Here is a 52,027-nt window from a genome sequence, read left to right on the forward strand (position 1 = left end):
GGCCTGTGGCGGACCACGTCGGGCTGCGGACCGGACTGTCTGCCGTCGCCCGCGGCCCCGGACGTGTCGCGCCTGCGCCGGGCGGGACGGCTGCTCGGCGTACTCGGAATGCTGCTGGCCGGGGCCGGCCTGGCCGCGCTCCTGCCGCTGCTGCCGGCGGCGCGTGGGCGGGCCGCGACGCGCGGCTGGGCGCGGTGGACGCTGCATACCCTCGGGGTACGGCTGGTGGCCCGGGGCCGGGCGCCGCGCGGCCGGGCGTTGCTGGTCGCCAACCACGTCTCCTGGCTGGACGTCCTGGCGGTGCTGGCGGTCTCGCCGGCCCGGATGCTGGCCAAACGCGAGGTGCGGCGCTGGCCGGTGGTGGGTGCGCTCGCCGCCGCGGCGGGCACCGTGTTCGTGGACCGGTCCCGCCCGCGCGACCTGCCCGCCACCGTCGCGCGCGTGGCCGAGTCGCTGCGCTCCGGGCGGCCGGTGGCGGTCTTCCCGGAGGGTACGACCTGGTGCGGCGCCGCCACCGACTGTCGCCCGGCCGGTGGCTTCCGCCCGGCGATGTTCCAGGCCGCCGTGGCCACCGGCACGCCGGTGGTGCCGCTGGACCTCGCCTACCGGTACGGCGGTGACCCGGGCACGCTCGCCGCCTTCCTCGGCGAGGAGACGCTGTGGGCCTCGATGCGCCGGGTGCTCGCCGCCCGGGACCTGACCGTGGTCGTGACGGTGCGGGCCGCGCTCTACCCGGTGCCGGGGGCGGACCGTAGGGCGCTGGCCCGGGCCGCCGAGGCCGCGATCCGCCCGGCCCCGCCCGGCCCCGCCCGTCCGCAGGCCTGACCGGCGCGCGCGTCGCGCCGGACCGTCAGAGATCTTGGAAGCAAACGGCCGTCATGGGGACCTTTTGCTTCCAAGATCTACCGGCTGCGGGCGGACGAGCGGCGTCGGAGACGCGACACAGTCGCGATAGGCGCTTGTTCAGTCGCGATGTATCGCGTTACGCTCCCCGTGTTACTCGACGTGCCGTCGGTCGGTACGTCGTCGAGGGGAGGACGCCATGACCAACTGGACGGTCGACAGCCCGCAGCGGATCACGGTGGACGAGCCGGTCACCCGGCTCGACGTCCGGCTGGTCAGCGGCCGGCTCAACGTGGTCGCCACGGACGGCCCGGCACGGGTCGACGTCACCCGGATCGGCCGGCGGCCACTCCTGGTCGAGATGCGCGACGGCCGGCTGACCGTCCAGCACGAGCGGCCGACCCGGTGGCCGGGCGTGCTCTGGTCCTTCGGCGGCTTCCACCGCCGGTATCGCGCCGAGGTGTCGGTCGCCGTACCGGCCGAGGTCCTCGCCGACCTGCACCTGGTGGACGGCACGCTCGTCGCCTCCGGCCTGCGCGGGGACACCAGGGTCGACGTCACGTCCGGCGAGGTCACGCTGCGGGGGTTGCGGGGACGCACCAGCGCCAAGGTCATCTCCGGCCCGGTCGAGGCGCTCGGCATCGGCGGCGACCTCGACCTGGAGACGGTCTCCGGTGAGCTGATCCTCGCCGACAGCGCGCCCGAGCGGGTACGCGCCCACGCCGTCTCCGGCTCGATCACCTGCGACCTGGACAACCCGCGGGGCAGCGAGATCCGGCTCAGCGCCATCTCCGGCAGCATCACCGTACGGGTTCGCGAGGACAGCGACCTCACGGTGCACCTGCACACCACCGCCGGCAAGATCACCAGCGGCTTTCCGCAGGTGGACGGCGGGCAGCGCGGCTTCGGTTCGACCAAGGACAGCCACGGAGTGCTCGGCGGCGGTACGGGTAGGCTCTGGGCCTCCGCGACCTCCGGCAGCATCGCGCTGCTCGCCCGCCCGGTCGCGACCGCCGAGGACGTGGAGGAGCTGCCGTGACCGCCGTGTTCAGCCACGGCCGGCTCCGGCTCTACCTGCTGAAGCTGCTCGACGACGGCCCGAAGCACGGATACGAGCTGATCCGCCTGCTGGAGGACCGCTTCCTCGGCCTGTACGCGCCCAGCGCCGGCACCATCTACCCCCGTCTGCAACGGATGGAGGCGGAGGGCCTGGTCACGCACACCGCCGTGGGCGGCCGCAAGGTCTACGAGATCACCGAGGCGGGCCGCGCCGAACTGCGGCAGCGCGCCGACGAGCTGTCGACCCTGGAGGCCGACATCGGCGCCGCGGTCGAGGACCTGTCCGCGCTGGCCGGTGAGATCCACAACGAGGTACGCGGCTCGGTCCGCGACCTGAAGCGCGAACTGCGCGAGGTGGCCCGGCAGACCCGGCAGGGCGCGTGGACGGCCTCCGCCACGGCCCGTCCGGCGGGCGACGGGGGATCGGCCCGTCCGGACGACTCGCCGCTGCTCGCCGAGTTCGACAAGCGGCTGGCCGCGTTCACGGTCGAGGTCGGCGCGCTGGTACGGGCGCGGCGGCTCAGTGACAACCAGCTCCGGACCGCGATCCGGATGCTCGACGGGGCGGCCGAAGGGCTGCGGCGGCTGTTCCGCTGATCTCACAGGTTGTTTCCAGGGTCCACCCAGCGTGGCCGCAGCCGGAGCGCGGATGATGGGGCCCATGGCGGCTACCCAGACGGAGGCTCGACTGCTCGTGGTCGAGGACGATCCCAACATCCTCGAACTGCTCTCCGCGAGCCTGCGTTTCGCGGGCTTCGACGTGGCCACCGCGACCAGCGGCAGCGCCGCGCTGAACGCGGCCAAGGACCACCGGCCCGACCTGGTGGTGCTGGACGTGATGCTGCCCGACCTGGACGGCTTCGAGGTCATCCGGATGCTCCGCGAGGGCGGCACCCGTACCCCGGTGGTCTTCCTGACCGCGCGCGACGCCACCGACGACAAGATCCGCGGGCTCACCCTGGGCGGCGACGACTACGTCACCAAGCCGTTCAGCCTGGAGGAGCTGACCGCCCGGATCCGGGCCGTGCTGCGGCGCACCGCGACCGGCGACCAGACCCCGTCCCGGCTCACCTTCGCCGACCTGGAGCTGGACGAGGAGACGCACGAGGTGCACCGCGCCGGTCAGCGGGTGCAGCTCTCGCCGACCGAGTTCAAGCTGCTGCGCTACCTGATGCTCAACGCCAACCGGGTGCTCAGCAAGGCGCAGATCCTCGACCACGTCTGGAACTACGACTTCCGCGGTGACGACAACATCGTCGAGTCGTACATCTCCTATCTGCGCCGCAAGGTCGACAACACCCAGCCGCGGCTGATCCACACGCTCCGGGGAGTGGGTTACGTGCTACGCAAGCCGGCGGCGTGAACGTCGTCCACGACGCGAAGGGCAGGCTGCGCAGCGTCCCGCTCCGGCTGAAGCTCGTCGCCGCGGTCCTCGCGCTCGTGGCTGTGGCGCTGGTGGTGATCAGCGGCCTGACGGCGTTCCTGCTGCGGAACTATCTGATCGGGCAGGCGGACGACCAGCTTCGCGGCGGCGCGTACACGGTGGCCAACACGCTCGACAAGGCCGGTGGCGGCCCCATCAAGATCACCATCCCGTCGGACTACGTGGCGTCCGTCATGGCGCCCGGCGAGTTGCCGGAAGAGCCGACGCGCTACGAGGGCCTGCGCGATGAGGAACTGCCCCGGTTCCCCGTCGACTACGCGGGCTACCAGGAGCGCGTGGGCGACCCGTTCACCGTGCGCTCCGAGGACGGCCGGAGCCGGTGGCGGATGCTCTACACCGCCCTGCCCGACGGGCGGATCATCGCGCTCGGGCAGCACCTCACCGGCGTCGACTCCGCAGTCGGGCGACTGGTGTGGATAGACCTCCTGGTCGGGGGCGCGGTGCTGATCTCGCTGGCGTCCGTCGGCGCCGGAATCGTCCGTACCAGCCTGAAGCCGCTGGTGGAGATAGAGCGTACGGCGGCCGCCATCGCCGGCGGCGACCTGACCCGGCGCGTGCCCGACCCGGAGATGGGACGGCCGTGCCCGACCTCCGAGCTGGGTCGCCTGTCCCGGGCGCTGAACGCGATGCTGGCGCAGATCGAGGCCGCGTTCACCGCGCGGGCGGCCTCCGAGGCGGCGGCGCGCAGCGCCGAGATGGGCGCGCGGGACGCGGCCGCGTACGCGCAGGCGTCGGAGGCGCGGGCCCGCCGGTCCGAGGAGCGGATGCGGCAGTTCATCGCCGACGCCTCGCACGAGCTGCGGACGCCGTTGACCACGATCCGGGGCTTCGCCGAGCTGTACCGGCAGGGCGCGGCGCGCGCGCCGGAGCAGACCGCCGACCTGCTGCGCCGCATCGAGGACGAGGCGGCCCGGATGGGGCTGCTGGTGGAGGACCTGCTGTTGCTGGCGCGGATGGACCGGGAACGGCCGATCGCGCTGGCCCCGGTCGAGCTGCCGGTGCTGGCCTCGGACGCGGTGGAGGCGGCCCGGGTGGTCGCCCCGGACCGGCGGATCGAGCTGGAGCGGGATCCGGGCGCGGGCCCGCTGGTGGTGCTCGGCGACGACGCCCGGCTGCGCCAGGTGATCGGCAACCTGATGACGAACGCGCTCACCCACACCCCACCGGACGCCTCGGTGACGCTGCGGCTGCGGGCGGAGGCGGGCAACCTCGCCGTGGTGGAGGTGGCGGACACTGGTCCCGGCCTCACGCCGGAGCAGGCCGAGCGGGTCTTCGAACGGTTCTACCGGGTGGACGCCGCCCGTACCCGGCGGGCCGGCGGGCCGATCAGCACCGGCCTCGGCCTGGCCATCGTGGCCGCGCTCGTGGCCGCGCACCACGGCACCGTCGAGGTGGACAAGACCCCCGGCGGTGGGGCGACGTTCCGGGTGAAGCTGCCGCTGCTGCCCGAGGCGCCCGAGCCGGGCGAGTGACGTTCAGAAAACTTCCAGGCGGATTCCAGGCTGATGACAGTGCCACAGGGAAAGCTGGGGGCATGACCGACCACGAGACCGATCCGCAGCGGTCGCCGGCCCCCGCCGACGCCGAGCCGTCGCACCACACCGCCGAGCTGCCCCGCGTCGAGAGCGGGACGTCGGACTCCTCGAACACCTCGAACACACCGGCCGCCGCGCCGGTTCCGGCCGACACCCCGGCCGCCGGAACCACGGCGCAGGCCGGAACCACGAACCCGGCCGCTCCGCCGGCCGGCCCGTACCCGCCGCAGGGCGGGACGCCGTACCAGGCCGCGGCGCAGCAGCAGCACCCCTGGTACGGGCAGCAGCACCAGCAGCACGGCTGGGCCCAGCAGCAGAGCGGCTCGGGCTACCAGTCGGCGCCGCACAGCGGCGGGCCGGTCCCGTCGTACCAGGCGCAGCCGTACCAGGGACAGCACGGGCAGCACGGCTACCAGCCGTACCAGGCCGGGCAGCCGACCCCGCCGTGGGGCACGCCCCAGCCGGCGCGGCCCAGCCGGGCCGGGAAGGTCATCGGCGTGGGCGCGCTGGCGCTGGCGCTGATGTTCGGCTCGGGCGTGGCCGGCGGCGCGCTGGCGCTCGCGCTCGACGGGGACGGCCCGACCCGCACCTACTCCGCCGCCCCGATCATCAACAGCGCCGACCTGCCCAAGATCGCGGCGTCCGTCCAGGACAGCATCGTCACGATCATGACGGGCAGCGGTGAGGGATCCGGGGTGATCCTCAGCGCCGACGGGTTCGTGCTGACGAACAACCACGTGGTCGCCGGCGCCGGTGGCGACACCGTCCGGGTGGTCTTCGCCAACGGCAAGAGCGCGACCGCCAAGATCGTCGGGACCGACCCGAAGACCGACCTCGCGGTGGTCCAGGCCAGCGGGGTCAGCGACCTGAAGGCGGCGAAGTTCGGCGACAGTGACGCCATGCAGGTCGGTGACCAGGTGCTCGCCCTGGGCAGCCCGCTCGGCCTGCAGGGCTCGGTCACCGCCGGCATCCTCAGCGCCCGCGACCGCACCATCCAGGCGGGCAGCGGCCAGCAGAACCCGCAGCAGGGCGCCAGCTCGATCTCCGGCCTGCTGCAGACCGACGCCCCGATCAACCCGGGCAACTCCGGCGGCGCGCTCGTCAACACCCGGGGCGAGGTGATCGGCATCAACACCGCCATCGCCACCGCCGGGCAGGGCAGCACCGGCAACATCGGCGTGGGCTTCGCCATCCCGAGCAACAAGGCCAAGGACGTGGCCGAGAAGCTCCAGCGCGGCGAGAAGATCAGCCACCCCTCGCTCGGGGTGAGCGTGAACGGTGCCGAGGACGGCGGCGCGCTCGTCGCCGCCGTCACTCCGGGCAGCCCCGCCGAGAAGGCCGGGCTCCAGCGCGGCGACGTGATCACCAAGTTCGGCGACAAGGTGATCAACGACTCGAACGATCTGGTCGGCGCGGTGCAGGCCGGCAAGGTCGGCGACCGGGTCGAGGTCGAGTACAAGCGAAACGGATCCGCCGAGACCGCAACCGTGACGCTCGCCGAGACGTCATAGTCCCGAAGACCTGCCTCCCTCCTGGGCGGCGGGCGACGGAGCCAAGGGGGTTGGCTCCGTCGCCCGCCGCCCGTCCTCTTTCTCACCCGGTGCGGGTGAGACCGGCTCACCCGCAACCGGGCCACGCTGGGGGCATGACCACCACGTCCACCGTGCGTACCGACCAGCAGATCCAGCGCGACGTCCTCGCCGAACTGGACTGGGACGCGCAGACCCGGGCCACCGACGTCGGCGTGACGGTCGCCGACGGCGTCGTCACGCTCACCGGGCGGGTGGACAGCTACGCGCGGAGGTGGGCCGTCGAGCGCTGCGCCCACCGGGTACGCGGGGTGCGCGCGGTCGCCAGCGACCTGGAGGTCGACCTGACCGCCACGGACCGGCGTACCGACGCCGACATCGCGATCGCGGCCGGCCGGGCGCTGGAGTGGGACAGCTTCGTGCCGGCCGAACGGCTGGACGTGACGGTCGCCGCCGGCTGGGTCATGCTCCGGGGCGAGGTCGAGTTCGGCTTCCAGCGCCGTACCGCCGAGCGTGAGCTGCGCCGGCTGCGCGGCGTACGCGGGGTGACGAACCTGATCGAGGTACGGCCCCCGGCCCCGCCCAGCGACGAGCAGCAGCGCCTCGACCTGCGCCGCCTGCTGCTGCGGCGGACCGGCACCGAGCGCATCGACGCCCGGGTCGACGGCGACACTGTGGTGCTCGACGGCGTCGTGGGCGCCTGGTGGCAGCGCGAGGAGGCGGAACGGGCCGCGTGGGCCCTGCCGGGCGTACGTGAGGTGCACGTCGGGATCGTGGTGTCCGGCTGAGCCGACGGCGTGTCGTTTACCGCGGGCCGGGCCGGGAACCCGCGACCCAGCGGGTACGCCGGGGACCGAGCGGGGAGGACTCGTGGCCGTGAACCAGCAGTCCTCGGAGCGCTGGCGGGCCGGGCCGCTGCGGATCGCGATGGTGGTGCCGCCCTGGCTGTCGGTGCCGCCGCCCGGTTACGGCGGGCTGGAGACGCTGGTCGCGGGACTGGTCGACGCGCTCGTCGAGCGGGGGCACGCGGTGACGCTGTTCGGGGCGGGGACCGGGCACGGCACCTCGGCCGACTTCGTCTCCACCTGCGACGAGCTGCAGTACGAGCGGATGGGCGAGTCGCTGCCCGAGCTGGCGCACCTGGCCCACGTCGACCGCCTGATCGGCCCGGCGGACTTCGATCTGGTGCACGACCACAGCACGATCGGCCCGCTGGTGGCCGGACGCCGCCGGGTGCCCACTGTCGCGACCGTGCACGGCAACCCGGTGGGCGAGTACGGCACCGTGCTCGGCAACACCGACCGGGGGGTGGGCCTGGTCGCGATCTCGCACGCGCAGCGCCGGGCGAATCCGGGGCTGCCCTGGGCCGGCACGGTGCACAACGCGATGCCGCTGCGGGACGTCCCGCGCAAGCGGGCGCCCGGGACGGGACCGGTGCTCTGGCTGGCCCGGTTCAGCCCGGACAAGGGCCCGGACGTGGCGATCGCGGCGTGCCGGGCGGCCGGGCTGCCGCTCACGCTGGCCGGCAAGTGCAACGAGCCGGCCGAGCGCCGCTACCTGGAACAGGTGGTACGGCCGCTGCTGGGCGACGACGTCACGCTCGTGCTGAACGCCGACCGCGAGGCCGCGTGGCGGCTGCTGCTGGAGGCCCGTTGCCTGATCATGCCGATCCAGTGGGCGGAGCCGTTCGGCATGGTGATGGTGGAGGCGATGGCGACCGGCACCCCGGTGGTGGCGCTGCGCCGGGGCGCGGTGCCGGAGCTGGTCCGCTCCGGGGTCACCGGGTTCGTCTGCGACGACGCCGACGAGCTGCCGGCGGCGTTGTCGGCGGCAGCCGGCCTGGATCCGGCGGACTGCGTCGCGCATGTCGCGGAGAACTTCTCGGTGGAGCGGATGGCCGCCGACTACGAGGCGGTCTACCGGGGCTTCCTGGCCGCGCGAGCGGGCGCACGGGCACCCCGGGCGGTCGCGCCCGCGGTCGCGGGCTGACCGGTCAGGTCTGCCCGGCCACGAGTTCCGCGGCGGCCGCGTCGAGTCGCCGCGCGTACCCGGGGGTGATGCTGCCCTCGCGGCGGCGTTCGTCGATCTTGTCGCGGAGCCGGTCCACGGCGGCGGTCACCTCGCCCTCACCGCTCGCGGCGACCGCGTTGCGCAGCAGGTTGCGCAGGTCCACCCCGACGTCCTCGCGGATCTGACCCTCCGCCAGCCCGGCCTCGATCAGCCCGTCGACCCGTTCGGCGGCGTCGGGCTGGCCGGTCGCGGGCGGACGGTTGCCGCCGGTGGCGGGCGCGCTCGACGGTGTGGCCGGCGCCGTGACGACCGGCGGCTCCGGCACGGGCGCGACGGTGGACGGCGGCTGGACCGGCCCGGCGGTCGGCAGCACCCGGGGGTCCTCCGGCCGGTCCGGTGTCAGCGTGGGCACGAGCAGCGCGGCGGCGGCGACCACCGCCACGCCTGCCGCCGCGAGCGCGAGGACGCGCCGCCGGCTCGGCGCGGCGGCCGGGTTGCCCGGCGGGACCGGGTCCGCGGCCGGCCCGGGCGGCGGGGGAGCAGACGACGGCGGCAGCGCGGGCAGCGTCATGGTGGGCGCCAGCATGGTGGCGGCCTGCGGGTCGGCGGGCAGCATCTGGTCGCGCAGCACGGCCGCCACCCGGTGCGCGGTGGGCCGCTGTCGCGGGTCGCGGGCCAGGCAGCGCAGGCAGATCTCCGCGACCGGTCCCGGCAGCCCCGGTACGCCGTCGAGGCTGGGCTCCGGGCTCTCCGCGAGCGCGGCGCTGAGCTCCTCCCAGGTCTCCGCCGGGTACGGCGGGTGCCCGGTCAGCGTCTCGAACAGCAGCACGCCGAGCGAGTAGACGTCGGTGGCCGGCTGGGCCGGCGCCCCGTCCAGCCGTTCCGGCGCCACGTACGCGGGGGTGCCGAACGTGCCGCCGTCCTCGTCGTCGTCCGGCGTCCCGACCCGGGTGGCGATGCCGAAGTCGAGCACCTTCGCCCCGGTGCCGGTCATCATCACGTTGGCCGGGGTCACGTCCCGGTGCACGATGCCGAGCCGGTGCGCGGCGGCGAGCGCCTCGGCCACCTGCGCGCCGGTCTCCACCGCCTCCGGCCAGGGCAGCGGCCCTTCGGTGAGCCGGTGTTCCAGCTCCTCACCGGCGAGCAGCTCCATCACCACGAACGAGGTGATCGAGCCGTCCGGCGCCACCGTCTCGCCGTAGTCGTGCACGGCCGTGACATGTGGATGGTCGAGCTGGGCGGCCGAGCGGGCCTCCTCGCGCACCATGTCGCGGAACCGGGCGTCCGCGGCGAGCGAGGGCGCGAGCACCTTGACCGCCACCACCCGGTCGAGCACCTCGTCGCGGGCCCGCCAGATCACCGACATGCCACCGGCGCCGATCCGGTCGATGAGCCGGTACCGACGGGCCAGCAGGCGGCCGGCCTGGAGTGTCGCCATCAGCTCGCACCTGCCTGGGCTCGGGAGCGCTATCAGGTTGCGTGAATGTGTCTTACCTGTCAACAGTCCGCGCGGCGCCGATCGCGCGGCGCGCATCCGTGATGGCTCCCGGTCACCGCCGGGACCAGCGGGGACGGTCCGCCCGGCCGGCTGTGGGCCGCGTGCCAGGATGAACGTCATGGCAGCAGGTCCGGTGGCGTTCGTGCTCGGCGGCGGGGGAGTGCTCGGCGCGGTCGAGGTGGGGATGCTGCGCGCCCTGTTCCGCGCCCGGATCAAACCCGACCTGGTGCTGGGCACCTCGATCGGCGCGGTCAACGGCGCCCTGGTCGCCGCCGACCCGACCGAGGCGGTCACCGACCGGCTGGTCCGGCTCTGGGCGTCGCCCGAGGCCAGCGAGGTGTACGGCGACTCGGTCGCCCGCCAGCTGCGCCGGTTCGCCGCCCGTACCCACCTGCACTCGCCCCGGCCGCTGTACCGCCTGCTGGAGAGCACACTGGGCGAGGACACCACCTTCGCCGACCTGGCCGTGCCGTTCCGCTGCTGCGCCGCGAACATCGAGCGCGCCGCCGAGCACTGGTTCCACAGCGGGCCGCTGGTGCCGGCCGTGCTCGCCTCCGCCTCGGTGCCCGGGCTGCTGCCCCCGACCCAGATCGACGGCCAGCACTACATCGACGGCGGCGTGGTCAACTCGATCCCGGTCGGCGAGGCGGTGCTGCTCGGCGCGAAGCAGATCTTCGTGCTCCAGGTGGGCCGGATAGAGCGTGAGCTGAGCCCGCCGCGCCGCCCCTGGGAGATCGCCCAGGTGGCGTTCGAGATCGCCCGCCGGCACCGGTTCGCGCGGGAGATGGCGGCGCTGCCCGAGGACGTGGAGGTGCACGTGCTGCCCACCGGCGGGCTGGAGCCGCGCGACGACAGCCCGTGGGCGTACCGGGACACCGCGGCGGTGGGCCGGCGGATCAGCCGGGCGTACACTGCCTCCCGCCGATACCTGGACACCGCGCTGGAGCGCTGAATGCCGATGCCACCCCGCTGGCTACGCCGGCTGGTGCTCGCTCCTGGAGTGGTGCTGCTGGCCGTCTTCGTGGTGACCACGCTGCCCGGCTGGGCGCTGCTGGCGCTCGCCGCGTCCCCGCTGGTGCCGGGACGGCTGCGCCCGCTGCGGCTGCTCTGGATCGGCACCGTCTACCTGGTCTGGGACGCCGCCGCGCTGCTCGCCCTGTTCCTGCTCTGGCTCGCCTCGGGCTTCGGCGCGTACAAGCGCGCGCCGGCCTTCCAGCGGGCCCACTACGTGCTGGCCGGCTGGTTCCTGCGGTTCATGTTCTGGCAGGCCCGGTGGACGCTGCGGCTGAGCATCGACGTGGTCGGCACCGACCCGGACACCGCCCTGCCGGGCCGCCCCGAACTGGTGGTCTGCCGGCACGCCGGGCCGGGCGACTCGTTCATCCTGATCCACGCGCTGGTGAACTGGTTCAAGCGGGAACCCCGGATCGTGCTCAAGGAGACGCTCCAGTGGGATCCGGCCATCGACGTGCTGCTCAACCGGTTGCCCAACCGGTTCATCGCGGCCGGGCCGGACGGGCGGGGGTCGGTGGTGCGGCAGATCGCGCACCTGGCCACCGGCCTGGACGACGACGACGCCTTCGTGATCTTCCCGGAGGGCGGCAACTTCACCCCGTCGCGGCGGCTGCGCGCGATCGACCGGCTGCGGTCGCTCGGCCTGGAACGGATGGCGCGGCGGGCCGAGCGGATGCAGCACGTGCTCGCCCCGCAGCCGGGCGGGCTGCTCGCCGCGCTCGACGCCGCGCCGGACGCCGGGGTGATCTTCGTGGCGCACACCGGCCTGGACCAGATGCTCACCGTCGCGGACGTGTGGCGCGAGCTGCCGATGGACAAGCGGATCGTGATGCGGTTCTGGTCGGTGCCGCCGGAGGAGGTCCCGACCGGCGAGCAGGAACGCATCGACTGGCTGTTCGACTGGTGGGCCCGCATCGACACCTGGATCGCGGCCAACCGCAACGGCACGGCCGACGACGCCTGAGCGGAATCGCCGCGCGTGTTCAGCGCGGTGCCAGGTCCGCCGCGTAGGGTGCGCTGGTGGACCAGATCTGCGTGGTGACGACTGTGGTGGACGCCCGCGGGGTGGCGGACGTGTTGGCGGCCGCGGCCGTCGCCGGCCGACTCGCGGCCTGCGCCCAGGTCGGCGGCCCGGTGGACAGCACCTACTGGTGGCAGTCGGCGATCCAGACCACCGCCGAGTGGCAGGTACGGTTCAAGACCGCACCGGACCGGGTCGACGCCCTGGTCGACCAGCTCCGCGCCAACCACCCGTACGAGGTGCCGGAGATCCTGGTCAGCCGGGAGGACAGCGGCAACCCCGCGTACACCACCTGGGTACACGAGCAGACCCGGCCCTAGGTACTCCTACTCTGTCCGTCCGCCCCGCCGCTGACGAAGCTGGCGGGGTGGAGAACACCGGCTACCCCTGCCCCGGTTGCGGCGCCCCGGCCGACCTCGTCGCCGGATGCCGCACCTGCGGCCGTCCGCCCTACCCGCCCGCCGCCGAGGTGGTCCGGCTGGACCGGGAGATCACCGAGCTGGCGCCGCGCGTCGAGGCGGCCCGGCTCGCGTACCACGATCTGTCCGGCCGCCTGTCCACGGCCCGGCAGCGGCGGTCGGCGCTGGCCGCCCGGATCCGTCAGGAGATCCCCGTGCCGGGCGCCGCCGGTCCCGCGCCGCTCCCGGCGCCGCCGCCGCGTCAAATCCCGCAGGCCCCCGCCCCGGTACGCCCCGGCGGCGCGGAAACCTCCACCCGGGCGGTGCAGGGGCTGCTGTTCGTCCTGGGTGGACTGCTGCTCGGCACCGCCGCCGTGGTGTTCACCGCTGTCGCCTGGGCCACGTTCGGGGTGACCGGCCGGGCGCTGGTCCTGCTGGCGGTCACCGCGCTTGCTCTGGCCGCGCCGCTCGTCGCCCGGGCGCGCGGGCTGCGCGGCACCGCCGAGACGCTCGCCTCGGTGGCGTTGCTGCTGGTGGTCCTGGACGGGTACGCCGCCTGGTCGGTGGACCTGTTCGGGGTGACCGGCCTGCCCGGCAGCCGGTACGCGGCGCTGGTCGCTGCCGTCAGTACCGCGGTGGCGGCCGGATACGCGCTGGTCAGCCGGCTCACCGCACCCTGGTTCGCGGCGTGGCTGCTGGCGCAGCCGGTGCTGCCCCTGGCCGTGGCCGCGTTCCGGCCCACCGCCGCCGGCTGGGCGCTGGTGCTGACCGCCGTGGCGCTCGGCGACCTCGCGGTGGTGGTGGCGCTGCGCCGCCGTACCTCCGGCAACCGCGCCGCGGTGGCGGCCGGGCTGGTGCTGGGCTGGACCGGGCACGGCGTGGCGCTGGTCCTGGCGGCCGGCTGCGCGCTGGTGCCGCTGGCGGTCGGCCACGCGGCGGGCACGCCGCTGCTGGCCGGTGGCCCGCTGCTGCTGGTGGTGCTGGCAGCGGTCGCGGGCGCGGTCGCGGCCGGCGGCCGGTTCTGGCGCGCGACCACCACCGGACTGCTGGCGCCGGTGCTCGCGGGCGCGTTGATCCGGCCGGTCGCCGAGCTGCGTTCCGGGCTGCTGCTGATCGCCGCCGGCCTCGTGGTGGCGGCGCTCGCCGGTGCGGTCCGGGCGCTGCCCGCGCCGGTGCGGACCGGTCCGCTCGTGGGCGTGCTCGCGGTGGCCGCCGCGCTGGGCCAGGTCACCGTCGTGCTCACCGGCGTGGTCGGCGCGGCGACCGCGAGCGCCTCGTTCCCGGCCTGGCAGGGCGGGCGGGACGTGCCGGTCCCGTCCTGGGGCTGGCAGCTCCCGGCGGCCCTGCTGCTGACCGCCGGCGCGGTCGCGCTGCTGACGCCCCGGGCGGGCCGGCCGCTGGTCGGTGTGATCGCCGCCGGGCTGGTCGCGCTCGCCGCGCCGGCCGTGACGGCCGTGCCGTGGCCGCTGGTGCTGGTGGTGGACCTCGTGGCGGCCGCCGCGCTGCTGCTGGCGGCGGTGGCCAGGCCGCGCCCGGGCCGGGTGGTCGTCCCGGTCGCCGCGTCGGCCGCCGCGGTGCTGTTCGGGCACGCGCTGCTGGTCGGCGTCGCCGCGCCCGGCGGGGCGGTGGCGGTGCTCGCCGTGACGGCGCTGCTCGGCGTGACGGTGGCCGGGCTGGGCCGGCGCGGGCTGGGCGCGCAGCCGGTCGTCGGCGGCGTCGCGCTCGCGGTGGCGCTGGTCGCCGTACCGGCGGCGGTGGCCGTCGCGCTGTTCGGCCTCGGCGCGCCGCCGTGGTGGCAACTGCGGGGTGCGGCCGCCGCCGTCGTGGTGCCGGTGGTCGTCGTCCTCGCCGTCCGTCGCCTGTGGACCGACCTGAGCGGGTACGCCTCGACCGGGCTCGCCGTGGCGCTCGCCGGGACCGGCCTGGTGCCGCTCGTCGCGCCGGGCGGGGAACCGGTGGCGCTCTACGCGGCGGCGGGGGTCCTGCTGGCGCTCGCCGCCGGGGGTGGCTCCCGGCCGGTGGCCGCCCCGCGCGCGGTCGGCGCCGCGCTGGCCGTGGTGGCGTTGCTGGCCACGGCGCGGACCGTGCTGCTGGTGCTCGCGGGCCTGCCGGTGCGGCCCGGGTCCGGGGTGCCCGCCGCCGCGGCGGCTTCCGCCGGGACCGCCCGCGCCGGGCTGGTGCTGCTGCTCCTGGGCGTCGCCGCCGGGGCGTACGCCGCGACGGGTCGCCGCGTCGCGTGGTGGGTCGCCGGGGCGCCGTTCGGCGCGGTGGCGCTGCCGGTGCTGGCCGAGGCGGCCGGCGCGCCCTGGCCGGTGGTGCCGGCGACGGCGTTCGGGGTCGGGCTGGCCGCGTTGCTGACCGCCGCGCTGACCGGGGCGTACCGGGCGGTGCTCGTGCCGCTGGCCGTGGTGCTGGCCGTACCCGGGTTCGGTGGTCTGCTCGCCACCCGGGCCGGGACGCTCGCCGCGCTCGGTGTGCTGGTGGTGGCCGGGGCGGTGACCGGGGCTGCCGGACGGCCGGCGGTGGTCCGGATCGTGGGGTGGCTGGGCGCCGTCGCGGCGGCCACCGGGTTCGCCCTCGTCGCGTCGCTGACGGCCGGGCAGTCGCTGCGTACCGGGGCGTTCGCGGTCCTGGCCGTCGCGGCCGTGACGCTGCACGCGGCGCCGCTGCTGCGCGTGGTCCGGTCCGGGGGTCCGGGCGGCGTCGGGCGGGCCGGCGCGTGGGCGCTGGAGGCGGCGGCGCAGGCGGTGGCGCTGCTCGCGCTGCTGCTCACCGGCGGCTCGTTGCGGCACGCGGCGGCGGTCTGCGTGCTGTGGGGCGTGGCCGTCGCGGTCCGGGTGCTGCGCCGGAGCGAGTCGCCGGGCGGGCGTCGCGTGCTGGCCGCGGTGGCCGCCGGCAGCGAACTGGTCGGTGGGTGGCTGGTGCTGGCCGCGCGCGGGGTGGTCGTGCTGGAGGCGTACACGCTGCCGGCGGCGGCGCTCGCCCTGGGCGCCGGGCTGCTGGCGCTGCGACGCCGGCCCGGGCTGACCAGCTGGCTGACGCTCGGTCCGGCGCTCGGCGCGGCGTTCCTGCCGAGCCTCGTGTCGGTGCTCGTCTCCGGTGAGCCGCAGCCGTGGCGGCGGCTCGCGCTCGGCGCGGCGGCGGTGGCGGTGGTGCTGGGCGGGGCGGCCCGGCGCTGGCAGGCGCCGGTGGTGCTGGGCTCGGCCACGCTGGTGCCGCTGGCGCTGCACGAGCTGGCCCGGGGCTGGGACCTGCTGCCCCGCTGGCTCTTCCTGGGCGTGGGCGGGCTGCTGCTGATCGGGCTGGCCGCCACCTACGAGCGGCGCCGGCGTGATCTGGTCCGGCTGCGCGAGGCCGTGGCCCGGCTCGGCTGACCCGAGCGGCGAGCCCTCTCACCGACTGTGGTGAGAGGGCTTCGCTGCGCCGGTGCGCCTCACCTGATCGGCGAGCCGCCGTCGACCGGGATGGTGTGGCCGTGGATGAACGACGCGTCGTCGCTGGCGAGGAAGCAGACCGCGCGGGCGATCTCGTGCGGTTCGCCGTACCGGCCGGCGGGCGCCTGCATGGTCAGGTCGTAGAACGGGAAGTCGCTGGTGATCTCCGCGCCCTCGAAGGCGGCGGTCTTGATCACGCCGGGGCCGATGCCCACAGCGCGGATGCCCTGGTGGCCGTAGTCGTAGGCGATCTGCTTGGTGAGCCCGATGACGCCGTGCTTGGCGGTGGTGTACTCCGCGCCGACCTCGCTGGCGACCAGGCCGGACGCCGACGACACGTTGATCACGACACCCTTGCCGCGCTCCAGCATGTGCGGCAACGTGGCCTTTGTGGCGAGGAAGACGCCCTTCAGGTCGACCTCCATGACGCGGTCCCACTGCTTGTTCTCGATCTCCAGCAGCGGCACGTACGCGCCGAACACGCCGGCGTTGTTCACCAGCACGTCGATGCGCCCGTACGCGTCGAGGGCGGCGCTCACCATGGCGCGTACCGAGTCCTCGTCGGTGACGTCGGCCGCCACCGCCACCGCGTCGCCGCCGGCTTCCTTGACGCGGGTGACAGTCGCCTCGGCGCGTTCCAGGGAGAGGTCGGAGACGACGACCTTCGCGCCTTCGGCGGCCAGCTCGACGCACATGGACATGCCGAGTCCGGAGCCGACCTGGTCGGGGCTGAAGCCGCCGCCCGTCACGAGCACCACCTTGTCTGTCAATCCACGCACCGCAATGTCTCCCGTCTGTCGATGACCGTGCGTCCGGCACGGCTGACCGTTCGGATGAACGGCACTCATCTTTACGTACAGATTAGCTGGTCAGAGGGGGTGCGCCCACCGATGCGTGGGCTTGCTGCGGTGTGACGAAGATCGTTTGCCCGGGTCCGGCCCGGCGGGGTAGGGACAGCACCACCCCCGAGCCGGGGGTCTGCGGGATTACCCACGGCGACGATCCTCGCCAGAATCGGTGACGGAGAGTCGCGTACGAGAGCGTGGCTCGCGCATCGGGGGGCGACATGACTTCTTCCACGTCGACGGAACCCGCGGCACGGCGGGGCAGCGACTACGCGCGGCTGTCCCGCCGCATCGCCGAGGCGGGACTGTTCGAGCGGCGGCCCGGCCGGTACGCGCTGCGGATCGCGCTCACGCTCGGCGCGTTCCTGGCCGGCTGGGCCGTGGTGGCGCTCGTCGGTGACTCGTGGTGGCAGGTGCCGCTTGCGGTGGTGATGGCGGTGGCCACCACACAGGTGGCGTTCCTCGGCCACGACGCCGGGCACCGGCAGATGTTCCGGCGGCGCGGGCCCAGCGAGGCGGCCGGGCTGGTCGCCGGCAACCTCGCCGTCGGGCTCAGCTACGGCTGGTGGGTCGACAAGCACAACCGCCACCACGCCAACCCGAACCACACCGACGAGGACCCGGACGTCGGCGCGGGCGCGCTGGTGTGGACGTACGAGCAGGCGAGCGCCACGCGCGGCCTGGGCCGGTGGATGGCCCGCCGCCAGGCGTGGCTGTTCTTCCCGCTGCTGCTGCTGGAAGGGCTGGCGCTGCACGTGGCGAGCGTGCGGGCGCTCGTCGACCGCGAACCGGACGGGCGGTGGCGGGTGCCGATGCGGCACCGCGCGGTGGAGGCGCTGCTGCTCGCCGCCCACGCCGCCGGCTACCTCGGTCTGCTGTTCGCGGTCATGTCCCCGGCCAAGGCGCTGGTGTTCGCGGCCGTGCATCAGGGGCTGTGGGGCCTCTACATGGGCTGCTCGTTCGCCCCGAACCACAAGGGCATGCCGATGCCCACCGACGAGGACGAGCTGGACTACCTGCGCAAGCAGGTGCTCACCTCGCGCAACGTACGCGGTGGCCGGCTCGTCGACCTGGCGCTGGGCGGGCTCAACTACCAGATCGAGCACCACCTGTTCCCGAACATGCCCCGCGCCAACCTGCGCCGGGCCCGGCCGCTGGTGATGGCGTACTGCGCGGAGCAGGGCGTCCCGTACGCGGAGACCGGGCTGATCGAGTCGTACCGGCAGGCGCTGGCGCACCTGCACGACGTGGGCCGCCCGCTGCGCGCGGGCTGACCCGGCCGGCTGCCGGTAGGGTCGTCGCTTGGTGGAGGGCGCGCCACGGTGGTGGCGCGCGGCACGGCGGGGCGTACCACCCCGGCCGCGTCACGGGACGACATCGTGCGGAGCTGCGGCATGAGATTCGAGATCAGCAAGGTGCTCGACGCCATCGAGGGACGGGTCTGCACCGATCCGTCGCTGGCCCGGGCCGTGGTCGACCTGGCCGAGGTCATCCGCTGGCAGAACCTGGACGGCGGTCGGCCGGCCAGCCTGCTGCGCCTCGGCATGGTCATCGACGCGCTGTCCCGGCAGATCGGTGAGGACAGCGTCCCGGTCTACGCGATCGTGCACCGGGCGCTGCTGTCCGACGCCGACCTGACCTCCAACGAGCGGATGGTGGTCCGCCGCTGGGCCGACGACGGCCTGGTGGAGGTGCTCGACCAGCCCGGTGACCGGATGCTGGAGGTGGCCGACCTGCTCGGCCTGCCGGTGCTCACCCGGGCCCGGCTGGACGGGCTGGTCGGCCGGTACCCGTGGCTCGGGCAGGCCGGGCGCGTGCTCGCCCCGGTGCCCGGCGCCGGTGGGCCGGTGTTCATCGCGCACGTCGGCGGCGGCCAGGACCCGGCCACCGGCAGCCGCTCACCGGCCGGCGTCAAGTTGCTCTCCCGGCAGTGGCGCTGCCCCGAGCCGGGCTGCGCGCTGTTCGGCGGCGGCGGGGGCGGCGGCGCGTTCGCCGACCTGGCCGCCGTGGACCGGGCGCCGGCCGAGCAGCCGCCGCCCACGCTGCGCACCGGCGCCCCGACCTGCCCCCGGCACGGCGCGCGGCTCTCCGACGCCGGTCCGCGCCCGCGTACCGAGGTGCTCGCGGTGCGCATCGGCGGGCTGGTGCGCAAGCGGTTCGCGCTCACCGAGACCGAGCCGGTGCAGGTCGGCCGGGCGCCGGAGGGGCCGGGCGCGGTGACGCTGGGCCAGTGGCTCAACGACGAGGCCCGGCGCTGGATCAGCCGCAGCCACATCCGGCTGGAGCTGCGCGTGGGCGAGGTGGTGGTCACCGACACCAGCACCAACGGCTCCGGCGTACGCCCGGGTGGCTCGATGGCGGAGAACGAGCGGATCGCGCTGGCGCCGCAGCAGTCCCGGGTGCTCGCCGAGGGGGACCTGATCGAGCTGTACCCGGGCGTGCAGGTGGGCCGCGCCGCCAAGATGAGCAGCGACGCCACGTACACCCCGAACTCGGTGATGGCCGAGGCGCCGACGATGGCGATGCGGCTGCCACGTCAGTGACCCGCACGCGAAGGCGCCGGGACCGTCGCGGTCCCGGCGCCTTCTCGCGTACGGCCTCAGCCGGCCAGCACGGCGGCGAGCTGCGCCACCGCGTGGTCGATCTCCTCTTCGGTGATCACCAGCGGCGGGGCGAGCCGGATGGTCGAACCGTGTGTGTCCTTGGCGAGCACACCCCGCTCCATCAGCAGCTCGCACGCCTGCCGGCCGGTCATCAGCGCCGGGTCGATGTCCAGCCCGGCCCACAGGCCGCGACCGCGTACCGCCACCAGGCCCTTGCCGAGCAGGCCGCGCAGGCCGGCGTGCAGCCGCTCGCCCAGCTCGGCCGAGCGGCGCTGGAACTCGCCGGTCGCCAGCAGCCGGACCACCTCGGTCGCGACCGCGCAGGCAAGCGGGTTACCGCCGAACGTCGAGCCGTGCTGACCCGGCTGGAGCACACCCAGCACGTCGCGGTTCGCGGCCACCGCCGACACCGGCACGATGCCGCCGCCGAGCGCCTTGCCGAGCAGGTACATGTCCGGCTCGACGCCCTCGTGCTCGCAGGCGAACGTCGCGCCGGTACGCCCCAGACCCGACTGGATCTCGTCGGCGACGAACAGCACGTTGCGCTCGGTGCAGACCCGGCGCACACCCGGCAGGTAACCCTCCGGCGGCACCACGACGCCCTGCTCACCCTGGATCGGCTCCAGCAGCACGGCCACCGTGTTCTCGTCGATCGCCTCGGTCAGCGCGGCCAGGTCGCCGTAGGGGACCACAGTGAAACCCGGGGTGTACGGCCCGAAGTCGGCGCGCGCGTCCTCGTCGGTCGAGAAGCTGACGATGGTGGTCGTACGGCCGTGGAAGTTGCCCTCCGCCACCACGATGTTGGCCTGGCCCGGCGGGACGCCCTTGACCTGGTAGCCCCACTTGCGGGCCACCTTGATGCCGGTCTCTACCGCCTCGGCGCCGGTGTTCATCGGCAGCACCAGGTCCTTGCCGCAGAGCGCGGCCAGCTCGCGGCAGAAGTCGGCGAACTGGTCGTGGATGAACGCGCGGCTGGTCAGCGTGAGCCGGTCGAGCTGCGCGTGCGCGGCCTCGATCAGCTTCGGGTGCCGGTGGCCGAAGTTCAGCGCCGAGTATCCCGCCAGGCAGTCCAGGTAGCGGCGGCCGTCCACGTCGGTCAGCCAGGCGCCCTCGGCCGACGAGATCACCACGGGCAGCGGGTGGTAGTTGTGCGCCGTGTGACGCTCCGCGTCCCGGACCGCGGACGGAGTCCGCAGCATGTCGTCGATGATCACTTGCTCGCCTTTCCCTGACGGAGTCGCAACGTGCAGCACTTCGGTCCGCCGCCGGCCTTGCGCAGCTCGGACAGGTCGATCCCGATGGTCTCGTAGCCCCGGTCGCGCAGCTTCGCGGCCAGGTCGGTGGCCTGCGCGGGCAGCACCACGTGCCGGCCGTCGCTGACCGCGTTCAGGCCCAGCACCTCGGCGTCGGCCATGGTGGCGTGGATCGCGTCCGGGAACAGCCGGCGCAGCACCGCCCGGCTGCCGGGGGAGAACGCCTCCGGCAGGTACGCCACGGTGCGCTCGTCGAGCACGGTGAGCGCGGTGTCCAGGTGGTAGAAGCGGGGATCCACCAGCTGCATGGTGACCACCGGGTAGCCGAAGACCTCCTGGAGCTGCGCGTGCGAGGCGTGCGCGGTGCGGAACCCGGTGCCGGCGAGCAGGTGGTCACCGGCCAGCAGGATGTCGCCCTCGCCCTCGTTGACGTGCTTCGGGTCGTACATCTCGAAGCCGGCGGCCTCGAACCAGGCCCGGTACGCGGGCGCCTCGTCGGCGCGCTGCGGGTCGCGGAACTGCACCGCCATGGCCTTGCCGTCGATCACGGTGCCGCCGTTCGCGGCGAAGACCATGTCCGGCAGGCCGGCGACCGGCTCGATCAGGTCGACCTCGTGGCCCAGGTCGAGGTACGTGCGCCGAAGCTGCTCCCACTGCCGGATCGCCAGGTCGGCGTCGACCGGGGCGGTCGGGTCCATCCACGGGTTGATCGCGTAGTCGACGGCGAAGTACGTCGGCCGGCACATCAGAAAGCGCTGGCGGATGGCGTCCATCGTCATGTCGTGCTCCCAGGGTCGGGCGCGCCCGGCCACCGTCGGCCCACGGGCTGGCGCCGTGGTCCAACGTTATGCGGCCCGGGTAGACGACATCCACCGCGAGAAGTTGCGTTGAGCAGCGAATCGTTGCGTTGAACCAGTGGGTGGCGAACGATCGTTGCGTCGACGCCGGACACACTTCGGGGGCGGCGAACCGCCGCCCCCGAAAGAGGTGTTGCCCGGCCGGTGAACCACCGGAGCTGATCAGGCTGCCGACGCCCTGCGTCGGCGATCGGGACAGTGCCCGTCAGAACCAGTTGGCAAACTGTGAGTCGAGCCACTCGCGGAAGCGGCCCACCCAGTCGCCGTCGGTGGTCGGCCAGTCGAACTGGCCGGTCATCGCCACGATGCCGAGCACCACCGCGGCCAGGCCGACGGCGATGCCGATCAGCGCGTCGGTCTTGCCCGCCACGTGCCGGCGACGGGTCGCGATCAGGCCCAGCACGGCCAGCACCGCGCCGGCCGCGCCGACGCCGATGCCGTACCCGGCGAGCGTGCCGGAGAGCACGAACAGCGCCCCGACCACGGAGACGATCAGGCCGAGCGTGGCGAGCAGGCTGGCCCGGGGACGCTTCGTGGTGTACGGCTCCGGCCGGTCCACCCGGCCGTCGCCGTCGGTGTCCGTACCGTCGGGGCGGCCGTCCCGGTCGAGGTCGGTGCGGCCGTCGCGGTCCAGGTCGGTGGTGCGCTCGGCGACGGGCGCCGCGCCGGCGGTCCGCGCGTCGGTCACCGGAACGGTCCGCGTGTCGGCGTCGACCCGGCGGCCGGTGACCGCACGCGCCGCCGCGCCCCGGTCCGCGGCCCGCCGCCGTGCCTCCGCCTCCCGCTCGTCGTCGGCCGCCACGGTCCGGCGGCCGGTCGTCGTGGTCGCCGTCCGGCCGTCGGTGGTGGCGTCGAGGTCGCGTGCGTCCCGGTCGGTCGCCGCGTCCCGGGCGCGCTCGTCGTCGGTGGCGGTGGCGGCGCTGCGGTACGTGGTCCGCTCCTCGTCGCGGTCGGTGACCACCGGCCGGTCGGCCGGCTGCTCGGCGGTCCGGTCGCGTTCGTCGACGACACCGTCGCCGTTGGTATCGGTACTGGTCGCCGGAGCGTTCCGGCGGGACAGGATCTTCACTGTGGCACCTCCTGATCCAGGCGCGGAGGCCGCGCATGACATGCAGGAAGTACCCAGGGGTGCCGAAATCGACACCCCGGGGCTCGCTCCGCACGCTCAGGCGTGCCGTCCGGTCACGCCACCGTGCGTGACCACTGCTGGTTGGTGCCCGAACCGCAGGTGTACTGCTGGACGTCCGCGCCATCTCCGGTGCCGGCGTTGACGACGTCCAGGCACTTGCCGCTGTGCCGGGCCCGCAACTGGAACCAGCCGTCGCGCGCGGCCCACTGCCACTGCTGGTTGGCGCCGCTGCCGCAGGTGTACTGGATGATGTTGGCGCCGTCGGCGGTGCTCGCGCTGGCGACGTCGAGACACTTGCCGCTCGCGGCGTTGACGAGGCGGAACCATCCGCCGCCGGCGTCCTGGAACTCCCACCTCTGGTTCCCGCCGCCGTTCCAGCTCCACTGCTTGACCTCGGCGTTGTTCGCCGTGGAGCCGTTGATCACGTCCAGCACCCGGCCGCTGTGCCGGGCGGTGACGCGGTAGTACGCGGGCGAATTGCCGGTGACGGTGCCCGCCGCCGCGTCGATGGTGACCGACGGGTACCAGGTCAGGCTCATGCTGGTGGCGGTCGGGAAGGCGATCGGCAGCCACACGTACTGGGAGTCGTTGGCCGGGCCGCCCCACGCTCCGGCCCACCTGTCACCCAGATAGAGGTAGCTGGTGCCGGACGTGCCCTGGATCGGCAGCACGAACGCCGGCTGCGAGTTGAACGTGGTGCCGTTGCCCACGTCGGTCCAGCCGCTCCACGGTCCCGAGATGCTCGGCGCGGTGGCGTACCGGGCCTGGTTCGGGCTCCACCCCGTCGCCCCCGACGTCAGCAGGAAGTAGGTGCTGCCCCGCTTGAACATCGCCGGCGCCTCGCGGTGCGCGCCGTCCCAGAAGTTGCCCACCAGGGTGGCCACGTTGAGGTAGTCCGACGTGAGCCGGTAGATGTTCAGGTCGTAGTTGTCGTCGGCGGCCGAGATCATGTACGCGGTGCCGTTGTCGTTGTAGAGCGTGATGTCCCGGGACATGTGCTGCCCGAGCGGCCGGAAACTGCCGTGATAGGTGTAGCTGCCGTCCACAGTGGCTGAGGAGGCGACAGCCGCCCGGGCCTCGTTGTAGTCGGACCCGTTCTCCTTGTGCATCCACATCACGAACCGGCCGGTGGCGGCGTTGTAGATGACCTTCGGCCGTTCGATGTTGGCGACCCGCAGCTCGGCCGCCGACGACTGGGTGAGCACGTTGTTGCGGAACTCCCAGGTGCGCAGGTCCGTCGAGCGGTAGACGGAGACCGCCCGGAACGTGTTGTCCGGGTTGCGGTTCTCGCCGAACCAGTAGTAGTAGTCGCCGACCTTGAGCACGCCGCCGCCGTGGGCGTGCACCACGGCGCCGCTCGTGTCGGTGAACTGGGTGCCGTTGGTGACTGTCACCGGCGCCGCCAGTGCGCCCGCCGCCGGTCCCAGCACCGCCGCCGCGAGCGCCACCGCGAGCGCCACCACGACCGCGCCGTACCGTGTCGTCCCTCGCACGGCTGTCACCTGCCACACTTCGGCGTGATGGTGCCGGGCGTCGCGCCGGCCGCCACGAGCAGGCCGAACGTCGTCGAGCCACCCGGCGGCAGCGTCCCGTTCCAGGAGGCGTTGCGGACCGCGACGTCCTGGCCGGTGCCCTCCGCCACCCCACCCCAGACCGACTGGATGCGCTCGTCACCCGACCAGCGCCAGGAGACGAGCCAGCCCGGTGCCGGCTCGGCGCCGTCGTTGCGGACGGTGACCGTGGCGACGAAGCCACCGCCCCAGCCGGCGTCGATCGTGGCCGTCGCGGAGCAGGTTCCCGACGTCCGGGCCGGCCCGCCGATCACGTACGGGTCCCGTGTGCCGTGGGTGTCGCCGAACCGGAACCAGTAGTCGGTGTCGGGGGCCAGGCCGGTGACTGTCACCTTTCCCTGGCGCTCCGGCCCCGTGACGGCTTCGGCCACCGGGTTGCGCCACGCGGTGGCGTCCTCGCGGCTGGTGAAGAGGCTGACGAGGAGCGGCGGGTCGTAGCCGCAGGGCGGGCTGAGCACCATCCAGTAGGTGATGGTGACGCTGGTCGCGGTGGCCCCGGTCACCTGGCCGGTGACCGGCAGCGCCGGCGGGCAGGCGAAGGTGGGCGTGGGAGTGGGCGTCGCCGTGGCGGCGGCCGTCATCGCCGTGGCGGCGGGTGACTGGTCGGCACCGGCCGAGACGGTCAGGCCGGTCAGGGCGAGGGTGGCGGCCAGTGCTGCGCCGAGCGTACGGAGCATGTGTCTCTCCCGAGCTGGGGGCGCCGGGGGCGGTCGGCGCCGGAGTGGTGGTGGACCGCGATGTCGCCGCCGTAGCGGCACGGCGGAGCGCCGGAGACGACTGCCCGGCACCGGGGTGGCACATCACCCCGCGCTTGTCCCTCCGGCGAGATCGAGCGGCTCGCACTGGCTCCCGAGCGCTACCGCCGCCAGTCTTTCAGTCGACGAACATCGATTCAACGTCGTCTCAGGACCCGACGTCGCCGGCGGTCCGATCCGCTGGCTACGCTTGGTCGTTGTGCCAGAGGGACACACCATCCACCGCCTCGCCGCCCGGCACGCCGAGCTGTTCGCGGGCGACAAGGTGCACGCAGACAGCCCGCAGGGCCGCTTCGCCGAGGGCGCGGCCCGCCTCAGCGGCACCGTCCTGGACGGCACCGAGGCGTACGGCAAGCACCTGCTGCACCACTACGCCGGCGAGCTGACGCTGCACGTACACCTGGGTCTGTACGGGAAGTTCGCCGACGGGCCCGGGGAACCGCCGTCCCCGGTCGGGCAGGTGCGGCTGCGCCTGCACAGCGACCGGAACTGGCTGGAGCTGCGCGGCCCGACCGCCTGCGAACTGCTGACCCCGCCCGAGGTGACGGCGCTGCGCGAGCGGCTCGGGCCGGACCCGCTGCGCGCCGACGCCGACCCCGACCGGGTGTACGCGCGGATCCGCCGCAGCCCCACCCCGCTCGCCGCGCTGCTGCTGGACCAGTCGGTGGTGGCCGGCACCGGCCTGATCTTCGTGACCGAGGCGCTGTTCCGGGCCGGCCGGCCGCCGCTGCTGCCCGGCCGCGACCTGAGCGCGGCCGGCTGGGCCGAACTCTGGACGGACCTGGTGACGCTGATGACCCGCGCGGTCGAGCGGGGCCGGATCGACACGGTGCGCGACGCCGACCTGCCCGAGGTCACCGGCCGCGCGCCGCGCGTCGACCGGCACGGCGGCGAGGTGTACGTCTACCGCCGCCCCGGCGCGCCCTGCCACGTCTGCGGCACCGAGGTGAGCCGGGGCACGCTGGCCGGACGCAACCTGTACTGGTGCCCCACCTGCCAGGCGGGCTGACTCACATCTCGTCGAGCAGCCAGCGGGCCGCCTCGACGTTGCCGGGGAAGACCTGGTCGCCGCCGATGCTCCAGGCCACCGTCTGGCCGATCGCCCAGCCGCGTACCCGCTCCCGGTCCAGGCCCAGCTCGGCGCTGAGACGGTCGAGCCGGTGCCGGACCGCCGCGGGGGAGTGGCCCAGCTCGGCGCCGCGCACCAGCGGCACCACCGCGAACTCCCGCTCGCCGACCAGCGGCTTCGGGTCGATGACCAGCCACGGTTCGCGTCCCGCCGCCAGGATGTTGCCGGCGTGCAGGTCCTGGTTGACCAGCACCTGCTCACCCTGGCTCGGCGCCAGGTCGGCGAGCAGCCCGAGCGCGGCGTCGAGCAGCCGCCGCTCGTACGGGCGGTTGGCCCGCTGCCAGTTGCCCGGCATCCGCTCCGCCCAGCCGGCCGCCTCCTCGGCGAGCGAAGTGAACGGCGGTCCGGCCGGCACCCCGAGGCGGGGCAGCAGCTCGACCGCCACGTCCAGCGCGGCGTCGGGCGGCAGGCCGTACAGCGGGGTGCCGGGGTCGCAGCGCTCGACGAGCAACGCGCGCCGGCCCGGATCGTGGGCGAGCAGCCGGATCGCGCCCCGGCCGTCCCAGTGCGCCAACGCGGTGGCCTCGTGCCGGCTGTCGTCGTCCGGGTACTGCAGCTTCAGCACCGCCCGCGTCCCGTCGGGCAGCGTCGCGGGCAGCGCCAGCGACGCGAACGCGTACCCGAACGGCGGCCCGACCGTCAGCTCCCACCGTGCGACGCACGCGGCGAGCCGGTCCGGCAGTTCCGCGAGCCAGGCCCGCCCGGCCTCCGTCCGCTCGACCCAGCGCAGGCTCTCAGGAATGTCACACCCCATCCGGTCATCCTGGCCGAGCGAGGCGACCGGCCGTGCACCGCGGCGTCCTCGACGCGCACGCCGACGAAGTGACGCTCATGGCCGTCCCGGCCCTCGCCGAGCGGCCTGACGAAGACGAGATGGATCAACCGGACGGTGCTCATCTGCCCGAGATCACCGCCGACGCCGGTCCCACCCTTGACGCATGCACGCCTCCCACCAGCTCGCCGAGGTGGCGGCATCATCACCCTTGATCAACACCAGCTCGCCGAGGTGGTGGTGTCGCGGAGCCGTTGATGCCACCACCTCGGCGACCTGGTGTTGATCAAGCTGGGCCGTGGCTGTCAGTCGGCGGGCAGCATTCGGCACCCGGTGTTGACCAAGGAGTTCGCGTCACCGGAGCGCCAGAAATTCGCCGCAAACTCCTTGATCAACTGGCAGGAGTGGAGGGTTCGGCGCGGGACGTCAGGTGCCGGGTGTGGTTGGGGAAGGGGCGCCGGTGTGATCCGCGGTCAGGGGAGCCGGGCCGGGGCAGTCGTCGTGCCCGGCCCGGTGCCCGTCCGGATCTACCGTCCGTCCGGGGTCGGTCGGCGGCGGCGGGCCAGCAGCATCAGGCCGGCGCCGACGATCAGGAGAGCCCCGCCGCCAGCCACCAGCGGCGCGGTGGCGGGACCGGTGATCGGAAGCCCTCCGGTGCCTCCGCCTCCGACGGTGCCACCGCCTCCGCCGCCGCCCGGCGAGGGCTCGCCGCCGGGTGTCGACACGCGTACGGTGACCACCTCGGACACGCCGACCAGCGCCGGGTCCCCGTTCGGGACGACCACGCGGTAGCGCAAGGTGCCGGGTGTCTTCGGCGCGATGGTGATGCGGTACGCGCCGCGGTCGCCGTTCGTCAGGTCGGCGGCCACCTTCCGCCACGTCCTGCCCTGGAGCTGCTGGAGTTCGATGTCCAAGCTGCCGTCGGGCTTGACCACGCCGGTGATGGTGACTGTGGTGCCGGGCCTGACGGTGGTGCGGTTCGCTTTCGCCGTGATTGTCGGCCTCACCCGGGGATGGTCAGCCGCGACGACGATGTAGCGCGGCGAGATCTCCGAGGGGGACGGACGGATGATGCCGACGCACTTGAGGTAGTTGTCGCCCTTCGGATAGGTCCGCGAGAACGTCCCGTCGGCCCTGGTGGTGCCGTTGGGCTCGCTCAGATATTCGACGCAGACGTTGTCGCTGCCGAAGAAGATCGGCTGGTTGCCGATGCCCTCGCCGGTGTCCTCGTAGTAGAACCGTCCCGCCACGGTCAGCGGACCGTCACCGACCAGTGGGTCCGGGGTGAAACGCATGGTGACCGCGGGCCGGTGGGTGCCGGTGACCTTCAGCCTGGTGTTCGCCGAGGCGGACGGGTCGACGTCGAGCCGGTTCCAGGCGGCGTCCGTAGCCACCAGGTGGTTGACCTCCCAGGTGCCGTTCCAGGTCGACGGCACGTGGATCGTCGCGCTCCAGGTGCCGTCCTGCGGGGTGCCGGCGGTGAGCGACAACTCGGCGCCGTCGGTGCGGTCCGTGCCGACGAGGCGCAGACCGACGTAAGGCAGGGAGCCGCCGTCCATCTCGGAGGCCTCGACGACGCCGGTGTCGTCGGTCAGGTGCGCGCTCACCGTCACCGGCACCAGGTCGAGGCCCGCGACGGAGACCGCGTCGGGTGAGACCGTGACGTCCACCAGCACCGGTGGCGTCCGATCCGCCGCAACCGCCCGGGAAGGCGTGGCGGTGGCGGAATGCGCAGCGGTCGCGGAATGCGCAGCGGTCGCGGAAGGCGTGGCGGTCGGGGAAGGCGCGGCGGCTGCGGGCGGAGCGGCGACCAGGACACCACCGGGCAGCAGGAGAAGAGCCGTCGCGGCCATGCGCCACACTCGCATGTCGGTGCCCCTTCCGAGGTCGACCGGTAACGGAGAGTTCTCCTGTCGGTACCGTACTCCGTCGATGCGTTTGCCGGCTGCCCCGTCGGCCTGTCGATTCGCCGGGACGGTCGGCCGAGGACCCCGGCCGACCCGCCCTCCGACTCGGCCGGCGGCTCAGCGCAGCCGGCGGATGTCCCCGTATGCCCGGTAGAAGCCGCCCCGGCCGGACTCGCGGATCTCGGTGACCAGGAAGCGCGCGCCCGGCTCGCGGATGCCCTTGGGGAACTGCACCGGCCAGTCCCGCCGGTAGCCGTCGGCCAGAACGTGGACGCGCAGCCGGCCGCCCTGCTCGACGCACTGCACCAGCACGCCGTCGCGGTCGTCGGTGGTCACCTCGACGGACGTCCAGGCGGCCGGCTCGGGCAGCCGGGCCGGCGCCTTCACGTCGACCACGTCCGGCACGCTGCCCGCCTCGGCCGCCCGGATCACTGCCTCGCTCGCGTCGATGCAGGCCAGGTGGCCGCTCGTGGTGACCACGTAGAGCCGGTTGTCGTGGTACTGCATCGAGTACGCCGAGCCGCAGCCGGTGCCCAGCTTCCACAGCCGGTTGCCGGCCTGGTCGAAGCAGTAGATCGAGGAGGCGCTGTCGCCCGCGAACACGTACCGGCCGCCCTCGGCGGTGGCGCAGGAGAAGACCGCGGCGTCACAGCGGTACGTCTGCTCGGCCCGCCCGTCCTTGCGCAGGCGGACCACCTCGCGGGTGCCGGTGCCGGCGAACACGGCGTCCCGTTCCTGCCAGCCGAACAGGACCGCCCCGGTGCCGGTGTGCCACAGTTCCCGCCCGGTACGCCAGTCGTAGCCGGTGACCCCCTGCGAGTGGCCGTGGTAGATCGCGTCGGCGTCGCAGCGCACCATCCACGCGGACCGGCCGCGCCCCGGCCGGCGCCAGAGGAACTCGTCCTCGTGGTCGATCGCCGAGATGCCGCCGTCGCGATCGGACACGCCCAGCACGCCGTCGTGGATGTCCAGCCAGTAGATGTCGATCTCGGGCGCGATCGCGTACGCCGCGCGCGGCACCTTGCCGGACAGGTCGTAGACGTTGCCGTCGTCGCAGCCGGCGTAGACCCAGGCGTCGTCGGCGACGATGCACTTCACCCCGTCGGGGAGCCGGACCTGGTTGACCAGCCGGGCGTCGTGGTCGAGCGTGGTGATCACGCCGTGCTCGTTGCCGACCATGCAGTGCCGGTCGTCGACGAAGATGCCGAAGGCGGGCGCGCCCGAGGCGTACCGCCAGAGGACCGGCGCGGTGCGGGCGGTGGAGCGGGTGCTGACGATCTGCCGGCGCGAGACCGTGCGCTTCTGGCGTACGCCGCGCACCGCCGGGGCGTACCCCTTGCGGACCTTCTCGCCGATCTTCTTCGCGGCGGCGGCGCGGGCGCGGGCGTTGTCCGGGAAGGTGCTCGTCTTCACCTGGCCCTGGTCGCCGATGCGCCCGTAGCGCACGGTCATCGCGGTGTCGTCGACCACCACCTCGTAGAACTTGTGCGCTCCACCGTCCACTTCGGACAGTTCGAGGTAGGTCGTCTCCTGTGACATGGGGGTTTACCTCCGAGGGGAAGCGCCGGACCGGCAACGCGCACACGCTAACGCCGGGCACCGACAAACCCGGGTCTCGGTGTTAAGAAGGGGCCCTTCCTCTACCGGAGGCGTTAATAGGGGGCCCTTCCTTACACAGCGGCGGCGAGGGCGTCGACGGCCTTGCGGGCGGCGATCAGCACCGGGTCCCACACCGGGGCGTACGGCGGCGCGTACCCCAGGTCGAGCGCTGTCATCTCGTCCACCGTCATGCCGTTCCACAGCGCCACGGCGAGCGCGTCGATCCGCTTGGCCGCCTCGGACCAGCCGACGATCTGCGCCCCGAGCAGCCGCCCGCTGGGCCGCTCGGCGATCAGCTTGACCGTCATCTCCCGCGAGCCGGGGTAGTAGCCGGCCCGGTTCGTCGACTGGGCCAGCACCGTGACGAACTCGAAGCCGGCGTCCAGCGCGTCCCGCTCGCGCAGCCCGGTGCGGCCCACCTCCAGCTCGCAGACCTTGGTGACGGCGGTGCCGATCACGCCGGGGAAGGTGGCGTAGCCGCCGCCGATGTTGATGCCGGCGACGCGGCCCTGCTTGTTGGCGTGCGTGCCGAGCGGGATGTGTACCGGCATGCCGCTGACCCGGTGCAGCGACTCCACGCAGTCACCGGCAGCCCAGACGCCGGGCACGCCGGGCACCCGCATCCGGCGGTCCGTCCGGACGCCGCCGGAGGGCCCGATCGGCAGTCCGGCGGCCTCGGCGAGCGCGGTGTTGGGGCGTACCCCGAGACTCAGGACCACGACGTCGGCCGGGACCGGTCCCTCGTCGGTGACCACGGCGGAGATCCGGCCGTCCCGCTCCTCCAGCCCGGTGACGGTGAGGCCGGTGCGGACGCCGATGCCGGTGGCGCGCATCGCGTCGGCCACCAGCTCGCCCATGTCCGGGTCGACGGTCGACATGGGTTGGTCGGCCTGCTCCACCAGTTGGACGGAGAGCCCGCGCTGCACGAGCGCCTCGGCCATCTCCACGCCGACGTAGCCGCCGCCGACCACCACCGCGCGCCGGGGCCGGGGCTCGCGTTCCAGCCAGTCGATCAGCGCCGCGCCGTCGCCCAGCGTCTGCACGCCGAACACGCCCGACACGTCGTCGCGCGCCCAGTCCGGCTGCACCGGGGACGCGCCGGTGGCGTACACCAGGGTGTCGAAACCGGCGCGGACCTCGCCGCCGCCGTCCAGGTCCCGCGCGATCACCTCGCGGCGGTCCAGGTCGACGGCGGTGACCTCGTGCCGGGTGCGGACGTCGATGCCGAAGTCGTCGCGGAAGGTCTGCGGATCGCGGCTGATCAGCTCGTCCCGCTCCTCGACCAGGCCGCTCACCCAGTAGGGGATGCCGCAGGCCGAGTAGGAGGTGAAGTGCCCCCGCTCGAACGCGACGATCTCCAGGTCGGACCGGTCGCGGCGGCGGCGACGCGCCTGCGACGCCGCCGACATGCCGGCGGCGTCGCCGCCGATGACGATCATGCGCTCCGCCACGCCGCCCATCCTGTCACGCCGGGACACGGCCGTGCGGCCGCTCAGCCACGGGTCTGGCGTGCCACGTCCGTGACCAGGTCGACGAGCCGTCCGGTACGCGCGAACACCGCCCGCTGCCGGGCCGCTCCACTGCCGTGCCGGCGCAGCCCGCCCAGCAGATCGGTCACCCGGTCCAGGTCGCCGTGCCGATCCAGTTCCGGGCGCAGCCGGTCGACGAGCCGGTCCAGCAGCTCCCAGGCCGGGCGCAGCTCACCGTCGGTGAGGTCGACGCCCTCGCCCTCCAGCCCGTCGTGGGCGGCCCGCCAGTGCGCCGCGACGAGCAGGTGGTGGTCGGTGTTGACGGCGGGACGGCCGGCGGCGATGTCGGTGAGCGCGGTCGCCACGAGCGCGCGGACCAGCGCGGCGACGAGCACCGCGTCGTCCACGGTCGGGCAGACGTCGCCGATCCTGATTTCCACGGTGGGGTACTTGGCGGAGAGCCGGGCGTACCAGTAGAGCATTCCCTCGTCCAGCATCACGCCGCTGGCGATGAGCTGCCGGATGAGCCGCTCGTAGTGCTCGTGCGACTCCAGGTACGGGGTGGGCGCGACCGACGGCCAGCGTTCCCACTCCACCGAGCGCCAGCTCGCGTACCCGGTGTCCTCGCTGCGGGAGAACGGGGAGTTCGCGGTGACCGCCTGCAGGATCGGCAGCCACGGCCGGACGTGGTTGAGCACCTGCACGCCGGTGTCCGGGTCGGGGATGCCGACGTGCACGTGCATGCCGTTGTTGCCGGGACCGGGCACCAGCAGCCGGAACCGCTCGATCATCCGGTCGAAGCGGGGCTTGTCCACCACCGGCGGCACCGGCCCGTCGACCGGTCCGGTGCCGATCGCGAGCAGCCGTACGCCGGCCCGCTCGGCCGCGTCGGCCAGTTCGGCGCGCAGCATCGACAGCGAGTGCCGGATCGAGGACAGGTCCAGCCCGGGCGGGCTGCCGATCTCGATCTGGCTGGTCTGGAACTCGCGCTCCACCTGACCGCGCAGCTCGGCCGGCACCTGCTCCATGACCAGGTCGACGGCGGGTACGGCGGTCCCGGTGTGCGGGTCGGCGAGCAGGAACTCCTCCTCGACGCCGACTGTCAGCAGGTCGGTTCCGCCCGACGCGGCGCTCCGCTCCCGCTCCGCCACTGAGCCGCTCATCGCCACCACCGTCTCCTCCGGACCACTCGCGGCACGGTGCCGCGTGGCCGAGGACCTGTTACCCACCGTGTCCGTTCCGGAAAACGTGCCGGTGGGCGTGTCGGCGCCGGTTCGCCCGTTCGGGTCGGTCGAGTGCGTTCGCGCACGGGGCAGCAGGGCGTGACACGGCGGGATACCGTGGTCGCGTGGCGGGGATGCTGGCGGTGCTGACGGGGGCGTGGGCGTACGCGCTCGCCCTGTTCGCCGACCGGCCGGCCGGGCTGCTCGCCGGCGCGGCGGTGGTCGCCGCGCTGCTGCTCGCCACCCTGCTCGCGCTGCGGGTCCGCGCGCTGCCCACGCCGCCCGGCACCCGGTTCGCCGCCGCGTTGCGGGCCCGCGCCCGCCGTCGCGGCGTTCCCCGCCAGGTCGACCCGAACGCGCCGGGGCGTCCGCGCCCCCGCGCACCCGGCCTGCGCCCCTCGGCCGCGTAGCCACCTTCCGGCCCGCGCCGGCGGGCCGCCGTTTCCTTCCCGGCTTTCGCGGCCGATTCCGTCGTCATCCGTCCCGCCGTGCGGCACGTCGCCGCCCGGGACACCCGGAATCGCCATCGAGGGGTCCACCCATGCTCGCCTTCGCACCGTTGCACTCCGCGGCGTCGGCCGCGGCCACCGTCGTCACCTGGCTCGCCGACGTGCTCGCCCCGCTCACCGGCGGCGCCGCCACGGCGGCCGCCATCGTCCTGTTCACCGCCGCGGTCCGGCTGCTGATCTCGCCGCTGACAGTGGCCCAGGTCCGCGGGGAGCGGCGCCGGACCGCACTCGCCCCCGAGGTACGGGAACTCCAGCGCCGGTACGCCGACGACCCGGCCCGCCTCCAGACCGAGTTGTTCGCGCTCTACCGCAACGCCGGGGCCAGTCCGGTCGCGGGCTGCCTGCCGGCGCTGTTGCAGGCGCCGTTCTTCCTGGTCATGTACCGCCTGTTCGCCACCGGTGACGGCGCGCCGCAGCTGCTGGGGGAGCGGCTGGCCGGCGTACCGCTGGGGTGGCACCTCGGCGACGGCCTGGCCGGCCCGGCGCCGCTGGTGTTCGGCGTGCTGCTGGCCGCGTTGCTCGCGCTGGCCTGGTGGTCGTCGCGGCGGATGCGCCGGGCGGCAGCCGCCACCGGCACGGTGGCCGGGACGCCGACCGAGGGTCCGGGCGCGGCGGTGCTCGGCCGGCTGCTGCCGCTGCTGCCGTACGGCACGGTGCTCGTCGCGCTGGTGGTGCCGCTGGCGGCGGTGCTCTATCTGGTGACCACCACGGCGTGGACGGCGCTGGAGCAGGTGGTGCTGCGTCGCCCGCAGCCGGCGGCAGCCATCGACAAGCGTTGACAAGTGCGGGGGCGGGCGCGTAGAAATCGCTCTCAGAGAGCGCTCTCCCGGACCCGTCCCCGCAGAGAGGCACCCCGAATGAACCCGATCCCGGCGGCTCCGGCCGCCTCCGCCACCGTGCCCCGATCGCGCCGCCGCCTCGCCCTGGCCGCGGGTGTGCTCGCGCTCACCACAGCGCTCGCGGGCGTCTCGATGACCGCCCAGGCCGCGGTGCCCCCGACTCCCTCCGGCTGGAGCCTGGTGTGGAGCGACGACTTCACCGGCTCGGCCGGCACGCTGCCCTCGTCCGCCAACTGGATCATCGATACCGGCACCAGCTACCCGGGCGGCCCGGCCAACTGGGGCACCGGCGAGATCCAGACCTACACCTCCAGCACCGCCAACCTGGCCCACGACGGCTCGGGCAACCTGCGCATCACGCCGCTGCGGGACTCGGCCGGCCGCTGGACCTCGGCCCGGATCGAGACGGTACGGGCGAACTTCAAGCCGCCGTCGGGCGGCGTGCTGGCCCTGGAGGGCCGGATCCAGATGCCGAACGTGACCGGCGCGGCGGCATCCGGGTACTGGCCGGCGTTCTGGGCGCTCGGCTCGCCGTACCGGGGCAACTACCAGAACTGGCCTGGTATCGGCGAGTTCGACGTGATGGAGAACGTCAACGGGATCAACTCGGTCTGGGGCGTGCTGCACTGCGGTGTCGCGCCGGGCGGCCCGTGCGGGGAGTTCAACGGCATCGGCGCGTCCCGGGCCTGCCCGGGCAGCACCTGCCAGTCGGCGTTCCACACCTACCGGTTCGAGTGGGACGCCTCGATCAGCCCGCAGCAGCTGCGCTGGTACGTCGACGGCCAGCTCTTCCACACCGTCGGGCAGAACCAGATCGGTGAGCCGTACTGGAGTCAGATGACCAACCACGCCGGCTACTTCCTGCTGCTCAACGTGGCGATGGGCGGCGGCTTCCCGGACGGCGTGGCCGGCTCGGCGACGCCGACCGCGTCGACGGTGTCCGGCCGGTCGATGCTCGTCGACTACGTGGCCGTCTACACCCGGGGTGGCGGGAGCAACCCGTCGCCGACCCCGACCACGCCGCCGCCGGGCGGGGTGCGTGACGCCTACTCGACGATCCAGGCCGAGTCGTTCAACGCGCAGAACGGCGTGCAGGTGGAGACGTGCTCCGAGGGCGGCCAGGACATCGGCTGGCTCGCCAACGGCGACTGGGCCCGCTACGACAACGTCGACTTCGGCTCCACGCCGCCGCGCGACTTCGTGGCCCGGGTGGCCTCCGGCGCGGCGTCCGGGGTGAGCGGGCTGGTGGAGGTCCGGGTGGACAGCCCGACCGCGCCGCCGATCGGCAGTTTCGCGATCGGCAACACCGGCGGCTGGCAGACCTGGCGCTCGGTGCCGGGCAACGTCGGCGCGGTGACCGGGCGGCGCACGGTCTACCTGACGTTCAGCAGCGGGCAGCCGTCCGACTTCGTCAACGTCAACTGGTTCACCTTCCGCCGCTGAGGCCGATGGGGGCGCGACCCGGACCCCGGTCCGGGTCGCGTCGAACCGGTGCTGGACAGAAACAGTTAACACTCCTAATAATAGGCGCACGTCGACGGTTGTGAATCCCTCTCCACCCCCCGCCCGTCCCCTGGAGGACGCCGTGAGACTCCGCCCCCGCCTGGCGACGCTCGCCGCCGCGCTGACCACCGCCGTGGTCGCCGGCGCGCTGCTCGCCGCCCCGCCCGCCTCCGCCGCCACCGCGGCCTTCGTCCGCACCTCCAGCTGGAGCAGCGGGTACGAGGCCCGGTTCACCGTCACAAACGACAGCTCCGCCGCCATCTCCTCGTGGAACGTCCAGTTCGACCTGCCGTCCGGCAGCACGCTCGGCTCGTTCTGGGACGCCCGCCTCACCACCTCCGGCCAGCACGTCACCGCCGTGAACCAGTCCTGGAACGGCGCGCTCGCCCCGGGCGCCAGCACCAGCTTCGGCTTCGTCGTCAGCGGCACCGGCGACCCGGTGAACTGCACCGTCAACGGCGCCTCCTGCGCCGGCGGCGGCAACCCCGGCAACCCGGGCGCGCCCGCCACCCCCGGCGGCCTGCGGGTCACCGGCACCACCGCGTCGTCGGTCTCGCTCGCCTGGAACGCGGTCTCCGGCACCGTCACCGGCTACCGGGTGTACGAGGGCAGCACGGTCAAGGCCACCGTCACCGGCACCTCGGCCACCGTCTCCGGGCTGGCCGCGTGCAGCGGGCACAGCTACACGGTGACCGCGTACAACGGCAGCGGCGAGTCGGCGAAGTCGGCGGCGGTCGCGGCCACCACCAGCGGCTGTACCGGTGGCGGCGGGGGCGCGATGGCCGCCGCTCCCTACCTCTACCCGGGCTGGGGCGACCCGCCCGCGCCGTCCACCGTGATGGGCGCGACCGGGATCAAGTGGTTCACCATCGCGTTCGTGCTCTCCGGCGGCGGCTGCACCCCGGCCTGGGACGGCAGCGGTCCGCTGACCGGCGGCACGCACGCCGCCACCATCGCCGCGATCAAGGCGGCCGGCGGCGACGTCATCCCGTCCTTCGGCGGGTGGAGCGGCAACAAGCTCGGCCCGAACTGCTCGTCCGCCGCCGCGCTGGCCGGCGCGTACCAGCAGGTCATCAACGCGTACGGGCTGAAGGCCATCGACATCGACATCGAGAACAGCGACGAGTTCGAGAACGAGGTGGTGCAGGACCGCATCCTGGACGCCCTGAAGATCGTCAAGCAGAACAACCCGGGCATCAAGACCATCATCACGTTCGGCACCTCGACCACCGGGCCGTCGTACTACGGCACCCGGCTGATCAACCAGGCCGCGGCCAAGGGCGCCGGGATCGACGTGTTCACGATCATGCCGTTCGACTTCGGCGGCGGCGCGAACATGTACCAGAGCACCGTGAACGCGGCCGAGGGCCTGAAGACCGCGCTCAAGAACGCGTTCGGCTGGTCCGACGCCACCGCGTACGCCCACATGGGCCTGTCCGGCATGAACGGCCTCTCCGACCAGCAGGAGCTGACCTCGCCGGCCACCTGGACGCAGATCCGCGACTGGGCCAAGGCGCGCGGCCTGGCCCGGTTCACGTTCTGGTCGGTCAACCGGGACCGGCCCTGCCCCGGCGGCGGCGTGGTCGCCAACTGCTCCGGCATCGCGCAGAACACCTGGGAGTTCACCGGCATCACCGCCGGCTTCTGAGCCCGCGACGCGGTCAGCGCCCGGCGGTCACCGACTGCCGGGCGCGCCGCCGGCGCACCTTCTTCACCGCCCAGCTCGCGATCATGAAACCGAAGACGGCGAAGATCGCGTAGTTGAACCACGAGCTGTACCTGTCGACGTCCTCCCACCGCGACCCGAGGGTGAACCCGGCGCCGACGATCAGCGCGTTCCACACCCCGCTGCCGAGCGTGGTGAGCAGGATGAACTCACCGAGCGGCATCCGGTTCGCGCCGGCCGGGATCGAGACCAGGCTGCGCACCACCGGCACCACCCGGCCGATCAGCACCGCCCACCGGCCGTGCCGCTCGAACCAGCGGTCGGCCTTCTCCAGATCCTGCAGGTCGACCAGCGGGATGTGGTCCAGCCAGCGCTTGAGCCGCTCCTCGCCGAGCGCCGCGCCGAGCCAGTAGAGCACCAGCGCGCCGAGCAGCGAGCCGACCGTCGCGGCGACCACGATCAGCACCACGTTGAACCGGCCCTCGGCGGACAGGTAACCGGCCATCGCCAGCACGATCTCGCTCGGGATCGGCGGGATGATGCTCTCCAGCGCCACCAGCAACGCCACGCCGACCGCGCCGAGCGAGTCGATCACGCTCGCCACCCAGCCGGTCAGCCCGGTGAACTGGTTCGGGTCGACGTCCTGGGCCAGGGCCATGTCGGTCCTTCCACGCGAGAGCCGGAGATCCGAAAGTGTTACCCGGACCGGCCGGTGTCACACCTGTGACTCAGCCCTCCGGGTGCAGCGCCGCGTCCGCCGGACCCCGTCGCCAGCCGGTGAAGCGGACCCGCAGCCCGCCCCGGCTGGGCGAGCAGCAGTACGGCCCGGCCGACGCCTGCGCCGACGGGTCGAGCGGGGCGACGCGGACCAGCCGCCACGGCTCGTCGTCGCACCGGGCCCGGACGGTCAGCGCGTCCCCGGCCCGGCTCACCCGGACCGTCACCTCCCGGCCCGACCACTGCGGCACCGGCGCCACCGACCAGTCCGAGAACTCGTCGGTGACCACGGCGCCCACCTGCGGCGCGCCGTCGCTCACCTCGACCCCGGCCTTGGTCCACCGCCGCTCGTCCACCCGGACCAGCACACCGGCCTGATCGAACTGCTCCGAGTAGTCGAGGAGGAAAGACACCTCCACGGCGCTGCCCACGCCGAACGGCGCGAGCAGTGCCGAGCCGTCGTCGTGCACGAAGCCGTAGCTGGTGCGCCGCCAGAAGTCGCTGCCGCCGTGCGGCTCGACGAGCAGGCCGCCGTCGACCGGCTCGGCCCGCTCGGGCGGGTTCAGCCAGTGGCCGGCGGACCAGTCGTACGCCTCGTTCATCCCGGCACCGTACCGGGTTTGACGGCGCGCACGTTCGGAGAAGTAGTCCTCGCATGGGTGACAGGTGGTATCAGGAGGCGGTCGTCTACTGCCTCGACGTCGACACGTACGCGGACTCCGACGGCGACGGAGTGGGTGACTTCCAGGGGCTGATCGGCCGGCTGGACTACCTGGCCCGGCTCGGCGTGACCTGCCTGTGGCTGAACCCGATCCACCCCTCGCCCAACGAGGACGACGGGTACGACGCGACCGACTTCTACAACGTCGACCCGCGACTGGGCACGCTCGGCGACTTCGCCGAACTGCTGCACCAGGCGAGCAACAGGGGCATCCGGGTGATCATCGACCTGGTGGTCAACCACACCTCGGACCAGCACCCGTGGTTCCAGTCCGCCCGGTCCTCGCCGGACTCGCCGTACCGGGACTGGTACGTCTGGGCCGACCACGAGCCGGCCGACCGCCACCAGGGCATGGTCTTCCCGGGCGAGCAGCACGAGACGTGGACCTACGACCGGACCGCGAAGGCGTGGTACTATCACCGCTTCTACAAGTTCCAGCCGGACCTGAACATCGAGAACCCGAAGGTCCGCGCGGAGATCAAGAAGATCACCTCGTTCTGGCTCCAGCTCGGCGTCTCCGGCTTCCGGATGGACGCCGTGCCGTTCATCATCGAGCGCACCGAACCGGGCAACCCGAACTCGCCGAAGGATTTCGACTTCCTCACCGACCTGCGTCAGCACGTGCAGTGGCGACGTGGCGACGCGGTCCTGCTGGCCGAGGCGAACGTGGAGCCGGACGAGCTGCCCGTCTACTTCGGTGACGGCAGCGGCTCGGGCAACCGGATCCACATGCTGTTCGACTTCATGCTCAACGGCCGGCTGATGCTCGCCCTGGCCCGGGAGGACCCGGAGGTGATCATCGAGGCGTTGCGGGACACCCCGAAGCTGCCCACCGGCGGTCAGTGGGCCACGTTCCTGCGCAACCACGACGAGATCGACCTGTCCCGGCTCACCGCCGACCAGCGCAACGACGTGCTGGCGAAGTTCGGCCCGGACGAGAACATGCAGCTCTACGGCCGGGGCATCCGCCGCCGGCTGGCGCCCATGCTCGGCAACGATCGCCGGCACATCGAGCTGGCGTACTCGCTGCAGTTCTCGCTGCGCGGCACGCCGGTGCTGCGCTACGGCGAGGAGATCGGCATGGGGGAGGACCTGTCGCTGGACGGGCGCGACGCGATCCGCACCCCGATGCAGTGGTCCTACGCGGACAACGCCGGCTTCTCCACCGCCGAGCCGGAGAAGCTGGTCCGCCCGGTGATCGACAAGGGCGAGTACGGCTATCAGAAGGTCAACGTCACCGCCCAGCGCAAGGACCCGCGCTCGCTGCTCGGCTGGTTCGAGCGGATGATTCGGACGCTGCGGGAGGCGCCGGAGACCGGCTCGGGCAGCACCACCCACATCGACGTGCCGATGCCGCCGGGCGTGCTCGCGCACCGCGCCGACGGGCGTACCGGGACGATGGTCTTCCTGCACAACCTCGGCACCGAGGACGTCGAGGTGGACCTGAGCACGCTGGCCCCGGAGGCGGACCTGCCGATCGACGTGCTCAGCGACCGCAACTACGAGGACGTGGGCAAGCTCGACCGGCTCAAGCTCGGCGGGTACGGCTACCGGTGGATCCGGCTCTGCCGGCGCCACGGGCGGTAGGCGCGGCGTACCGGCGGGTTAAGCTCCTTCGATCGAGCCACAAGTTACCGGGAGGTAAGCATGTCGGAGGAGCCCCGCATCGCCGTCGTCACCGGAGCCGCGCGCGGCATCGGGGCGGCGACCGCCCGCCGGCTGGCGGCCGACGGCGCGGTCGTCGCCGTGGTCGACATCGACGAGTCCGCCACCAAGGAGACGGTGGACGCCATCGGCTCGGCCGGCGGCCGGGCGCTCGGCGTCGGCGCCGACGTGTCCGACCGGGCCCAGGTCGAGGCAGCCGTGGAGCGGATCGCCGCCGAGCTGGGCGCACCGACAGTGCTCGTCAACAACGCGGGTGTGCTGCGCGACAACCTGCTGTTCAAGATGACCGAGGGCGACTGGGACACGGTCATGGGCGTGCACCTGCGCGGCGCGTTCCTGTTCAGCCAGGCCGCGCAGAAGCACATGGTCGAGGCGAAGTGGGGCCGGATCGTCAACCTGTCCAGCACGTCCGCGCTCGGCAACCGGGGCCAGGCGAACTACTCGGCCGCGAAGGCCGGCCTCCAGGGCTTCACCAAGACGCTGGCGATCGAGCTGGGCCCGTTCGGGGTGACTGTCAACGCGGTCGCGCCGGGCTTCATCGTCACCGACATGACCGCTGCCACCGCGGCGCGGATGAAGGTCGACTTCGACGACCTGCAGAAGCACGCCGCCGCCGAGATCCCGGTACGCCGCCCCGGCCGCCCGGAGGACGTCGCGCACACCATCTCGTTCCTCGCCAGCGAGGGCGCGTCGTTCGTCTCCGGCCAGGTCATCTACGTCGCCGGCGGTCCGAAGGACTGACCGGCCCCCGACCCGGCGCGGGCCCGCTCAGGCGGGGTCGCGCCGGGTGCGCCAGAGCCAGAACAGACCGAGCACCGGCAGCACCAGCGGCACGTAGCCATAGCCGCTGCCGAAGCCGGACCAGACCGTCTCGTCCGGGAACAGCTCCTTGTCGGCGATGCTCAGCACACCGACGCCGAGCACCCCGACCAGTTCGACGGCGCAGCAGGCCAGCGCGACCCGGCGGCCGGCGTGCCCGGCCCGGGCCAGCCCGACCGCGGCCACGATGTAGATCAGCGCCGCCACCGCGGACAGCAGATACGCCACCGGCGCCTCGTCGAACTTCGTGGCGATCTGCAGGCCGGCCCGCGAGGTCGCGGCGATGGCGAAGACGATGTAGACGGCGATCAGCAGCCGGCCCGGGCCGCGGTTGGTGGCGCGATGCTCGTGCGCGGTCGTGGTGTCAGCCACCGAGCGCCTCCCAGGTCTGCTGGAGCCGGACCGCCACGACCGGCGTGACAAGGCAGATCGCGCAGACGATGCCCGAGCCCCACCGGGTCGGCTCCATCCGCGCCAGCACCCAGGCCAGCGGCGGCAGGCAGACGAGCGTCGCCAGGTAGCCGAAGAACGCGCCCGGCTCGCCCGGTCGCTCGCCGCCGCCGAGCGCGACGAGCGCCACCACGGTCAGCGCGAGCAGCGCCACCTCCAGCACGGCCAGGCCGACGAACTGGATCCGGTCCGGCGGCCGGTGGCGTACCGCCGCCACCAGGGCCCAGAGCGCGACCGCCAGCGAGATCACGATCGCGACCGTGGCGAGCGGCCCGTCCACCGGCGATCCGGCGGCCGCCGCGACGGTCGTCGACACAGTGTCGTTCACCGGCACAGCCTACTAACCGGTGTAGTAGCGGCCCGCCCGCCGGGTCGAGGCGCGCCGGACCGGCCGGAGGACTAGCGTGGATCACGGTGCCGGCGTACGCCGGTGGCGGACGTCGACGGCAGGGGGTCCGGGTGCGGTTCGGGTTGTTCGGCACGGGTTACTGGGCGGCGCAGACGCACGCCGCGGCCATCGAGGCGCACCCGCGGGCACGCCTCGCCGGCGTGTGGGGGCGCAACCCCGCCAAGGCGGAGGAGCTGGCCACCCGGCACGGCGTACCGGCCTTCACCGACGTCGACGCGCTGATCGACGCGTGCGACGCGATCGCCGTGGCGCTCCCGCCGGACGTGCAGGCCGACATCGCCGTCCGCGCCGCCACCGCCGGGCGGCACCTGCTGCTGGACAAGCCGTTGGCGCTCGACCTCGCCGGCGCCGACCGGGTGGTCGACGCGGCCCAGGCGTCCGGTGTGGCCTCGGTGGTCTTCTTCACCCAGCGCTTCCACCCGAACGTCACCGGGTTCCTCGCCTCGACCGCCGCAGCCGGCGGCTGGCAGCACGCCCGGGCCACCATGTTCGCGTCGATCTTCCAGCCGGGAAACCCGTACGGCGACTCGACCTGGCGGCGGGAGCGCGGCGCGCTCTGGGACATCGGCCCGCACGCGCTGTCGCTGATCCTGCCGGTGCTCGGCCGGGTCACCCGGGTCGCCGCGATGGACGGCCCGAGCGGTCTGGTGCACCTGCTGCTCACCCACGACGGCGGCGCCACCAGCTCGCTCTCGCTCACCCTGGACGCGCCGTCCGAGGCGGTCACCCGGGACTTCGTCTTCTTCGGCGAGAACGGCACCGAGACCGTCCCGCCCGGCGACGGCAGCGCGCTCCAGGCGTTCTCCACCGCGCTCGACCAGTTGCTGGAAGAGGTCGACGCGGGCACCCGCGACCACCGCTGCGACGTGCGGTTCGGCCGCGAGGTGGTGGCCGTGCTCGACGCCGCCGAGACCGCAAGGTCGCAGGGCCGCACCGTCGAGCTGTAAGGAAGGGCCCCTTATTAACGCCTCCGGTAGAGGAAGGGGCCCCTCTTAACACCCGCAGGTCAGGCGCCGGCCAGCGTGACGATCGCCTCGCCCAGTTCGGTGGGGGACTGGAACTCCTCGGCCGGCAGGGACCGCAGCGCCTGCAGCGCCTCGGTGCTGGCACCGTTCTCCTGGCCCCAGCGGACCAGGTCCTCCCGGGAGACCGGGTAGTCCAGCCCGGCCAGGAACTCCTGCAACTGCGCGCCGGTGACGGTCATGCCGCCCGGCTACCCAATGAGCCCGGCGCCATGCCCCCCGCCGGGCCCGCGTCCGCCGCTACGCCCGCCCCGCCGACCCGGGCCGCAGCCGCCGCCGTACGCCCGCCGCCCGACTCGACGGCGGCGGTTTGCCCCGGCGGGCCCCGGGTAGCCGCGGACATGCTGGTTCAGCGGCTCGGCGCGCCGAGCGACTTCGACCCGCTGCTGGAGCGCGTCCGGGACGCCCGCGTGGTGATGATCGGCGAGGCGACGCACGGCAGCTACGACTACTACCGGCTGCGGGAGCAGCTGACCCGGCGCCTCATCGCCGAGCAGGGGTTCGACTTCGTGGCGGTGGAGGGGGACTGGCCGGACTGCGACCGGGTGCACCGGTCGGTGGTCGGCGCGCCGGACGGGCTCGCCGATCCGCTGGTCGCGCTGGAACGGTTCGAACGCTGGCCCACCTGGATGTGGGCGAACGCCGAGGTGGCCCGCTTCTGCCGCTGGCTGCGGGCGTGGAACCTGGAACGCCCGGAGGGGGAACGGGCCGGCTTCCACGGGCTGGACGTGTATTCCCTCTGGGAGTCGATGCAGGCCATCTTCGACTACCTGGGCGAGGAGGACCCGGCCTCGCTGGAGGCGGCGCAGGAGGCGTACCGCTGCTTCGAGCCGTACGGCAAGCGGCCCGAGGAGTACGCGATGGCCAGCCGGTTCGTCTCCGCCCGGTGCGAGGAGGAGGTGGTCCGGCTGCTGGCGCGTACCCGGGAACAGGCCGCCGCGGACGGTCCGGACCGCTTCTCGGCCTGGCAGAACGCGGAGGTGGTGGCCGGCGCGGAGCGGTACTACCGGGCCATGGTCGGCGGCGGCCCCGAGTCGTGGAACGTGCGCGACATCCACATGGCCGACACGCTCGACCGGCTGCTCGACCGGTACGGGCCGGGCTCGCGGGGAATCGTGTGGGCGCACAACACGCACGTCGGCGACGCCCGGGCCACCGACATGGCGGCGGACGGGATGGTCAACATCGGGCAGTTGGGCCGGGAACGGCACGGCCGGGACACGGTGGCGCTGATCGGCTTCGGGAGCTGGCGCGGCAGCGTGATATCCGCTCCGCGCTGGGGTTCCCCGGCCGAGGCGATGGTGGTGCCGCCGGCCCGGAAGGGCTCGGTGGAGCACCGGCTGCACGAGCTGATGCCGGACCGGGCGGTGCTGGTCTTCGGCGGCGACGACCAGCCGGAGTGGGTGACCGGCGAGGCGGACCACCGGGCCATCGGGGTGGTGTACGACCCGAGCTTCGAGTCCTGGGGCAACTACGTGCCGACCCGGCTGGGCGAGCGCTACGACGCGTTCATCTGGTGCGACGAGACCACGGCGCTGCACCCGCTGCCGGCGCACGTCACGCCCGGCGAGATGGAGACGTACCCGGCGGGGGTGTGACCGGGTGGGGCCCGTCGGACCCCACCCGGTACGGCTCACACCTGGGCGTGCTGCTTCTCGGCGAGGTGGGCGCGCAGGCCCTCACCTTCGACGTCCACGTTGGGCAGGATCTTGTTCAGCCAGCGCGGCAGCCACCAGGCGGCGTTGTTCAGCAGCGACATGACCGCCGGCACGATGGTCATCCGGACCACGAACGCGTCGATGGCGACGCCGATCGCGAGCGCGAAGCCCATCGACTTGATGATCGGGTCCTCCAGGAAGACGAAGCCGCCGAACACCGAGATCATGATGAGCGCGGCGGCGGTGACCACCCGGGCACCGTGCCCCATGCCGTTGATGGTGGCCTGCTGCGCGGTGTCGCCGTGCACGAAGTCCTCGCGCATCCGGGAGACCAGGAAGACCTCGTAGTCCATGGCCAGGCCGAACAGGATGCCGATGAGCAGGATGGGCAGGAAGCTGACCAGCGGGGCCGGGGTGTCCAGGCCGACCAGGTCGGCCAGGTGGCCCTGCTGGAACACCGCCACGGTGATGCCGAACGTGGCCGCCACGGTGAGCAGGAAGCCCAGCGCCGCCTTGACCGGCACCAGGATCGACCGGAACACCAGCATCAGCAGCAGGATCGACAGGCCCACCACCAGCAGCAGGTAGACCGGCAGCGCGTCGGAGAGCTTCTCGGACACGTCGATGCCGACCGCGGTGACGCCGGTGAGCAGCACGTCGGCGTTCTGGATGCCGGCGACCTGCTTGCGGATGTCCTGCACCACCGTCTCGGTGGCCTCGTCGGTCGGCCCGCTCTCCGGGATCACGCCGAGCAGCGCGGTACGCCCCGACGGGTCGACCTGCGGCGGGGCCACCGCGAGCACCCCGTCGGTCTTCTGGATCAGCGCGGTGACCTGCGGGATGGCGGCCTGGGTCGCCTGCGGCGAGTCGGCGGTCACCACGACCGCGAGCCGGCCGGTGAAGCCGGGGCCGAAGCCCTCCCGGATCAGGTCGCTGCTGACCCGGGCCGGGGTGCCCTCGGCGGCGGCGGAGGCGTCCGGCAGCGCCAGGCGCATGTCCTGGGCCGGGATCGCGAGCAGGCCGAGGCCGAGCAGCCCGACCAGGATCACCGGGATGCGCAGCTTGGTCACCCACCGCGCCCAGCGGAAGCCGAAGCCGGAACGGTCCTCGGAGCCGGTGGCCGGGTCCTCGACCGCCTTGCGGTCACGCAGCTTGCGCGGCAGCACCTTGTAACCGGCGAAGCCGAGCAGCGCCCCGGCCAGCGTGATCGCCACCAGCACGGCGATCGTGACGGTGCCGGCCGCGGCCAGGCCCATCACGGTGAGGAACGGGATGCCCACCACGGCCAGGCCGGCGAGCGCCACCACCACCGTGGCGCCGGCGAAGACCACAGCCGAGCCGGCGGTGCCGACCGCGCGGCCGACCGCCTCCTCCGGGGAGAGCCCGTCGAGGAGGTTCTGCCGGTGCCGGGAGGTGATGAACAGCGAGTAGTCGATGCCGACCGCGAGGCCGAGCATCAGCGCCAGGATCGGCGCGGTGCTGGTCAGCTCGACCGCGCCGCTGAGCGCGAACAGACCGGCCATGCCGACGCCGACGCCGATCAGCGCGTTCAGCATGGTCATCCCGGCCGCCACGAGCGAGCCGAACGTGATCACCAGGACGATCGCCGCGACCAGCACGCCGATGGCCTCGGTCGAGCCGACCTCCGGCTCGGCGTTCAGCACCTCGCCGCCGGGGGCGATCTGCCAGCCCTGCGCCTCGGCCTGCTCGCCGACCTTCTCGTACGCGTCGCGCTGCTCGTCGGTGATCTCGTCGACCCCGCCGGCGAACTGCACCTGGATCAGCGCGTAGCGGCCGTCCGGGGTGAGCGCCTGCGCCTGGTACGGGTCGACCGCGCCGACCGCGCCGGGCAGCGTGGCCGCCTCCTGCGTGACCTGCTTGACCAACCCCTGGCCGGCGGGCGTGGTGAGCGCGCCGTCCTGTGGCGCCTTGATCGCGATCGTGCCGGTGGCGCCGCTGGCCGCCGGGAAGCGGTCGGCGAGCAGGTCGATCGCCTTCTGCGACTCGGTGCCGGGCATGGTGAAGTTGCTCGCCGTCGGGCCCCGCAGCGTGGCCGCGGCCAGGCCGAGGCCGACGAGTACGACGAGCCAGATGACGGCGACGAGTCGCCGTCGGCGCAGAGATGCCCGGCCGAGCCGGTACAGCAGGGTCGCCATGGACCTTCCTTGTCCTCGCAGGTTCGGATCAGATGGAGACTTCGAGCGCGCGGTACGCGACGGCGAGCAGCGCGGGTCGCAGCTGTTCGTCGGGGATGTCCAGGAACTCGCCGCAGGTCTCGGCGATGCCGGCGAGCACGACGAGCGCCGCGACCCGGGCCTCGGGCCGGTCGGAGAAGCCGGCGAACGCCGCGACCAGCCGTTCGGAGATCTGCTGGATGTGCATGAACGTGGGCTGCTGGAGCAGGTCGGAGAACTCGCCGCGGAGCAGCGCGATCTCGCGGCGGAAGCGGACCGCCAGGTCGACGAAGCCCTCCGCCGCGACGCGCTGGGCGTCCGCGCCGGTGTGCTCGGCGATCCGGGTGTCGAGTTCCTCCAGTACCGCGATGGCCGGCGCCATCAGCTCGCCGAGCAGCGCGTCCTTGCTGGCGAAGTGGTAGAGCACTGTGGCTTTGGAGCAGCCGACCTCACGGGCGATGTCCTGGAGTGAGGTGCCCTTGTAGCCGGTGACGGCGAACCGCCGAGCCGCCGCGGTGAGCAACTCGTCGTGGGTGGCCGGGGTGGGGCGCGCCATGACATCAAGCATGCCTGACCGATCGGTCAGGTGCTGACCGATCGGTCAGATAGAGCGCGTGGTGTTCGCCACATAAGGGCGATTTCAGTTGTTCAGGCCGGTGGGTGGCCGTGCCTACGGTCGTACTCGGCCCGGGCCGCGCTGATCGCCTCGCGGTGCCGTTCGGCCCAGCTGGTCAGCGCCACCAGCGAGTCGTACAGCTCGCGGGCCATCGGGGTGGCCGTGTACTCGACCTTCGGCGGCACGCAGGGGTGGACATGCCGGTCCAGCAGCCCGTCCCGCTCCAGGTTGCGCAGCGTCAGCGTGAGCATCCGGCGGCTGATCCCCTCCACCCGGCGCTCCAGCTCGGTGAAGCGGACCGGGCCGGCCGAGGCGGCGATCAGGATGCCGATGGCCCACTTCCCGCCCACCCGGTCCAGCGCCTCCCGCACGGTGCAGGCGCTCGCCTGCTCCGCCGCGCCCGATCCGCACCGGTCCGCCTCTGCCTCGCCCACGCCCCGATCGTCGCAGGTGCCGGCCGGTGAGGCGCGCGCCGGGCACCGTGTCGGGGTTGCCGAGCCGGGCCCGGCCCGGGATGGTGGTCCGATGGGCGCCGCCGACGAGACCCGGGCCGGAGTGTCGCTGACCAACCTCGACCAGCCGCTGTTCGACGGCGCCGGGGCGACCAAACGCGACCTGGTCGACTACCTCGACGCGATGGCTGACCGGATCCTGCCGGAACTGCGGGACCGGCCGCTGTCGGTGCTGCGGGTGCGGCCCGGCCAGGAGCCGTTCATGCAGAAGAACCTGCCGAAGTACACGCCCGACTGGGTGCGCCGTACCGAGGTGTGGGCCGAGGCGTCGCGCCGGCGCATTTCGTACGCCCTCTGCGACGACCGGCGGACGCTGCTCTGGTTCGCCAACCAGCGGGCCGTCGAGTACCACCCGACGCTCGGCCGGGCCGCGCAGCCCGAGCACCCGACCCACCTGGTGCTCGACCTCGACCCGCCGGAGGGCGACTCGTTCCCGGCCGCCGTGCGGGTCGCGCTGCTGGTCCGGCAGGCGCTCGCCGACGCCGGGCTGGCCGGCGCGGTGAAGACGAGCGGCGCGAAAGGGCTGCACGTGATCGTGCCGGTCGACCCGGCCACCACGGCGGAGGAGGCCGCCGCCGCGACCCGGGCGCTCGCCGTCCGTACCGAACGGCTCGACCCGGCGGCCGCGACCACCGCGTTCATCGTCGCCGACCGCGGCGGCCGCGTCTTCGTCGACTCCACCCGGGCGTACGGGGCGACTGTGGTGGCCGCCTACAGTCCCCGGATCCGGCCCGGCGCCCCGGTGTCGTACCCGGTGGGCTGGACCGACCTGGAGAGCGCGAGCCCGGCCGACTTCACCGTGCGGACCGTGCCCGCGCTGCTGGGCGACCGGGATCCCTGGGCGGAGGCGCTGCCCGCGCCGCAGCGGCTGCCGGCGGACCTGGTCGAGCAGGGACGGACCATCCCGGTGGCCCGGGTGCAGGCGATGCACGAGGGCAAGCGACGCGCGAAGGCCCGGCGCGAGGCCGGGTGAGCCCGGTCCGCGTCAGCGCCGCCCGGTCCTCGCCGCCGGCGGGTGCTTGCCCCAGGTGAACGCGATGAGCACCACGGCCAGGGCCCAGGTGACGATCATCGTCCAGATCGGGTGGGTCTCGGTGGCCGGGCGGCGGGCTCGCCCGCGTCCACCTCCCGCAGGATCCGCGCGGCGCGGGGCAGGTCGCCGCAGGCGGTTGCGCGGGCCGCGTTCGCCAGGGCCAGCCGGATGGCGCCGCCGGGGGAGGGGCTGCGCTCGTGCGCCCGCTGGGCCGCCGCCACCAGCTCGGCGGCGTCGGGGTGCCCGAACCGGGCCGCCAGCGACGCCAGCATGGTGAGCGTCCAGCTCCGCCCCGCGACGTCCAGCTCCTGGTTCAGCGCCCGCCCGAGGTACGTCAGGGACAGCGAGGGACGCTGGGTCGCGTAGTAGGCGCCGAGCCGCCCGAGCAGCATCGCCCGCTGGCGTGGCCCGTACCGGTCGGCGGCGACCTCCCGGTGCAGCATCCGCAGCGTCTCGTCCACCCGGCCCGCCAGGTAGAGGTTGTCGGCGACGTCGACCAGCCAGGCCAGGCGCGCCTCCGCCGCCCCGGGCGCGGGGGCGGCCAGCAGCAGATCAGCGGCCAGGCTGGGACCGACCGCCGGGTCGACCGCCAGCCGCGCGGCCAGCGCCGAGGCGGACCGGCTCACCGCCGGCAGGACCCGCAGCAGCTGCCGGGCCGCCTGGGCCGGGCGCCCGGCGTCGGCGAGCACCTCGGCCGCCGCCTCGCGCAGCGCCTGCCGCACCGAGGGCGGGGTGTCCCGCAGTACGTCGTCGCGCAACGCGATGGAAGACAGCCGCAGCCCGGCGGCGGTGTCGACGAGGAACCCGCGCGCGATCAGTTCCTCCACCGTCGCGTCGATCCGCTCGTCCGACGTGGTGCCGGTGTGCGCGGCCACCGCTTCGAGGAACCACAGCCCGGGGGCGTCCGCGACGGCGACGGCGCGCATCACCGATCGGTGCGCGGTGGTCAGCGAGGAGGGTACGCCCGTGTGCATCTTGGGGCGGTTGGTCAACGGAGTCTCGGGCAACTGGCTCACCTTCGCAGGTGCTGGGGTTCGACCCGTTCACCGCGAGGTTAGCCAGCTCGTGACCTGCCCATCCCCGAATTCGGGGACACTGCTGCGCACGCCGGGGACACGACGAAGGCCCCTGACCGGGCTGGTCAAGGGCCTTGCGATGACTGCTCTGGTGCCCCCGGCAGGATTCGAACCTGCGCTCCCGCCTCCGGAGGGCGGTGCTCTATCCCCTGAGCTACGGGGGCTCAGCGACCCGAGAAGAGTAGCAAACCCCGTCCCGGATCACCGAATCGGTACCCCGCGAGTCGATCTTCGTCGGATCAGGCGGCGGCGACGGCGCGACCACAGCTCGGCAGCGGATGCAGCACGACGCGCCGGGGCAGCCGACGGGGCCATTCGTTGCGCGGCCACGAGCCGTCCACGATCAGGTGCACCGTGCGCTCCTCGGCGCCGCTGAGCCGCAGCACGAAGTCCCGGGGCAGCGGCGGATCCACCGACGGCGTGGTGACCATGAACCGCACCCGTCCCCGCGACGAGACCGCCGAGACCACGTCGGCGGCGGGCATGGTGCCGCGCAGGCGTACCCGGCCGATCCAGTAGACCTCGGCGGCGTGCTCCTGGGCCGCCCGCGTGATCGTCGGGTACTCGCTGCGTACCCACCGCTCGACCGCGCTGACGCACAGGCCGCAGGCCCGCTCGCGCGGCTCGCGCGGCCCGAGCCCCCAGGCCCGCAGGTACGCCCCGACGGTGCCGGCGTCCATCGCCAGCCCGAACCGGCGCTCGATGAGGGCGGTCAGGCTCTGCCGTGTCCAGAGCTCCTCGTCGAGGCCGAACTCGTCGGGGTGGACCCCCCGGAGCACGTCGATGAGTTCGAGTTCCTGTTCGCGGCTGAGCGTTCCCGGCTCGCCCTGCCGCAGTCCGCGACGGACGGCTGCCACCGCTCCGTCACCGCCGATGGTGTGGCGTCGGCACCAGCTGGTCACCGACCGCCCTGCGTCTCTGAGTGCAACCCCCACGTCTTGGGCAACGAGCCCGAATCGCAACTGGTCACGATATGTGGGTAGAAAACTCTCCAACCCCCACAATGACCCGTTAACCCCAAACCGTTACAAACCCCCAAACCGGGACATCTCACCCCCGGCCCCAACCTTCGACGTGGCCTCTCCGTCCCACCTCGACCGGCCCGCCTGCCTCGAACACATCACCCCGGGCCACGAGCCCACCCTTGATCGACTCCATCTCGCCGAAGTGGCTGCATCACACCCACCCTGATCTCGCCACCTCCCCGAACTGGTGTCGATCAAGAGCGGGGATGCCGCCACTTCCCCGAGCTGGTGTCGATCAAGCTCCGAACCGGAAGCGCGGGTACGCGAGGCGGGCGGGGTGCCCGGTCGGGCCGGCCTTCGGCCACCAGCCGACCCTCGGCACGGCCACCCCGTCCCACCCCGTCCTACCTCGACCGGCCAGCCTGCCCGAGCACATCACCCTGCTCCTGATCCACTCCACCTCGCCGAAGTGGTTGCATCCCACCCACCTTGACCCCGCCACCTCCCCGAACTGGTGTCGATCAATGGCGGGGATAACGCCACCTCCCCGAGCTGGAGTGGATCAAGAGCGGGGAGGCGGCCGCTTCCCCGAGCTGGTGTCGATCAAGAGCCAGACCGGAAGCGCGGACGCGCGAGGGGCGGGCGAGGATGCCCTGTCGGGCCGACCCGGGCCGTCCTCGCCCATCCTCCCGCGATCTTGCACTTGCGGCCCTCGCGTAACGGGGCGAATCCGGCATGGCCGGGGCAGTAACTGCAAGATCGCGGGAGGATGGGCG

General features: G+C 73.6%; 45 protein-coding genes, 1 tRNA gene and 1 pseudogene. 24 read left to right on the forward strand and 23 right to left on the reverse strand.

Annotation, left to right across the window (positions count from 1 at the left end; translation table 11 throughout):
- Positions 1 to 3 precede the first annotated feature (3 nt).
- The 8 genes from BAW75_RS19920 (at position 4) to BAW75_RS19955 (ending at position 8,399) form a co-directional block, all read left to right on the forward strand.
- A complete protein-coding gene (locus BAW75_RS19920; protein WP_244206183.1) occupies positions 4 to 825 on the forward strand; it encodes a lysophospholipid acyltransferase family protein in 822 nt (273 codons plus the stop codon).
- Positions 826 to 1,042: 217 nt separating this feature from the next.
- A complete protein-coding gene (locus BAW75_RS19925; RefSeq protein WP_104114513.1) occupies positions 1,043 to 1,882 on the forward strand; it encodes a DUF4097 family beta strand repeat-containing protein in 840 nt (279 codons plus the stop codon).
- On the forward strand, positions 1,879 to 2,499 hold the full coding sequence (locus BAW75_RS19930) for a PadR family transcriptional regulator (RefSeq protein ID WP_030503210.1): 621 nt from the start codon (positions 1,879 to 1,881) through the stop codon (positions 2,497 to 2,499). Before BAW75_RS19925 ends, BAW75_RS19930 begins: the two co-directional genes overlap by 4 nt.
- Before the next feature lie 64 nt (positions 2,500 to 2,563).
- Positions 2,564 to 3,265 (forward strand): response regulator transcription factor, encoded by a 702-nt coding sequence (locus tag BAW75_RS19935; protein ID WP_043328553.1) that lies wholly within the window; start codon positions 2,564 to 2,566, stop codon positions 3,263 to 3,265.
- On the forward strand, positions 3,262 to 4,818 hold the full coding sequence (locus BAW75_RS19940) for a sensor histidine kinase (protein ID WP_104114514.1): 1,557 nt from the start codon (positions 3,262 to 3,264) through the stop codon (positions 4,816 to 4,818). The genes BAW75_RS19935 and BAW75_RS19940 overlap by 4 nt, the downstream gene beginning before the upstream one ends.
- A gap of 62 nt (positions 4,819 to 4,880) precedes the next feature.
- The gene (locus tag BAW75_RS19945; RefSeq protein WP_104114515.1) at positions 4,881 to 6,392 is read left to right on the forward strand and encodes a S1C family serine protease; all 1,512 of its coding nucleotides are present in this window, start codon (positions 4,881 to 4,883) and stop codon (positions 6,390 to 6,392) included.
- Positions 6,393 to 6,526: 134 nt separating this feature from the next.
- A complete protein-coding gene (locus tag BAW75_RS19950) occupies positions 6,527 to 7,198 on the forward strand; it encodes a BON domain-containing protein (RefSeq protein ID WP_104114516.1) in 672 nt (223 codons plus the stop codon).
- Between the two features lie 139 nt (positions 7,199 to 7,337).
- Positions 7,338 to 8,399: a glycosyltransferase family 4 protein gene (locus tag BAW75_RS19955; protein ID WP_176722745.1), complete on the forward strand. Its 1,062-nt coding sequence runs from the start codon at positions 7,338 to 7,340 to the stop codon at positions 8,397 to 8,399.
- Between the two features lie 4 nt (positions 8,400 to 8,403).
- Here BAW75_RS19955 and BAW75_RS19960 read toward each other — a convergent pair whose 3' ends face one another.
- Complete coding sequence (locus tag BAW75_RS19960; protein WP_104114517.1) at positions 8,404 to 9,858, reverse strand: serine/threonine-protein kinase; 1,455 nt, start codon at positions 9,856 to 9,858, stop codon at positions 8,404 to 8,406.
- A 178-nt stretch (positions 9,859 to 10,036) separates the two neighbouring features.
- Here BAW75_RS19960 and BAW75_RS19965 point away from each other — a divergent pair, with 178 nt between their 5' ends.
- From BAW75_RS19965 to BAW75_RS19980, 4 genes are read left to right on the forward strand one after another with little or no spacing between them, the layout of a single operon-like run.
- Complete coding sequence (locus BAW75_RS19965) at positions 10,037 to 10,870, forward strand: patatin-like phospholipase family protein (protein WP_043328558.1); 834 nt, start codon at positions 10,037 to 10,039, stop codon at positions 10,868 to 10,870.
- Positions 10,871 to 11,896, forward strand: a complete 1,026-nt coding sequence (locus tag BAW75_RS19970; RefSeq protein WP_104114518.1) for a 1-acyl-sn-glycerol-3-phosphate acyltransferase — start codon at positions 10,871 to 10,873, stop codon at positions 11,894 to 11,896.
- A 56-nt stretch (positions 11,897 to 11,952) separates the two neighbouring features.
- On the forward strand, positions 11,953 to 12,273 hold the full coding sequence (gene cutA, locus BAW75_RS19975) for a divalent-cation tolerance protein CutA (protein WP_104114519.1): 321 nt from the start codon (positions 11,953 to 11,955) through the stop codon (positions 12,271 to 12,273).
- Positions 12,274 to 12,320: 47 nt separating this feature from the next.
- A complete protein-coding gene (locus BAW75_RS19980; protein ID WP_104114520.1) occupies positions 12,321 to 15,725 on the forward strand; it encodes an SCO7613 C-terminal domain-containing membrane protein in 3,405 nt (1,134 codons plus the stop codon).
- A gap of 59 nt (positions 15,726 to 15,784) precedes the next feature.
- On the opposite strand, the gene BAW75_RS19985 is transcribed toward BAW75_RS19980, so the two are convergent.
- Positions 15,785 to 16,564, reverse strand: coding sequence for an SDR family NAD(P)-dependent oxidoreductase (locus tag BAW75_RS19985; protein ID WP_082931086.1), 780 nt, complete (start codon positions 16,562 to 16,564; stop codon positions 15,785 to 15,787).
- A 287-nt stretch (positions 16,565 to 16,851) separates the two neighbouring features.
- Between BAW75_RS19985 and BAW75_RS19990 the strand changes: the two genes are divergently transcribed.
- The gene (locus tag BAW75_RS19990) at positions 16,852 to 17,904 is read left to right on the forward strand and encodes a fatty acid desaturase family protein (protein WP_104114521.1); all 1,053 of its coding nucleotides are present in this window, start codon (positions 16,852 to 16,854) and stop codon (positions 17,902 to 17,904) included.
- A 120-nt stretch (positions 17,905 to 18,024) separates the two neighbouring features.
- A complete protein-coding gene (locus tag BAW75_RS19995; protein ID WP_064447934.1) occupies positions 18,025 to 19,173 on the forward strand; it encodes an FHA domain-containing protein in 1,149 nt (382 codons plus the stop codon).
- Between the two features lie 56 nt (positions 19,174 to 19,229).
- Here BAW75_RS19995 and rocD read toward each other — a convergent pair whose 3' ends face one another.
- The 5 genes from rocD to BAW75_RS20020 form a co-directional block, all read right to left on the reverse strand.
- Positions 19,230 to 20,444 (reverse strand): ornithine--oxo-acid transaminase, encoded by a 1,215-nt coding sequence (gene rocD / locus BAW75_RS20000; protein WP_208635281.1) that lies wholly within the window; start codon positions 20,442 to 20,444, stop codon positions 19,230 to 19,232.
- Entirely contained in the window at positions 20,444 to 21,259 is an 816-nt protein-coding gene (gene ddaH / locus BAW75_RS20005; RefSeq protein WP_181373781.1) for a dimethylargininase, read from the reverse strand. Before ddaH ends, rocD begins: the two co-directional genes overlap by 1 nt.
- Positions 21,260 to 21,548: 289 nt before the next feature.
- Positions 21,549 to 22,412: a DUF4190 domain-containing protein gene (locus tag BAW75_RS20010; RefSeq protein WP_104114522.1), complete on the reverse strand. Its 864-nt coding sequence runs from the start codon at positions 22,410 to 22,412 to the stop codon at positions 21,549 to 21,551.
- A gap of 113 nt (positions 22,413 to 22,525) precedes the next feature.
- Entirely contained in the window at positions 22,526 to 23,965 is a 1,440-nt protein-coding gene (locus tag BAW75_RS20015) for an RICIN domain-containing protein (protein ID WP_187693734.1), read from the reverse strand.
- Between the two features lie 5 nt (positions 23,966 to 23,970).
- On the reverse strand, positions 23,971 to 24,720 hold the full coding sequence (locus BAW75_RS20020) for a cellulose binding domain-containing protein (RefSeq protein ID WP_104114524.1): 750 nt from the start codon (positions 24,718 to 24,720) through the stop codon (positions 23,971 to 23,973).
- A 277-nt stretch (positions 24,721 to 24,997) separates the two neighbouring features.
- Between BAW75_RS20020 and BAW75_RS20025 the strand changes: the two genes are divergently transcribed.
- On the forward strand, positions 24,998 to 25,807 hold the full coding sequence (locus tag BAW75_RS20025) for an Fpg/Nei family DNA glycosylase (RefSeq protein ID WP_104114525.1): 810 nt from the start codon (positions 24,998 to 25,000) through the stop codon (positions 25,805 to 25,807).
- Position 25,808: 1 nt separating this feature from the next.
- Here BAW75_RS20025 and BAW75_RS20030 read toward each other — a convergent pair whose 3' ends face one another.
- From BAW75_RS20030 to BAW75_RS20060, 5 genes are all read right to left on the reverse strand, one after another.
- Positions 25,809 to 26,681 (reverse strand): aminoglycoside phosphotransferase family protein, encoded by an 873-nt coding sequence (locus tag BAW75_RS20030; protein ID WP_104114526.1) that lies wholly within the window; start codon positions 26,679 to 26,681, stop codon positions 25,809 to 25,811.
- Positions 26,682 to 27,226: 545 nt separating this feature from the next.
- Positions 27,227 to 28,375 (reverse strand): hypothetical protein, encoded by a 1,149-nt coding sequence (locus tag BAW75_RS32625; protein WP_208635280.1) that lies wholly within the window; start codon positions 28,373 to 28,375, stop codon positions 27,227 to 27,229.
- A gap of 348 nt (positions 28,376 to 28,723) precedes the next feature.
- Complete coding sequence (locus tag BAW75_RS20050; RefSeq protein WP_104114528.1) at positions 28,724 to 30,145, reverse strand: WGR domain-containing protein; 1,422 nt, start codon at positions 30,143 to 30,145, stop codon at positions 28,724 to 28,726.
- A gap of 131 nt (positions 30,146 to 30,276) precedes the next feature.
- The gene (locus BAW75_RS20055) at positions 30,277 to 31,656 is read right to left on the reverse strand and encodes an FAD-dependent oxidoreductase (RefSeq protein ID WP_104114539.1); all 1,380 of its coding nucleotides are present in this window, start codon (positions 31,654 to 31,656) and stop codon (positions 30,277 to 30,279) included.
- A gap of 41 nt (positions 31,657 to 31,697) precedes the next feature.
- The gene (locus BAW75_RS20060; protein ID WP_104114529.1) at positions 31,698 to 32,846 is read right to left on the reverse strand and encodes a carboxylate-amine ligase; all 1,149 of its coding nucleotides are present in this window, start codon (positions 32,844 to 32,846) and stop codon (positions 31,698 to 31,700) included.
- Positions 32,847 to 33,031: 185 nt separating this feature from the next.
- Between BAW75_RS20060 and BAW75_RS20065 the strand changes: the two genes are divergently transcribed.
- The 4 genes from BAW75_RS20065 to BAW75_RS33235 all read left to right on the forward strand — a co-directional run bounded on the left by BAW75_RS20065 (position 33,032) and on the right by BAW75_RS33235 (position 37,396).
- The gene (locus BAW75_RS20065) at positions 33,032 to 33,307 is read left to right on the forward strand and encodes a DUF6412 domain-containing protein (RefSeq protein WP_043328576.1); all 276 of its coding nucleotides are present in this window, start codon (positions 33,032 to 33,034) and stop codon (positions 33,305 to 33,307) included.
- A 131-nt stretch (positions 33,308 to 33,438) separates the two neighbouring features.
- Entirely contained in the window at positions 33,439 to 34,185 is a 747-nt protein-coding gene (locus tag BAW75_RS20070) for a YidC/Oxa1 family membrane protein insertase (protein ID WP_104114530.1), read from the forward strand.
- Positions 34,186 to 34,263: 78 nt separating this feature from the next.
- Complete coding sequence (locus BAW75_RS20075; RefSeq protein WP_069087378.1) at positions 34,264 to 35,688, forward strand: carbohydrate-binding protein; 1,425 nt, start codon at positions 34,264 to 34,266, stop codon at positions 35,686 to 35,688.
- Between the two features lie 142 nt (positions 35,689 to 35,830).
- Complete coding sequence (locus BAW75_RS33235; protein WP_069087379.1) at positions 35,831 to 37,396, forward strand: cellulose binding domain-containing protein; 1,566 nt, start codon at positions 35,831 to 35,833, stop codon at positions 37,394 to 37,396.
- Between the two features lie 13 nt (positions 37,397 to 37,409).
- On the opposite strand, the gene BAW75_RS20085 is transcribed toward BAW75_RS33235, so the two are convergent.
- Positions 37,410 to 38,072: a DedA family protein gene (locus tag BAW75_RS20085; RefSeq protein ID WP_104114531.1), complete on the reverse strand. Its 663-nt coding sequence runs from the start codon at positions 38,070 to 38,072 to the stop codon at positions 37,410 to 37,412.
- A gap of 70 nt (positions 38,073 to 38,142) precedes the next feature.
- Positions 38,143 to 38,733: a DUF1349 domain-containing protein gene (locus tag BAW75_RS20090; protein WP_104114532.1), complete on the reverse strand. Its 591-nt coding sequence runs from the start codon at positions 38,731 to 38,733 to the stop codon at positions 38,143 to 38,145.
- 53 nt (positions 38,734 to 38,786) lie between these two features.
- On the opposite strand from BAW75_RS20090, the gene BAW75_RS20095 reads away from it, so the two are divergent.
- Positions 38,787 to 40,439 (forward strand): alpha-amylase family protein, encoded by a 1,653-nt coding sequence (locus tag BAW75_RS20095; protein ID WP_104114533.1) that lies wholly within the window; start codon positions 38,787 to 38,789, stop codon positions 40,437 to 40,439.
- A 60-nt stretch (positions 40,440 to 40,499) separates the two neighbouring features.
- The gene (gene fabG, locus BAW75_RS20100; RefSeq protein WP_104114534.1) at positions 40,500 to 41,258 is read left to right on the forward strand and encodes a 3-oxoacyl-ACP reductase FabG; all 759 of its coding nucleotides are present in this window, start codon (positions 40,500 to 40,502) and stop codon (positions 41,256 to 41,258) included.
- Here fabG and BAW75_RS20105 read toward each other — a convergent pair.
- Positions 41,231 to 41,708: pseudogene (locus BAW75_RS20105) on the reverse strand (hypothetical protein). The gene fabG and the pseudogene BAW75_RS20105 overlap by 28 nt on opposite strands.
- Complete coding sequence (locus BAW75_RS20110; RefSeq protein WP_082931094.1) at positions 41,701 to 42,114, reverse strand: hypothetical protein; 414 nt, start codon at positions 42,112 to 42,114, stop codon at positions 41,701 to 41,703. The pseudogene BAW75_RS20105 and the gene BAW75_RS20110 overlap by 8 nt, the downstream one beginning before the upstream one ends.
- 131 nt (positions 42,115 to 42,245) lie before the next feature.
- On the opposite strand from BAW75_RS20110, the gene BAW75_RS20115 reads away from it, so the two are divergent.
- Positions 42,246 to 43,142 (forward strand): Gfo/Idh/MocA family protein, encoded by an 897-nt coding sequence (locus BAW75_RS20115; protein WP_043328587.1) that lies wholly within the window; start codon positions 42,246 to 42,248, stop codon positions 43,140 to 43,142.
- Between the two features lie 59 nt (positions 43,143 to 43,201).
- On the opposite strand, the gene BAW75_RS20120 is transcribed toward BAW75_RS20115, so the two are convergent.
- Positions 43,202 to 43,399, reverse strand: coding sequence for a DUF2795 domain-containing protein (locus BAW75_RS20120; RefSeq protein WP_043328589.1), 198 nt, complete (start codon positions 43,397 to 43,399; stop codon positions 43,202 to 43,204).
- Between the two features lie 159 nt (positions 43,400 to 43,558).
- Here BAW75_RS20120 and BAW75_RS20125 point away from each other — a divergent pair, with 159 nt between their 5' ends.
- On the forward strand, positions 43,559 to 44,815 hold the full coding sequence (locus BAW75_RS20125) for an erythromycin esterase family protein (RefSeq protein ID WP_104114535.1): 1,257 nt from the start codon (positions 43,559 to 43,561) through the stop codon (positions 44,813 to 44,815).
- 35 nt (positions 44,816 to 44,850) lie between these two features.
- Here BAW75_RS20125 and BAW75_RS20130 read toward each other — a convergent pair whose 3' ends face one another.
- The 3 genes from BAW75_RS20130 to BAW75_RS20140 all read right to left on the reverse strand — a co-directional run bounded on the left by BAW75_RS20130 (position 44,851) and on the right by BAW75_RS20140 (position 48,099).
- The gene (locus BAW75_RS20130) at positions 44,851 to 47,031 is read right to left on the reverse strand and encodes an MMPL family transporter (protein ID WP_104114536.1); all 2,181 of its coding nucleotides are present in this window, start codon (positions 47,029 to 47,031) and stop codon (positions 44,851 to 44,853) included.
- Between the two features lie 28 nt (positions 47,032 to 47,059).
- On the reverse strand, positions 47,060 to 47,605 hold the full coding sequence (locus BAW75_RS20135; RefSeq protein WP_043328594.1) for a TetR/AcrR family transcriptional regulator: 546 nt from the start codon (positions 47,603 to 47,605) through the stop codon (positions 47,060 to 47,062).
- 92 nt (positions 47,606 to 47,697) lie between these two features.
- On the reverse strand, positions 47,698 to 48,099 hold the full coding sequence (locus BAW75_RS20140; protein ID WP_043328596.1) for a winged helix-turn-helix transcriptional regulator: 402 nt from the start codon (positions 48,097 to 48,099) through the stop codon (positions 47,698 to 47,700).
- 91 nt (positions 48,100 to 48,190) lie between these two features.
- Here BAW75_RS20140 and ligD point away from each other — a divergent pair, with 91 nt between their 5' ends.
- A complete protein-coding gene (gene ligD, locus BAW75_RS20145) occupies positions 48,191 to 49,150 on the forward strand; it encodes a non-homologous end-joining DNA ligase (protein ID WP_104114537.1) in 960 nt (319 codons plus the stop codon).
- A 95-nt stretch (positions 49,151 to 49,245) separates the two neighbouring features.
- Here the strand turns inward: ligD and BAW75_RS20155 are convergent, their stop codons facing one another.
- The 3 genes from BAW75_RS20155 to BAW75_RS20165 form a co-directional block, all read right to left on the reverse strand.
- Positions 49,246 to 50,217 (reverse strand): hypothetical protein, encoded by a 972-nt coding sequence (locus BAW75_RS20155; RefSeq protein WP_244206182.1) that lies wholly within the window; start codon positions 50,215 to 50,217, stop codon positions 49,246 to 49,248.
- Between the two features lie 158 nt (positions 50,218 to 50,375).
- Positions 50,376 to 50,450 (reverse strand) — tRNA-Arg (locus tag BAW75_RS20160).
- A gap of 75 nt (positions 50,451 to 50,525) precedes the next feature.
- A complete protein-coding gene (locus BAW75_RS20165; protein ID WP_064447847.1) occupies positions 50,526 to 51,221 on the reverse strand; it encodes a winged helix-turn-helix domain-containing protein in 696 nt (231 codons plus the stop codon).
- Between the last annotated feature and the right edge of the window lie 806 nt (positions 51,222 to 52,027).

It is taken from the genome of Micromonospora chalcea (genome assembly GCF_002926165.1).
In the GTDB taxonomy this organism is placed as follows: domain Bacteria; phylum Actinomycetota; class Actinomycetes; order Mycobacteriales; family Micromonosporaceae; genus Micromonospora; species Micromonospora chalcea.

Coding starts and splice junctions, on each gene's coding strand:
- BAW75_RS19925 (WP_104114513.1), top strand. CDS start 1,043: ATGACCAACTGGACGGTCGACAGCCCGCAGCGGATCACGGTGGACGAG.
- BAW75_RS19935 (WP_043328553.1), top strand. CDS start 2,564: ATGGCGGCTACCCAGACGGAGGCTCGACTGCTCGTGGTCGAGGACGAT.
- BAW75_RS19945 (WP_104114515.1), top strand. CDS start 4,881: ATGACCGACCACGAGACCGATCCGCAGCGGTCGCCGGCCCCCGCCGAC.
- BAW75_RS19950 (WP_104114516.1), top strand. CDS start 6,527: ATGACCACCACGTCCACCGTGCGTACCGACCAGCAGATCCAGCGCGAC.
- BAW75_RS19955 (WP_176722745.1), top strand. CDS start 7,338: ATGGTGGTGCCGCCCTGGCTGTCGGTGCCGCCGCCCGGTTACGGCGGG.
- BAW75_RS19960 (WP_104114517.1), bottom strand. CDS start 9,858: ATGGCGACACTCCAGGCCGGCCGCCTGCTGGCCCGTCGGTACCGGCTC.
- BAW75_RS19965 (WP_043328558.1), top strand. CDS start 10,037: ATGGCAGCAGGTCCGGTGGCGTTCGTGCTCGGCGGCGGGGGAGTGCTC.
- BAW75_RS19970 (WP_104114518.1), top strand. CDS start 10,871: ATGCCGATGCCACCCCGCTGGCTACGCCGGCTGGTGCTCGCTCCTGGA.
- BAW75_RS19990 (WP_104114521.1), top strand. CDS start 16,852: ATGACTTCTTCCACGTCGACGGAACCCGCGGCACGGCGGGGCAGCGAC.
- BAW75_RS19995 (WP_064447934.1), top strand. CDS start 18,025: ATGAGATTCGAGATCAGCAAGGTGCTCGACGCCATCGAGGGACGGGTC.
- ddaH (WP_181373781.1), bottom strand. CDS start 21,259: ATGGACGCCATCCGCCAGCGCTTTCTGATGTGCCGGCCGACGTACTTC.
- BAW75_RS20020 (WP_104114524.1), bottom strand. CDS start 24,720: ATGCTCCGTACGCTCGGCGCAGCACTGGCCGCCACCCTCGCCCTGACC.
- BAW75_RS20030 (WP_104114526.1), bottom strand. CDS start 26,681: ATGGGGTGTGACATTCCTGAGAGCCTGCGCTGGGTCGAGCGGACGGAG.
- BAW75_RS20050 (WP_104114528.1), bottom strand. CDS start 30,145: ATGTCACAGGAGACGACCTACCTCGAACTGTCCGAAGTGGACGGTGGA.
- BAW75_RS20065 (WP_043328576.1), top strand. CDS start 33,032: ATGCTGGCGGTGCTGACGGGGGCGTGGGCGTACGCGCTCGCCCTGTTC.
- BAW75_RS20070 (WP_104114530.1), top strand. CDS start 33,439: ATGCTCGCCTTCGCACCGTTGCACTCCGCGGCGTCGGCCGCGGCCACC.
- BAW75_RS20075 (WP_069087378.1), top strand. CDS start 34,264: ATGAACCCGATCCCGGCGGCTCCGGCCGCCTCCGCCACCGTGCCCCGA.
- BAW75_RS20085 (WP_104114531.1), bottom strand. CDS start 38,072: ATGGCCCTGGCCCAGGACGTCGACCCGAACCAGTTCACCGGGCTGACC.
- BAW75_RS20090 (WP_104114532.1), bottom strand. CDS start 38,733: ATGAACGAGGCGTACGACTGGTCCGCCGGCCACTGGCTGAACCCGCCC.
- BAW75_RS20095 (WP_104114533.1), top strand. CDS start 38,787: ATGGGTGACAGGTGGTATCAGGAGGCGGTCGTCTACTGCCTCGACGTC.
- fabG (WP_104114534.1), top strand. CDS start 40,500: ATGTCGGAGGAGCCCCGCATCGCCGTCGTCACCGGAGCCGCGCGCGGC.
- BAW75_RS20120 (WP_043328589.1), bottom strand. CDS start 43,399: ATGACCGTCACCGGCGCGCAGTTGCAGGAGTTCCTGGCCGGGCTGGAC.
- BAW75_RS20125 (WP_104114535.1), top strand. CDS start 43,559: ATGCTGGTTCAGCGGCTCGGCGCGCCGAGCGACTTCGACCCGCTGCTG.
- BAW75_RS20130 (WP_104114536.1), bottom strand. CDS start 47,031: ATGGCGACCCTGCTGTACCGGCTCGGCCGGGCATCTCTGCGCCGACGG.
- BAW75_RS20135 (WP_043328594.1), bottom strand. CDS start 47,605: ATGGCGCGCCCCACCCCGGCCACCCACGACGAGTTGCTCACCGCGGCG.
- ligD (WP_104114537.1), top strand. CDS start 48,191: ATGGGCGCCGCCGACGAGACCCGGGCCGGAGTGTCGCTGACCAACCTC.